The sequence below is a fragment of the Chryseobacterium sp. BIGb0232 genome, from assembly GCF_024810195.1.
GTDB classification, from domain to species: Bacteria; Bacteroidota; Bacteroidia; order Flavobacteriales; family Weeksellaceae; genus Chryseobacterium; species Chryseobacterium pennae.
The window spans coordinates 115,344-173,014 of sequence record NZ_JANUEH010000008.1 but is presented as its reverse complement, the minus strand read 5'-3'; the positions used below and the strand labels follow the sequence as shown (position 1 = coordinate 173,014).

Annotated in this window: 54 protein-coding genes and 3 pseudogenes (2 of these 57 cut by a window edge); 31 read left to right on the top strand and 26 right to left on the bottom strand. The window is 35.7% G+C overall.

The genetic code is table 11. The features are described from left to right. The 5 genes from M2372_RS17695 to M2372_RS17675 all read right to left on the bottom strand — a co-directional run. Window positions 1-3,245, bottom strand: the 5' portion of a protein-coding gene (locus M2372_RS17695; RefSeq protein ID WP_123319520.1) for a hypothetical protein. 2,404 nt of this gene lie to the left of the window's left edge; only the first 3,245 of its 5,649 coding nucleotides appear in the window; the start codon lies at window positions 3,243-3,245; its stop codon lies beyond the left edge, outside the window. 96 nt (window positions 3,246-3,341) lie between these two features. After that, window positions 3,342-4,202 carry a tail fiber domain-containing protein gene (locus tag M2372_RS17690; protein WP_123319519.1) on the bottom strand — a complete coding sequence of 287 codons (861 nt, stop codon included), beginning with the start codon at window positions 4,200-4,202 and terminating at the stop codon, window positions 3,342-3,344. Between the two features lie 41 nt (window positions 4,203-4,243). Next, window positions 4,244-4,780 (bottom strand): TetR/AcrR family transcriptional regulator, encoded by a 537-nt coding sequence (locus M2372_RS17685; RefSeq protein WP_123319518.1) that lies wholly within the window; start codon window positions 4,778-4,780, stop codon window positions 4,244-4,246. Window positions 4,781-5,025: 245 nt separating this feature from the next. Then, window positions 5,026-5,748 carry a hypothetical protein gene (locus M2372_RS17680; RefSeq protein ID WP_123319517.1) on the bottom strand — a complete coding sequence of 241 codons (723 nt, stop codon included), beginning with the start codon at window positions 5,746-5,748 and terminating at the stop codon, window positions 5,026-5,028. Window positions 5,749-5,836: 88 nt separating this feature from the next. Next, window positions 5,837-6,718, bottom strand: a complete 882-nt coding sequence (locus M2372_RS17675; protein WP_115973279.1) for a cupin-like domain-containing protein — start codon at window positions 6,716-6,718, stop codon at window positions 5,837-5,839. A gap of 167 nt (window positions 6,719-6,885) precedes the next feature. Here M2372_RS17675 and M2372_RS17670 point away from each other — a divergent pair, with 167 nt between their 5' ends. The 8 genes from M2372_RS17670 (at window position 6,886) to M2372_RS17635 (ending at window position 15,516) form a co-directional block, all read left to right on the top strand. Next, a complete protein-coding gene (locus tag M2372_RS17670; RefSeq protein WP_185018807.1) occupies window positions 6,886-7,053 on the top strand; it encodes a hypothetical protein in 168 nt (55 codons plus the stop codon). A 58-nt stretch (window positions 7,054-7,111) separates the two neighbouring features. Continuing rightward, window positions 7,112-9,679 (top strand): M1 family aminopeptidase, encoded by a 2,568-nt coding sequence (locus M2372_RS17665; protein ID WP_123319516.1) that lies wholly within the window; start codon window positions 7,112-7,114, stop codon window positions 9,677-9,679. Window positions 9,680-9,699: 20 nt separating this feature from the next. Continuing rightward, complete coding sequence (locus tag M2372_RS17660; RefSeq protein ID WP_123319515.1) at window positions 9,700-10,344, top strand: hypothetical protein; 645 nt, start codon at window positions 9,700-9,702, stop codon at window positions 10,342-10,344. Window positions 10,345-10,409: 65 nt separating this feature from the next. Continuing rightward, window positions 10,410-10,796 carry an Imm7 family immunity protein gene (locus M2372_RS17655; RefSeq protein ID WP_123319514.1) on the top strand — a complete coding sequence of 129 codons (387 nt, stop codon included), beginning with the start codon at window positions 10,410-10,412 and terminating at the stop codon, window positions 10,794-10,796. A gap of 275 nt (window positions 10,797-11,071) precedes the next feature. Next, window positions 11,072-12,568 (top strand): sodium/proline symporter PutP, encoded by a 1,497-nt coding sequence (putP, locus tag M2372_RS17650; protein WP_123319513.1) that lies wholly within the window; start codon window positions 11,072-11,074, stop codon window positions 12,566-12,568. Window positions 12,569-12,852: 284 nt separating this feature from the next. Next, the gene (locus tag M2372_RS17645) at window positions 12,853-13,956 is read left to right on the top strand and encodes a hypothetical protein (protein WP_148060756.1); all 1,104 of its coding nucleotides are present in this window, start codon (window positions 12,853-12,855) and stop codon (window positions 13,954-13,956) included. A gap of 26 nt (window positions 13,957-13,982) precedes the next feature. Further along, window positions 13,983-14,894 (top strand): hypothetical protein, encoded by a 912-nt coding sequence (locus M2372_RS17640; RefSeq protein ID WP_123319511.1) that lies wholly within the window; start codon window positions 13,983-13,985, stop codon window positions 14,892-14,894. Beyond that, the gene (locus M2372_RS17635; protein ID WP_123319510.1) at window positions 14,881-15,516 is read left to right on the top strand and encodes an ATP-binding cassette domain-containing protein; all 636 of its coding nucleotides are present in this window, start codon (window positions 14,881-14,883) and stop codon (window positions 15,514-15,516) included. Before M2372_RS17640 ends, M2372_RS17635 begins: the two co-directional genes overlap by 14 nt. Window positions 15,517-15,571: 55 nt before the next feature. Here the strand turns inward: M2372_RS17635 and M2372_RS17630 are convergent, their stop codons facing one another. Beyond that, complete coding sequence (locus tag M2372_RS17630) at window positions 15,572-16,714, bottom strand: MFS transporter (protein WP_123319509.1); 1,143 nt, start codon at window positions 16,712-16,714, stop codon at window positions 15,572-15,574. Window positions 16,715-16,817: 103 nt separating this feature from the next. Between M2372_RS17630 and M2372_RS17625 the strand changes: the two genes are divergently transcribed. From M2372_RS17625 to M2372_RS17610, 4 genes are all read left to right on the top strand, one after another. Then, entirely contained in the window at window positions 16,818-17,174 is a 357-nt protein-coding gene (locus M2372_RS17625) for a helix-turn-helix domain-containing protein (protein WP_123319508.1), read from the top strand. Window positions 17,175-17,435: 261 nt separating this feature from the next. Beyond that, window positions 17,436-17,990, top strand: a complete 555-nt coding sequence (locus M2372_RS17620; protein WP_123319507.1) for an AAA family ATPase — start codon at window positions 17,436-17,438, stop codon at window positions 17,988-17,990. A gap of 87 nt (window positions 17,991-18,077) precedes the next feature. Further along, window positions 18,078-18,503: a GNAT family N-acetyltransferase gene (locus M2372_RS17615; RefSeq protein WP_115973262.1), complete on the top strand. Its 426-nt coding sequence runs from the start codon at window positions 18,078-18,080 to the stop codon at window positions 18,501-18,503. Between the two features lie 4 nt (window positions 18,504-18,507). Then, window positions 18,508-19,068 (top strand): DUF6624 domain-containing protein, encoded by a 561-nt coding sequence (locus tag M2372_RS17610; protein ID WP_123319506.1) that lies wholly within the window; start codon window positions 18,508-18,510, stop codon window positions 19,066-19,068. 119 nt (window positions 19,069-19,187) lie between these two features. On the opposite strand, the gene M2372_RS17605 is transcribed toward M2372_RS17610, so the two are convergent. The 4 genes from M2372_RS17605 to M2372_RS17590 all read right to left on the bottom strand — a co-directional run bounded on the left by M2372_RS17605 (window position 19,188) and on the right by M2372_RS17590 (window position 21,773). Further along, entirely contained in the window at window positions 19,188-19,715 is a 528-nt protein-coding gene (locus M2372_RS17605) for a dihydrofolate reductase family protein (protein ID WP_123319505.1), read from the bottom strand. Between the two features lie 3 nt (window positions 19,716-19,718). Beyond that, window positions 19,719-20,207, bottom strand: a complete 489-nt coding sequence (locus tag M2372_RS17600) for a DUF2938 domain-containing protein (protein WP_115973259.1) — start codon at window positions 20,205-20,207, stop codon at window positions 19,719-19,721. A 12-nt stretch (window positions 20,208-20,219) separates the two neighbouring features. Then, window positions 20,220-20,519 (bottom strand): co-chaperone YbbN, encoded by a 300-nt coding sequence (locus tag M2372_RS17595; RefSeq protein WP_123319504.1) that lies wholly within the window; start codon window positions 20,517-20,519, stop codon window positions 20,220-20,222. Window positions 20,520-20,693: 174 nt separating this feature from the next. Beyond that, window positions 20,694-21,773, bottom strand: a complete 1,080-nt coding sequence (locus M2372_RS17590; RefSeq protein WP_123319503.1) for a DUF418 domain-containing protein — start codon at window positions 21,771-21,773, stop codon at window positions 20,694-20,696. 75 nt (window positions 21,774-21,848) lie between these two features. Between M2372_RS17590 and M2372_RS17585 the strand changes: the two genes are divergently transcribed. After that, window positions 21,849-21,971 carry a hypothetical protein gene (locus tag M2372_RS17585; RefSeq protein WP_259081121.1) on the top strand — a complete coding sequence of 41 codons (123 nt, stop codon included), beginning with the start codon at window positions 21,849-21,851 and terminating at the stop codon, window positions 21,969-21,971. A gap of 84 nt (window positions 21,972-22,055) precedes the next feature. Here M2372_RS17585 and M2372_RS17580 read toward each other — a convergent pair whose 3' ends face one another. From M2372_RS17580 to M2372_RS17545, 8 genes are all read right to left on the bottom strand, one after another. Then, window positions 22,056-22,622: a Crp/Fnr family transcriptional regulator gene (locus M2372_RS17580; RefSeq protein ID WP_123319502.1), complete on the bottom strand. Its 567-nt coding sequence runs from the start codon at window positions 22,620-22,622 to the stop codon at window positions 22,056-22,058. Window positions 22,623-22,652: 30 nt separating this feature from the next. Next, entirely contained in the window at window positions 22,653-23,132 is a 480-nt protein-coding gene (locus M2372_RS17575) for a DUF7000 family protein (protein ID WP_123319501.1), read from the bottom strand. Window positions 23,133-23,135: 3 nt separating this feature from the next. Further along, entirely contained in the window at window positions 23,136-23,876 is a 741-nt protein-coding gene (locus M2372_RS17570) for a GNAT family N-acetyltransferase (protein WP_123319500.1), read from the bottom strand. Window positions 23,877-23,887: 11 nt separating this feature from the next. Further along, entirely contained in the window at window positions 23,888-24,838 is a 951-nt protein-coding gene (locus tag M2372_RS17565; protein WP_123320103.1) for an AraC family transcriptional regulator, read from the bottom strand. Window positions 24,839-24,995: 157 nt separating this feature from the next. Then, the gene (locus M2372_RS17560; RefSeq protein WP_123319499.1) at window positions 24,996-25,334 is read right to left on the bottom strand and encodes a nuclear transport factor 2 family protein; all 339 of its coding nucleotides are present in this window, start codon (window positions 25,332-25,334) and stop codon (window positions 24,996-24,998) included. 79 nt (window positions 25,335-25,413) lie between these two features. Beyond that, window positions 25,414-26,139, bottom strand: coding sequence for a trans-aconitate 2-methyltransferase (locus M2372_RS17555; RefSeq protein WP_123319498.1), 726 nt, complete (start codon window positions 26,137-26,139; stop codon window positions 25,414-25,416). A gap of 10 nt (window positions 26,140-26,149) precedes the next feature. Beyond that, a complete protein-coding gene (locus M2372_RS17550; RefSeq protein WP_123319497.1) occupies window positions 26,150-27,067 on the bottom strand; it encodes a GNAT family N-acetyltransferase in 918 nt (305 codons plus the stop codon). A gap of 117 nt (window positions 27,068-27,184) precedes the next feature. After that, window positions 27,185-27,601 (bottom strand): GNAT family N-acetyltransferase, encoded by a 417-nt coding sequence (locus tag M2372_RS17545; protein ID WP_123319496.1) that lies wholly within the window; start codon window positions 27,599-27,601, stop codon window positions 27,185-27,187. An 809-nt stretch (window positions 27,602-28,410) separates the two neighbouring features. Between M2372_RS17545 and M2372_RS17540 the strand changes: the two genes are divergently transcribed. The 11 genes from M2372_RS17540 (at window position 28,411) to M2372_RS17490 (ending at window position 41,754) form a co-directional block, all read left to right on the top strand. After that, entirely contained in the window at window positions 28,411-28,761 is a 351-nt protein-coding gene (locus M2372_RS17540) for an immunity 51 family protein (RefSeq protein ID WP_123320102.1), read from the top strand. A gap of 123 nt (window positions 28,762-28,884) precedes the next feature. Then, a complete protein-coding gene (locus M2372_RS17535; protein ID WP_123319495.1) occupies window positions 28,885-29,379 on the top strand; it encodes a hypothetical protein in 495 nt (164 codons plus the stop codon). Between the two features lie 728 nt (window positions 29,380-30,107). Then, complete coding sequence (locus M2372_RS17530; protein ID WP_123319494.1) at window positions 30,108-32,201, top strand: type VI secretion system Vgr family protein; 2,094 nt, start codon at window positions 30,108-30,110, stop codon at window positions 32,199-32,201. Window positions 32,202-32,205: 4 nt separating this feature from the next. Continuing rightward, the gene (locus M2372_RS17525) at window positions 32,206-33,594 is read left to right on the top strand and encodes a hypothetical protein (protein WP_123319493.1); all 1,389 of its coding nucleotides are present in this window, start codon (window positions 32,206-32,208) and stop codon (window positions 33,592-33,594) included. A gap of 6 nt (window positions 33,595-33,600) precedes the next feature. Beyond that, window positions 33,601-37,977, top strand: a complete 4,377-nt coding sequence (locus tag M2372_RS17520; protein WP_123319492.1) for a DUF6531 domain-containing protein — start codon at window positions 33,601-33,603, stop codon at window positions 37,975-37,977. Window positions 37,978-37,987: 10 nt separating this feature from the next. Next, complete coding sequence (locus M2372_RS17515) at window positions 37,988-38,875, top strand: hypothetical protein (RefSeq protein WP_123319491.1); 888 nt, start codon at window positions 37,988-37,990, stop codon at window positions 38,873-38,875. 235 nt (window positions 38,876-39,110) lie between these two features. Further along, window positions 39,111-39,260, top strand: coding sequence for a hypothetical protein (locus tag M2372_RS17510; RefSeq protein ID WP_185018806.1), 150 nt, complete (start codon window positions 39,111-39,113; stop codon window positions 39,258-39,260). Window positions 39,261-39,382: 122 nt separating this feature from the next. Then, the gene (locus tag M2372_RS17505; protein ID WP_123319490.1) at window positions 39,383-39,901 is read left to right on the top strand and encodes an ankyrin repeat domain-containing protein; all 519 of its coding nucleotides are present in this window, start codon (window positions 39,383-39,385) and stop codon (window positions 39,899-39,901) included. An 87-nt stretch (window positions 39,902-39,988) separates the two neighbouring features. Next, window positions 39,989-40,261, top strand: a complete 273-nt coding sequence (locus M2372_RS17500) for an RHS domain-containing protein (protein WP_123319489.1) — start codon at window positions 39,989-39,991, stop codon at window positions 40,259-40,261. A 126-nt stretch (window positions 40,262-40,387) separates the two neighbouring features. Then, window positions 40,388-41,311 (top strand): S9 family peptidase, encoded by a 924-nt coding sequence (locus M2372_RS17495; RefSeq protein WP_123319488.1) that lies wholly within the window; start codon window positions 40,388-40,390, stop codon window positions 41,309-41,311. A 2-nt stretch (window positions 41,312-41,313) separates the two neighbouring features. Further along, complete coding sequence (locus tag M2372_RS17490; protein ID WP_123319487.1) at window positions 41,314-41,754, top strand: tetratricopeptide repeat protein; 441 nt, start codon at window positions 41,314-41,316, stop codon at window positions 41,752-41,754. A gap of 9 nt (window positions 41,755-41,763) precedes the next feature. Here M2372_RS17490 and M2372_RS17485 read toward each other — a convergent pair whose 3' ends face one another. The 7 genes and pseudogenes from M2372_RS17485 to M2372_RS17455 form a co-directional block, all read right to left on the bottom strand. Beyond that, window positions 41,764-42,288, bottom strand: coding sequence for an AAA family ATPase (locus M2372_RS17485; RefSeq protein ID WP_123319486.1), 525 nt, complete (start codon window positions 42,286-42,288; stop codon window positions 41,764-41,766). Between the two features lie 302 nt (window positions 42,289-42,590). After that, window positions 42,591-42,731 (bottom strand): bacteriocin-like protein, encoded by a 141-nt coding sequence (locus tag M2372_RS17480; protein ID WP_185018804.1) that lies wholly within the window; start codon window positions 42,729-42,731, stop codon window positions 42,591-42,593. A 181-nt stretch (window positions 42,732-42,912) separates the two neighbouring features. After that, entirely contained in the window at window positions 42,913-43,347 is a 435-nt protein-coding gene (locus M2372_RS17475) for a RidA family protein (RefSeq protein ID WP_123319485.1), read from the bottom strand. 522 nt (window positions 43,348-43,869) lie between these two features. Beyond that, window positions 43,870-44,823, bottom strand: a complete 954-nt coding sequence (locus M2372_RS17470; protein WP_123319484.1) for an alpha/beta hydrolase — start codon at window positions 44,821-44,823, stop codon at window positions 43,870-43,872. 93 nt (window positions 44,824-44,916) lie between these two features. Further along, window positions 44,917-45,018, bottom strand: a pseudogene (locus M2372_RS17465) (short-chain dehydrogenase); the annotation flags it as partial. A 27-nt stretch (window positions 45,019-45,045) separates the two neighbouring features. Next, window positions 45,046-45,420 (bottom strand): AraC family transcriptional regulator, encoded by a 375-nt coding sequence (locus tag M2372_RS17460; protein WP_123319483.1) that lies wholly within the window; start codon window positions 45,418-45,420, stop codon window positions 45,046-45,048. A 257-nt stretch (window positions 45,421-45,677) separates the two neighbouring features. Further along, complete coding sequence (locus M2372_RS17455) at window positions 45,678-46,772, bottom strand: alpha/beta hydrolase (RefSeq protein ID WP_123319482.1); 1,095 nt, start codon at window positions 46,770-46,772, stop codon at window positions 45,678-45,680. 1,453 nt (window positions 46,773-48,225) lie between these two features. On the opposite strand from M2372_RS17455, the gene M2372_RS17450 reads away from it, so the two are divergent. The 7 genes and pseudogenes from M2372_RS17450 to M2372_RS17420 all read left to right on the top strand — a co-directional run. Further along, on the top strand, window positions 48,226-51,288 hold the full coding sequence (locus M2372_RS17450; protein ID WP_123319481.1) for an amino acid adenylation domain-containing protein: 3,063 nt from the start codon (window positions 48,226-48,228) through the stop codon (window positions 51,286-51,288). A gap of 555 nt (window positions 51,289-51,843) precedes the next feature. After that, complete coding sequence (locus M2372_RS17445; RefSeq protein WP_115973231.1) at window positions 51,844-52,398, top strand: TetR/AcrR family transcriptional regulator; 555 nt, start codon at window positions 51,844-51,846, stop codon at window positions 52,396-52,398. Window positions 52,399-52,472: 74 nt separating this feature from the next. Beyond that, window positions 52,473-53,228 (top strand): SDR family oxidoreductase, encoded by a 756-nt coding sequence (locus tag M2372_RS17440; RefSeq protein WP_123319480.1) that lies wholly within the window; start codon window positions 52,473-52,475, stop codon window positions 53,226-53,228. 59 nt (window positions 53,229-53,287) lie between these two features. Then, complete coding sequence (locus M2372_RS17435) at window positions 53,288-54,043, top strand: type 1 glutamine amidotransferase domain-containing protein (protein ID WP_123319479.1); 756 nt, start codon at window positions 53,288-53,290, stop codon at window positions 54,041-54,043. Between the two features lie 427 nt (window positions 54,044-54,470). Beyond that, entirely contained in the window at window positions 54,471-55,094 is a 624-nt protein-coding gene (locus M2372_RS17430) for a nuclear transport factor 2 family protein (RefSeq protein WP_228455712.1), read from the top strand. Between the two features lie 15 nt (window positions 55,095-55,109). Further along, the gene (locus tag M2372_RS17425; RefSeq protein WP_228455711.1) at window positions 55,110-56,486 is read left to right on the top strand and encodes an aldehyde dehydrogenase family protein; all 1,377 of its coding nucleotides are present in this window, start codon (window positions 55,110-55,112) and stop codon (window positions 56,484-56,486) included. A gap of 329 nt (window positions 56,487-56,815) precedes the next feature. Next, window positions 56,816-56,969, top strand: a pseudogene (locus M2372_RS17420) (conjugative transposon protein TraJ); the annotation flags it as partial. Between the two features lie 414 nt (window positions 56,970-57,383). On the opposite strand, the pseudogene M2372_RS17415 reads toward M2372_RS17420, so the two are convergent. Next, window positions 57,384-57,671, bottom strand: a pseudogene (locus M2372_RS17415) (formylglycine-generating enzyme family protein) (its annotated part continues 162 nt past the right edge of the window); the annotation flags it as partial.

Sequence of the window (57,671 nt, the reverse complement as noted above, 5' to 3'; positions counted from 1 at the left end):
ATTGCAGAGTGAATAATAAAATTATTGATTACTCCGCCAGGAAAACTAAAAGAGATGATGTAATCCGTATTTGTTGTAGAATTGGTATATTCTATCTTTTCAAAAAAATGGTTTATGTTACTGAAAGCAATATCAGCATCAGAACCTCCGGAAGACCTGAATAATTTGATCACACTATTGGAAGTCTTTGTAACCGGTTGTTTAGTATTGATTGCAAAGCTGGCATTAACGGTAAGATCTGTATTATCCATCGCCAGTTGTGAACCATTGAGATTAAAACTGTTGATATTCATTACTGTACCGCTTATATCCAAACTGTTACCAGGAATATCTGTCTGACTGATGCTGGAAGAGTTAATAAGATCATACTGTGATGTCCCTCTGTTGATTTTCCATTGAGCATCACCCGAGAAAGTTAAAGCAGTTGTAGCTCCGTTGGGCGTTACATTTTTTAAGATACCTGTAGATTTACTGATATTTGTAAATGTAAATCCACTGAAATATCCGGCATCGTAATATCCGGAATGTAAAACCATATTTCCATTGACATTCATTTTATAGTAATTGCTGCTTCCTGTAAAATGAGATCTTGATCCCGGATTTAATCCACTGAAAGTAATGTCATTAATTGAAATATCATTGGTAAGCTGTATGCTGGTAATCCCAGTAGTGGAAAATCCTGAATGCTGATCAAAGAAAACATTGTCATTAATGCTGGGAAGCCCACAGTTGGCTGTTGTTCTGTTGCTAGAAGGATCCAAAGACCAATGGCTGAGATCACTCCAATTTCCGTTACCTCCTTTCCAGTAAAAGTTTTTAGCAGGAGTAGGTGTGAAGTTGATTCCTGAATTATTTCCGCTGTCTATAGAATTGCTGGCATTGATAGGCTTAGCTCCTGCAACAGGAGTAATATAACTTGCATTAATCCCTGAAATATTCATTCTGTTGAGCTGAACGAATCCATTACCATTAATGTTATTTCCAAGGATCAGGTTATTACCGCCCTGGCCCGTAAAAGTGAGAACCAGATCACAGTCTGCACGATTGAATGTCCATCTGTCGTTGATAGTAAGTTTTACTGTATTATCCCAAAGAATAAGATTAGACGCTGCATTAATGGCTACATTTTTTGCCTTGTTGCTTCCGTATAATCTTATGTCACCTCCGTTCACCTGAAAAGTGTCAGTATTCATGTACTGTATATTTCCAACGCTGGTACCTTCCTTATAAACTTTACCGAAAAGATGACTGGTATTTCCTGAACTGGAATAACGCCCATTGTAGTTTTGCGTGTATACAGACGTATTGGGTGCGGTAATGGTTTGTTTGGTTAATACATTAATGGTATTTTGGCTTAATAAAGCATTATCTATATTAACTATATTACCACCCAACCAAAGTTCGCCTGCTTTTATTTTTATGCCGTTAGCAAAAAGGTTACTGGCTAAAGCATTATTGTCAAAATTGAAAACACCTCCTACTTCAATATCATAAGATGTTCCTGAGCTTGAAGGCATGAGATAAAAATTATCATTCCCTGAGATAGCCAATTGAGTTATTTTCTGACCTTCAAAACTCATATAACGATTGGTAGCAGGATCTCCTCCATCATATTTAAGGAAGTTCATGACTATAGGAGCAGACATATCCTTTTGAAAATAAAGGTTACCATATAAAGTCATTGCGATATTCAAAACAGGATGGGATGGAGCATTATTCCAGGTCATGTTTCTTACTGAGGCAACTGACCCGTTGTTATTAATGCTGTTATTCCCGGTTGTAAAACCTGAGTTTCCATCAAAAATGACATCATCATACAAAGTAGGAATACAGTTGGCAGAAGGACCTCCTGAAGTAAAAGACCAATGAGCCGGATCACTCCAATTGCCACCGCCACCTATCCAGTAATAGGTTTTTGCTGTTATTCCCGGGTAGGTAATATTACCTGTATTATTTCCACCGTTTATTCCCGCTGTTACAGAAGCACCTCCTGTGAGCCTTACAATAGCTAAATTATAACCATTAAAATAGACCGCTCCATTTCCATTGATAGAAGCCGGAAGGATGAGATTTACTGGCAATGCAGGATCTACAGCAGCAAATTTAGGAATGATTCCGTTGCATGGAGCATTAGCAGTAAGCGTTTGGTTCACCTGGAAATAAGAAGCCGGACCAGAAGTCTGTCGGAAATTATATTGTCCGCCATTCAGTGTCAGATTATTAATGTCAAATTGGGTTGCTCTGAATATGTTGTTTCCCTTGCCAAGGGTCAAATTTTTTATTTCAAACCGGTTTCCTAATAATTCACTACTTCCATCTCCTGAAACCATATCATTGGCTTTCAGAAGATCAGCGTTAATGATACAGGAATATAAATTAAATTTATTAAAATGAAACTGAGATCCTGTAAAATTAGCCCCTGAGGTCCCCACACCGGAAACCTCATCCACCGTCAGAAGATTACCACCGGATATCTGAGCGAATCCTGAGTAAGTAAGAAGAATTTTTTTGATATTCTGGGTAGTCTGTATGTTCAGGACAGGGAAGGTAAGGGTTGCCTGGGTAAAGTTGGCAGCCGAATTTAATGTCATTGTACTCGTGGTAGTTACCGTTGAAGATCTGAAATTAGAGGCCGCTGTAGAACTGTAATTGAATACCATTGTATTGATATTCTTATTATCTGTATCTAAAAAAGCGCTGTCGCTGATGTTGAAATTGAAAAAACCATTGCTGGCAAAGTTTTTCACAAGTTTGAAGTTTCCATTCCCTTTAAGATTAAAAGATGACTGATAATTGCCACTGATGTAGGAGGGATCAATCATATTATCGGGAACATCAATCAGGTTGGGAGTCAGATTGGTACTTTCTGAAAACAGGTTCATGGTAAGATTATACAATGCTGTTGCATTAGACTTCCATTTCAGGTTTCCATATATATTAAAAATACTTGCTGATGGAAAACTTAGTTTGGTAGTAAATGAATCATCTATAATAAAATCTTTACAGGTAGCAGATGATGGAATGGTTAACGTTCCTCCACTGGCAGGAAAACCGCTTCCTGAAGTAATATAAACATTATCATACCGTGAAGGGATAATAGTAGCAGCCTGTCCGGATGCTGAGCCTATTCTCCAGTGGTTGAGGTCACTCCAGCTACCGGTACCGCCCACCCAGTAATAATTATTCTGGGCAAACAGAATTTGGCAGGTAAGGAATAATAATATGAAATATAATTTATGTTTCATGTTCTTAGAATTACAAAATTGGTAATAGATTGAGAGGCTTGTCTCAATCTTTGCTAAACATTGCACCCCACTGAATTGAGGCGCTCCTGGTGCTGTTTATTTGTTGTTTTTCAGATGTTGCAATTCTTTCTGTAATTCTTCGATTTTTTTACCCTGTTCCTGGGCGGTTTGTAATAATAGGGGAATCAGTTCATTGTAATTGACAGATTGATAACCATCATGATCAGTGCTGACGATGTTGGGCAGTACTTTTTCCACTTCCTGAGCAATAAGCCCATATTGAAGTTGGGAATTTCCGCCTTTCTTTTTTCCTGTTTCGTTCCAGAAGTAGGAGACCGGTCTTAATTTGTTGATGATTTCACGAGAAGATTTTATTTCTGTAATGTTTTTTTTCAGCCTTTCATCAGAATTATAGTCTATAGCACTTGCTTTTACTGTACCTGCTACGTCCAGTTTTGCTGTTGCAGAAGGAGCTGTCCCAATCCCTACACTTCCAGTTCCGGAAAAGACAAGGTTTTTACCATTCAGGTCTACGTTTCTTGAGGCTAAAGTAGTTGTAATAGCACCATCAGAAGTATAAATATTAGAATTCGTTCCCATACTTTCCCACTGTGTTCCGTTCCAGAAGTAATAACCGGGCTGTGTAATCTTTGCCACTTTTGAAGTAGGCGAAACGGGGGTGGCCGTTGCGTAGATCATCAGGGATTCATTTCCAGGTTGGATGCTAGCTGTCATGGTTTGGATCTGGTCTCCGGTAAGACGGGGAATCATAAGACCTTCAGCCTGTGAAGTACCGTCTGTTTTGGCGGTAATATCCAGAGTCGCTTTAGGATCAGGAGTATTCATACCGATTCTTCCGGCCTGAGAATAGAAAAATGAACTGATGGAGATGCTTCCGATAAGGCATAGTCTTAACATTGCAGAATGAGGCTTCTGCACAAAAGTAGAGTTTTGCATAGTTTCTTTAATTGCTTTTATTTGAGTATATTAATTCTTCCCTAGTGTGAGGAGTGAAATAGATTTTTAATAACGGTTTTGGAGGTTTCGATTAACTCATTTGATCTGTAGAGCTGACTGGTCAGTATAGAGCTTTCAAAAAGGAGATAAACATGTGCAGCCACTGCCTCATCCTTAATTTCGTCATTGAAGAAAATTCTCAGTTTATTTTTATGATGACGGAGAACAGAATGAATTTCTTCTTTGTCAGCAGGTATTTCAGATAAAATATTCCAAAAGCTGCAGCCCCGGAAGTCTTCTTTTTTATTCATATACATAAGAAAATCAAAAGACTTCAGTATTTTTTCTTCAGAAGTTGAGGTATGAGATATGAATTTTTCCAGTTCAGATACCCAATAGTCATACCTTTTGTTGAGAAATTCAATACACAGATCATCTTTAGACTTGAAATGCTGATAGAAGCTAGCCTTTGAAACGCTGGCTTCTTCAATAATCTGATTAATACCGGTACTGTTAAAACCCTGTTTATGAAACAAAAGAAGGGTTGTGCTTAATATTCTTTCGCGAGGTTTGGACATTGGTTAAAGTTTTTCACAAATGTAATTAAAAAATGAACAGACTGGTATGTTTGTTAAAAAATCATTAAATAATATTTCACATTGGGCTATCCGTAAGCATAGCGGAAATCCGGAAAATTAAAAATACAAATAAGGGTAGTACTCAGTTGAAAATGCAATAGATAGTAAGGTTTGTCGTACTGTTCTTATTTCGTACTTTGGATTTTTAGTCCATTTTTTATATCTTGTTAATACAGGAATATTGATTAAACAAAGCCTCCGGCATAATAAATCTGTATAATAAAAAACAGCAGCGTGAAGAATGCTACAACATAAGGATGATAGCTAAAGTTTTCCTTCAGAATATAATGCAGCGCTTTGAATAATTTGACCAGCCCGATAATAGCCATAATAATAAATAGAAAGAAGACCATGAAAAATACATAATCTCCGGATGCATAATTTCCTGAATCTTTCAACTTGTCCAGATGATCCATATAAGACTGTATATTTACGGTATGTCCAATGAACATAGCGGAAAGAATGAGAATGAAAAATGGAGTAGAGGTATAAACAGTAGTATAGATAAAAGAAAAAAGTAAAGTACGGAAAGTCACGGTATTTACCTTTTCCTTTTTATACCATAACAGGATTACGCTGAAGATGACAGCTGTAAAATTATTCATCAGAAAGATAAACAAAGCTTTTTCAACCATGCTTAATCCTTTGATCTTGGAAAGAAAATTCTGCTCCCCGCTGTAGTCCATTAAAAGTACCGAAACGATTACAGAAGTATACACGGAAAGTTTGATGGGAGACAGATAATCGCGGAAACGTTCAGTTTCCTCTTTTTCCATCTCATGAACAGAAAAATCATAACATCGGTGGGTATCCTGAAACAATTTGAAAATGGTTACCGGAACCAGCAATATTTCAATAATAATCTGAAGACACAGTTTCTCAAAACTGTCAATCAATTTTTCGAACATACACAGGTATTATGGGAACGGATTCACTATGCAATTTAATCATTTTTTAAATTGCATATCGCATAAAACCAGTGAAGTAAGATGTAATTTATTTCGGAAGTCCCTTCTTAAGTGCTATATTGGCTCTTTCAACTGATTTTCTTTCTTTCCAGTCCATGTATCTTTTTTTATACCTGCCTTTCATGAAGTTGTCAAAATTACGCTGAACAGCCAGATTCCATAGAGAATGAGCTTTTACAGCCCAACTTTTATCCCATGCACGAAGAGATAGAGAGAAAGATCCATCCAGATATTTCATCCAGTGCCACCAGCCGGTAGGCATGAACAGGGTATCTCCATGCTCAAGAAAACATTCTATTCCTTCAATACCATCCAGAGCCGGGAATTTTTCAAAATCAGGGTTGGAAATGTCATAGTCTTCCAGCGCATATGTTGCATAAGGAAGTTTATATAAACGGGTTTTCCACTTGTATTCGAAAAGAAGAACATGCTTTCTTCCGTTGAAATGGGTGTGGAAGATATGAGGCATATCAATATCATAATGAAGGAAAGTCACAGAACCTTTACCTCCAAAGAACATACTTGGATATTTATCCAAAAATCCACCCATCAGAGTCTTAGGCGGGATATAATCATCCAATAATTTAGGCGCAAATTTGATAGGATCAAAAAAGAAAATTCTCAGATCTGTAGGTTCCCGCTGAATCAAATCCACGTATTCTCCAAAAGGCATTTTGGTAGTAGGTGTATTGATAGGCGCAGCAGGATCAGCTTTAGCACTGTCATATAAAGGAACAATAACATCACCAACTACTTCTTTCATATACTCCATGGTCCATTTTTGATATGCAGGCCAATTTTTAGCCATGTTTTTGATGACCACTGGTTTACGAGGCTTTAAATATTTTTCACGGAAATCTTCTTGTGAAATATCATCTACAATATCAATTGGTTTAAGGAGTATGCCCATTCGTTTTAATTATACCGCTAAATTATTAATAATTTATGATAATGAGAAAAAATAATTTCGTTTATTTGGAATTAATATAAATAGAAGAAAAAGAAGAGAGTTGTTTTTTTTGCAAAGTATTTATTATCAGTGTTATTTGTGTTTTGTTTAATAATAAAGTTGGTTCTATGAAAAATGGTATATATATTTTTGTAGATGAAGGACTCTATGATTGGGCTATAGAGAACGATTTTTTTAAGGTTAAAAATGAACATCAGAAAGAAGCGAAATTTATTCAACAATTTACATGTGCGTCAATAGAGCATTTCCATTTTGAAAATGGAGAAAGGGGATAGGTCTATGTAATTTTCAATTGATGTTTTTCCCTTAGCTTCCAATCCTTATATTTGATGTATGAAAAAAGTACGTCTGTTAGCATTATTTCTTGTCGTTTTCAACAGTGGTTATCATGCACAAACGAAATCCTTATCTAAAATTGAATCCGGAGTTTCGTATGAGCTGGCCCAGTTGAGAAAAAGCACATTAAGTGATATTCAATATGAGCTCAGCCTGAAAATTCCTGAAAGTAAATCAGAAAGGATCTCAGGAACTGAAGTTCTTACATTTAATTATAAAAAACAGAATGAAACATCACTGCTGATAGATTTTAAAGAAGATCCTTCTTCATTGTTATCTGTATCAGTGAATGGACAGACGATAAAACCGATTCTGGAAAATGAACATGTAGTCATTGATGCCAAACACCTGAAATCAGGATCCAATCAGATTAATTTTAATTTCCTTGCCGGAAATGGTGCCCTTAACAGACGTGATGGGTATCTGTATGCATTATTTGTACCGGATCGTGCAAGAACGATGTTTCCATGTTTTGATCAGCCTAATTTAAAGGCAAAATACTCTCTGAGTTTAACGGTTCCGGAAAAATGGAGTGCTATCGCTAATGGAAAACTTAAGGAAACAACAATACAACAAGGACAAAAGACCCTGAAGTTTAATCAGTCGGATTTACTTCCTACCTATCTGTTTTCCTTCTCTGCCGGAGATTTTAAAAACCATACTGAGAAGATCAGCGAACAGGATTCCAGAATTTTATACCGCGAAACCGATTCCCTGAAAATTAAAAACAGCATGGATTCTATTTTCTCGTTATACAGAAATTCTTTAGCTTATTACGAAAAATGGACAGGTATTAAACATCCTTTTCAAAAACATGGCCTGGTTGCCGTTCCGGATTTTCAGTTTGGTGGAATGGAGCATCCGGGAGCTATTTTGTTTCAAAATTCCACATTGTTTTTGGATAATAATGCAACACAGAATCAATTGAACAACCGTTCCAATCTTATTGCCCATGAAGTGGCGCACCTTTGGTTTGGAGATATGGTAACAATGGATTGGTTCAATGATGTATGGATGAAAGAAGTTTTTGCCAATTTTATGGCAGATAAAAGTACTGGAGCATCTTCAGATAAAAAAGTTTATGATCTTAAATTCTTGACCGGGCATTTTCCGGCAGCCTATTCCGTAGACCGTACGTTGGGTGCTAATCCAATCCGCCAGGTTTTAGACAATCTGCAAAATGCAGGAATGATGTATGGCCCGATTATTTATAACAAGGCACCGATTATGATGCGCCAGTTGGAATTACTGATCGGGGAGGAGGACTTCCGAAAAGGCGTCAATGAATACCTTACAAAATACGCTTACACCAACGCAAGCTGGCCGGATCTTATCACCATTCTTGATAACCACACCCCAAAAGACTTACAAAGCTGGAATAAAGTTTGGGTTAATGATCCCGGAAGACCAATCATTGATTATGATATAAAATATAAAGGGGATATAATACACCGTTTTACCATTTCCCAAAGACCGGAATATGGAAAAGAGCAAAAAAACTGGCCTCAGGAATTTGAGATCAGCCTGTTTTACAATGACAAGGTTGAAAAAGTGAACGTAAAGCTGTCTGAGAAAGAACAGGGAATTGCAGAATTAAAAGGAAAAAAGAAGCCTCTTTTCATTCTGCAGAACTCATCAGGAATTGGGTATGGAGTTTTTAAAACGGATAGAACAGTAATGACTGATTTTTCTTTGATAAAAGACGAAATAAACCGTGCCAGCGCCTATATCTCACTGTATGAAAATATGCTGAACGGATCTGGTTCGAAACCCCAGGAGTTATTACAGTTTTTTGAAAAGCAGTTACCAAAAGAAACTACAGAACTGAATCTTCGTCTGATTACTGGTTATATTTCCTCTATCTATTGGAATTTCTTACCGGAAAATGCCCGACTGAAAGAATCCGGAAATATAGAAAATATACTTTGGAATGCGCTGGAGGCACAGACCGCAAAGAATAATAAGAAAAATATCTTTGACTGCTATCAGGGAATTTTCCAATCTCAGAAGGCGTATGACAACCTGTATAAAATTTGGAAATCCCAGATACCACCTAAAGATGTATCTCTGAACGACGAAGACTTTACAAACCTTGCCCTTGCTTTATCATTGAGAAATAATGCCAACAATGATCTGTTACAGGAACAACTGACCAGAATTAAGAACCCTGATCGGATAAACCGTTTTAAAATTATTATGCAGGCAGCTTCATCAGATCAGAAGATACGGGATGATTTCTTTAACGGGCTGATGCAAAAACAGAACAGAGCAAATGAATCGGCAGTCGGTTCTGCATTGGGATATCTGCATCATCCATTAAGACAGCAGGCTTCTATTCAGTATCTTCCTAAGTCTTTAGAGGTTTTACAGGAAATTCAGAAAACGGGAGCTATCTTTTTCCCGGATAACTGGCTTCGTTCCACATTCAGCAACTATCAGGATCCAAAAGCCCTTGATGTGGTTCATCAGTTCCTTTTACAGAATCCGGATTATAATCCCATCCTGAAAAATAAAATTTTACAGGCAACCGACAATCTGAGAAGAGCTCAGACCCTTAGAAAATAAGAGATAAACAATTTGTATAGATGAAGTATTATGCAGATGTAAATAACTATTATTTGGCAAAATATCTTAATTCCAAAGACCTTGAGCAGTTTACAAGTTCATGGTTCTTTTATGATCAGCCTGAAGACTTCAGACTTGCAGAATTACTGCATATTCCCGGAAATGTTTTCTCTTTTCTATGGGAATATGAAGATGGGACTCTTCTGGAAAAAATTGATCAATGGAAGAGAGTTTTCAGAAGACATAATATTGAGTTTCCATCCGATATGAAATTCAGGTACAAAAACTACATTTCTTCAGGTAAGAAAGTATATCTGGATATGGTAGAAACTGATTATGCCGTTGCTAATGGAGCATTTAATAAATATTCCGCCTTTAATATCGCCCGTAATTTAACCCAGTTTATCGTTGACGAAACAATGCATTTGGACAATGTGGATCTACATTTTCTTGAAGCCGACGATCCTTTAACCCGTTTCAGGAATTGTATTAAAATGATAGATTTCCGGTGGTTACATGCAATTGTTTTAAATGGCTACCATCATAGGGGAGACATGATAAAAGTATTTATTCATAAAAAGGAGAGCCATTTTTTACCTGAAATAAACAGGCTGGAGCATAATGTTTTTGAAAATACATATGTAGGAAAATCTCTCAGTTGGTAATATTTATCATTATTGATAGACGGAATTTTATTGATAATAAGTAACTTATCCTAAAATACAGGTAAATGTTTGAATATAAAGGCTGGATCACATTATCATCTGATTCTTATGACGAGGATTTTTACAGGTTGAAAGAACAGGTGGCTTTTTTAGAAAAGGAAATCACTAAGTTTAATGGTTCTTCAAAGTTTTCTAAAATTATAAATTGTAATGAAGACTATACGCTGTCACTCATAGGGGTTCTTAATCATGAAAATGGTATTGTAGAAGAGATTAAAGACTTACTGCATCATATTGCAGAAGTGCTGCCTGCTTCATTTGGTGTGATCTATTACAGAGATCAGGAAGGCGGCCATGAGAATCATTACTTTATCATCAGATTATCCAAAGGGAAATTAGACGAATTTAATGATCATATTCTGAGCCCCTGTTTTCCTATTATTGAAGATTGAAAAATAGGAGTTTTTTATTTGGACTAAACTCCACGTTTGTAAACATATAAAAAGAAAACCCTTGTAGTAACGAGGGTTTTATGTTCTGAAAATAAGTAATAAAAAACTTAAGATCAATTTAAGTATTTAGTTGTTTGTTTGGAAAAATAATTTAATATATTGTATTTTTAATTAAAAATTTATATTATTTTCCTGTATCGGTGTAATGTTGTTGTTTCGTGATAGCCCTCTAATTTCTCAGAAAATGGCTATATTCGGCTTCATAAAAAAATAATATGCAAGTATACGAAGGGATTTCTGTGGGATTGTATCTATTATTGATGATAGGTATAGGCATATATTCTTATAGAAAATCAACAAACAATTCAGAGGAGTTTTTAATTGGAGGAAGAAAAATGGGGGCAGCTGTTACAGCACTCTCTGCAGGAGCAGCAGATATGAGTGGCTGGCTGTTGATGGGGGTTCCGGGAGCTATGTACCTTTCCGGTATTTCCAGTTCATGGATTGCAATAGGGCTAACGCTTGGTGCATTTCTCAATTATATTATTGTAGCGCCAAGGCTTAGAATTTATACCGAAGTAGCCCAGAATGCAATTACATTACCTGTGTTTTTTGAAAACAGGTTTAAAAACAAAAACCATCTTCTGAAGATCACTTCTTCTATCTTTATTCTGGTATTTTTCACTCTTTATACTTCAGCAGGAATGGTATCCGGTGGAAAACTCTTTGAATCCGCTTTCGGAATGAATTATACCGTAGGATTATTGTTAACCAGCTTAGTGGTTGTATTATATACCTTTTTAGGTGGGTTTCTGGCAGTAAGTCTTACCGATTTTGTGCAGGGAACCATTATGGTACTGGCACTGGTGATTGTGCCAATTGTTGCCATCATAGAAATTGGAGGAGTTGGAGAAACAATTTCCCTGATTGAAGCTAAAGATCCCAAATATCTGGACTTATTCAGGGGAACTACTACAGTAAGCATTGTGTCTTTATTGGCTTGGGGATTAGGATATTGCGGACAGCCCCATATTCTGGTACGTTTTATGGCCATTGATAAACCAAAAGATTTGGTTAAAGCCAGAAGAATCGGGATTACATGGATGATCTTTACTGTTGCCGGAGCTTTGGCTATTGGTTTAGTAGGAATTGCTTATCTGCAGAAATTTGATACGGAAACCATGATGAAATTTGACGGATCAAAAACAGAGGCAGAAACTATTTTCATTTACTTCTCCCGTATTTTATTCCACCCGTTTATTGCAGGATTCCTGCTGACTGCGATTCTGGCAGCTGTAATGAGTACCATTTCATCTCAGCTATTGGTAACTTCAAGTTCATTAACGGAGGACATTTATAAAGCTTTCCTGAATAAAAAGGCAACGTCAAAGCAATTATTGATTGCCAGCAGACTTTCAGTTTTATTGGTAGCCATAATTGCTGTTCTTTTATCATTAGACCCAAAAGACAGTATCCTTAACCTTGTAGGAAACGCATGGGCAGGGTTTGGTTCCGCATTCGGACCATTGATCCTGTTGTCGCTTTTATGGAAGAAAACAACATGGCAGGGTGGACTTGCCGGAATGTTGGTAGGGGGAATCACCGTGCTGGCATGGGTTTATCTTCAGCATCCGTTGAAAGACTGGTATGAAATCATTCCGGGATTCATTCTTTCTTTACTCACCAATATTATCGTATCCTTGGCAACTTATAAGCCTGATGCAGCAATAGAAAATGAATTTGAAGAAGTTAAAAAGATTATGCAGGAATAGTATGCCTGTAGTTTTAACCGAAACAGACTATAAAAAACAAACCCTTGCCAATGGCGAGGGTTTTGTATTTTAATAGAGTAGCTGAAGGGAAGTATTCGATGGTCCCAAATGCAAAAATAGTATTCTGATTATATTTTGAGACTCTTTATAACTTTCAGATCAGTGCTTTTATTTTTTCATAAATTCAAGACGTCTGCTATTGTCATTGGCCCTTGCCTTGTTATATGGTAAATGTTTTTTCTAATTCTGGAAGAATTAATACCTTTAAAGAATCATACATTGAAATGAAAAAAATATCCCTTATTATAGGAGCTGTTCTTCTGTTAGCTATTGTTGTATTTTACAATTTTGGCGGTCTGGATGTCTATCTTCTCAATAAGATGAACCGTTCAGAATTGCCGGAAAAATATAGAAACTATCAGTATATTGACAGTACTAAATCCATTCGTTTCGGACATCATGAAATAAACCTGATGTGGAAAAGCTATACACGGATTCAACATGTTATAAGTTCGGAAGGAAACGTCATTATTGTAACCAACGAAATCCCGAAAGACAGGAACCGGAAAGAAGTAGAAGAAGATGGTTCGGTAGGAAGTACCCGTTTTTATATGGATTATCATTTTTATAAACTGGATAAAGATGGAAATATCAAAGACCGTTATACCTATAAAAGTACCCGGGAAAACTGGAACGAATTACTGTTTGGTGACTTTATTGTGAATTACGACAAAAAATATTACAGAACCTGGATAAAAGATGGAGATACAGTGCGAAAGCCAATGATCGTTCAGAATGAAGACCTGAAATGGAGCAGAGAAAAGCAGGATGTTGAATATCAGAAGATTACTGAAAATGCGGATGACTATTTAAGAGAATCAAAAAGCGGATCAGATCGTGTGACATATTATATGAACGGAAAATGGTATCAGCTGTTTATCAACAGAAAAGTTTCCGGAAAATATTCTATGACAAATCCCGGATATAATAACAGTCTTTTCGGAACTGATCCTTTTGGAGAAAGAAAACTGGATCCGGGTCGTTTTCCGAATATTATGCCTGTCTATTTTCAACGAAAAGTATTAGATAAATCTACCTCCAGTACATCAGGAGGAGCTATCAGTACGACTTCAAAAAGCTGGAATGGGGATTTGTATTGCCAACTTTTAGTAAAAGGTGACACCCTGAAATTTAAAAAAGCAATGTCCTTTAATGAAAATTTTACCACCGAAAAATTTTATAATACCAAAGGCGAAGACATACGGAAGCTTAAGGCCGAACTGGAAAAACAATACTTGCCTTATTTGTATTTTTCAGATAAAAACCTGAACTTCCAACTTTTTACGACTACTGAAAACAAACTGTATTTGATAAAACCTGTTCAATAACCTTTTATAGATATCATCAGAATCCTTTGAAAAAACTAATCAGCCATTTTAAATTCAGATTCATCCAGAGTTTCAGAATCCTCAACCTGAATCCCAAGGTAAGTATTCCTGTTTTACTTGTTTTGGGGACGCTCATCGCAGTAAGGTTGCCCAAAAATGAATACTATCCGGTTATATTCTTTATTCTCATAGCCCTTTTCCATAGTGAAAGGAAGGATATTCCTTTTCTGAAGAAAGTTTTTGTACAAAGCTGGCGATGGATTATCCTGCTGGAAACAGGTATGATGTATACAGCCTTGTTGTTCGGAAATGTCCATTATAAGATTGAAAAAACAGGAGTTGCTTTATATCTTCTGATTGTTGTACTGGCCTTTATTCCTCCAAGAACAAAACAGTGGCTGTCCCTGAACTGGAATTTTATTCCCAACATTCTGTTTGAATGGAAAAGCTTTCTGAGAAAAAACAGTTGGAGAGCAATACTGGGATTTATCATTATCATTCTTTCATCCTATCATCCACTTACCCTGATCTTTGCTGGTGTTTTCGCGTTGGATTTTATTTCTTTTATTTACCAGCCGCATGAGAGTAAGGAAATGCTCGAAATGTATTTTAAACAATATACGTTGAAGGAAAAAATAAGAAAGAATACTTTATTTTTCAATATGTTGCTTTTGCCGGTTTACTGTTCTTTTTTGATTTTAAATCCATATGAGAGTCTATATGTGGTGTATTACCTTGTCTTTATGAACCTCTATCTTCTGCTGAGCCTGGTCAGAAAATATAAAAATTATAACCATAAAAATAAAGACAGCGATTATAATATGGGTGTTTATTTAGAATACTTTTTGTGTAGTATGACAATAATTCCGGCTCTGTTCATGCTTAAATCAGGTATAAAAGCGGCTAATCAAAATATCAAAACATATGTTGGAAGTTAAAAATGTAAATGTTGAATTTAAGAATCAGAAAGTTTTAAACGATCTGAACCTTTCTATAGAAGAAGGCTGTATTTTGGGAATTCTCGGAAAAAATGGTGCAGGGAAGACTACATTATTTGAATCTTTATATCAAAGCCAGTCATTTTCAGGGAGTATTACCTGGAGAAATGAACGTTTAAAGCGGCAGCAGATCTCTTATCTTGAAACGGAAAATTATTTTTATCCTTATATAACAGGAGAGGAATATCTGTCTTATTTCTCTTCAAAAAAAGTAGATGAAATAAGAGAAATCATTGAAAAATTCAACCTTCCACTGAAAAAATATGTACAATACTATTCCAGTGGAATGAAGAAAAAATTGGCCCTCATCGGGATGCTGATGCTGAATAAGCCGATTAATATTCTGGATGAACCCTTCAACGGAGTAGATTTTGAGGGTGTTCATATCCTTTATGATATTATCAGGCAGTTAAAATCTGAAAATAAAGTGGTCCTGATAAGTTCCCATATTATTGAAACCCTTTTCCATACCTGTGATAAAATTGCATTGCTGCAAAACGGAAGTATTGAAGCTATTTACCATAAAGAAGAGTTCAGTCAGCTGAATACACTCAGATTTTAAAGCTGAAAATAAAAGTGGGAAACTAAATCTTCCGTTTCATTCTTCCTGTTTTAGATTATTTCATGAGCATTTTCCTGATAAATACCATAATTATAGCTAATATAATAGTCATAATGCTTGATCCAATGATATTTTCAATGCCGAAATGAGCAATCCAGAATCCACCCAATAAAGTTCCGGCGGTTACTGCAAAATTTCCACAGGAAGTAAAAATACTGTTGATAAATTCAGAAGACCCGGGAACTGAAGAGGTGACATTGATATTACTGATCAGAAAACCTCCCGAATGGATCAGGCCCCAGAATCCTATAATCCAGATCATAGGAACAAAAGAATTTCCGTAATAATAGATGAATAAGTGAATGACAGCCAAAAAAATCAGGAATATAAGAGTAGTCTGGAACGGAAACCGGCTCATATATTTTCCGGCAATTTTGTTTCCGAAAATGCCGACAACTCCAAACATAAACAACATAATACTGATTTGTTTTCCATTCATCTGAGTTATGTTTTTCAGAAAATCTGCCATATATCCATAGGTAGAATACATAGCAGCAATGGTAAAAAATGCTGTGCATAAACCAATCCATAAATAGCGACTGCGTAAAATATTAATATTGAAGGTGAGTGAAGCTTCTGTCTCTTTTTCAATGTCCGGTAATAAAAGCTGAACACCTGCCAGTGCCACCAAATTAATAAATGCCGTAAGCAGAAACGAAGACTGCCAGGAAAACAGATCAGACATTAAAGTAGCCAAAGGAACTCCCAATACAGTAGCCAGAGTAAGTCCGGAAAAAATAATACTTACAGCCCTTGATTTGTCGGTGGAGGCAGAAGCCTTTTCAGCAACAGACAGCGCAATGGACCAATAAACCGGATGAAAAAATGCAGGAATCATTCTGACAACCAATAATCCATAAAAATTCCCGATATAAGCAGAAATAATATTGGCTGTAGCAAAAATAAACAGTGATGCAATCAACAATCTTTTTCTTTTAAATGATGACAATGCCATCAGCATAAACGGACCAAAAAGAGCTACGATTAATGCAAAAGCACTCAGAAGCCAGCCTGCTTTTTCAATAGAAATATTGAAAGAAGAAGTAATTTCCGGTAATATTCCAATCACTCCGAATTCAGTCGTAGTAATTCCGAAAACACCAAGTGCAAGCACATAAAGATTTCTTTTCGATTTCATAATTTTTTTGTGCAAATTTGCAGAATAGACTATCAGAAAGCTATATACTTACTTTTTAGTTCTATACTTCCCTTTTTGAAAGGGTAACAATAAAAGAATAATTATGCCTCAGTTTTTCCACGATAAAAGATTGTATTATACCCCTATTGAATTTGCCTTAAGCCATATCGGCGGAACCTGGAAGATGCCTATTTTGTGGAGATTACAGGAGAAACCGCTTCGCTTCAGTGAACTGAAAAAGGATATTCCCCATATCACAGACAAAATGCTGACCAGCCAGCTTCGGGAACTGGAAAGCAAAGAAATGATCCATCGTGAAGTATATCCCGTTGTTCCGCCGAAGGTAGAATACAGTCTTACTGAGAAAGGGAAAAAAGCAATTCCAGTTATTGAAATCATCATGAGCTATGGTTATGATCTGATTCAGGATGCCGGCATTACTTTTCCACCCAAAGAATAAATGAGTTCTTCCTATTTATTTTCGTAATTAAAAATAGAGTATCTTTACTGGTAAAGATTTCTGATACATTCATTTTCAGAAATATAATTATTGTTACTAGAGCTCTTGTGCTTCTCTATACTTATTGTCTGTCCAGACATTTCTTTTCTGATTTCGTTTATCCATTATTCAAGGGATGCCCTGTGCTTAGATGAATACTTTTTCAGATTGTATTCCGTCAATAATTCTGATTTTTAACGATTCAACCCACAAAATTTAAAAATGAAAAATAATAATATTACAAAAAAACTCTATGTTATTACTGGAGGTCCGGGAGCTGGAAAAACCACATTAATCAACGAATTAAACCGTCTAGGATTTACAACCGCACCCGAAGAAGGACGTAGAATTATCAAAGAACAATTGCTATCTAATGGAGATGGGGTACCGTGGATCAATAAAGAGATTTTTGCCGGACTGATGTTTGATGCTTCTGTAAAAACTTTTAACGAAATGATGCCAATCTCCGGTATCCAACCTGTTTTTTTTGATCGTGGAATATTAGACACGATCGGTTATCTCAGGCTGGAAGGGATTCCTGTACCCAGGAAGATGGAAATAACAGCCCGTGAAATGGAGTATAACAAAAATGTCTTTATTCTCCCACCCTGGAAGGAAATCTATGAAAATGATTCCGAAAGAAAACAGACTCAAGAAGTGGCTGAACATACTTTTGAATGCATGTATGAAATTTATCGGGAGTATGGTTATAATGTTATTGAAATTCCCAGAGTAACAGTAGAGCAAAGAGTCAGGTTTGTTCTTAATGCCCTGTAAATCATAAGGTATTCATTGTTTTTTATAAACCGGCTTCTTTTTTTGTAACTTTGAGAGAGGTGCTAAATACATTTTAAAAATCGCAATATGAACCTGAGAACGATGCTTGAAGAAGATCTGAATACAGTTGTAAAACTGCTGGATCAGTTAGGATATCCCAATACCGGTGAATTTTTACCTCAAAAAATAAAAAAACTTTTAGAAAACCCTGATGAATATCTTATCGTTGCAGAAGATCAGGAAGGAAATGTTGTAGGGTTCATCTCCATTCATGTCATCCCGCAGATTGCTCTTAAGGGAGATTTTGCAAGAATAAGCTATTTCTCTGTTGATGAAAATTACCGGAGTTCAGGAATTGGAAGATTTTTAGAAGAATACTGCGAAAAAGTAGCCAGAGAACGCAATTGTGACAGGATTGAGCTGCACTGTAATTTCCAGAGAAAACAGGCACACCGGTTTTATGACAGGCAAGGATATACAGAATCTCCAAAATATCTGATGAAAAAACTATAATGTAATGACTTCTAAGATTGGAAAAGAATTAATACGCCTTGCAGAGCATGACATTGAAACAAGAGAAAAGCTGTCTGCGGAAGGAAAACTCGCAGGAGGGTATCATCCTGAGATGGAGCGTGTTCATAAAATCAATGCCAAAAGACTCCGGGAAATAATCAGTGATATAGGATATCCAACGATTTCAAAGGTAGGGGTAAAAGCCAGTGATGCTGCCTGGCTTATCATTCAGCATTCTATTGGTGAACCTGAGTTTATGAAGGCATATTATAAAATGATGGTGGAAAACAGCCATGATATTACCCAAAAAAATAAAGCCTATCTGTATGACCGGATTCAGGTTTTCCAGAGCAGACCTCAGAAATATGGTACCCAGCTTATGACCGACGGAATTCCTTATCCTGTGGAAGATAAAGAAAACCTGAACAGTGAACGGAAGAAAGTGGATCTGCCATCGTTATCAGAAAAAGAAATTAACCAAATTCCCGATCAGGAAAATATTCCGGAAATTGATAACAGGGATGAAGATTATACAGTCTGGAGAAGAAAGGTGGGCTGGATTTAAGAGGAATGTTTAAAATCAAGTGTTAAATGGTTTAAAAAACATAAGAATATCTGTGTCTTTAAAAGCTATATGAAAAAGAGCCTGATTTTTATTCAGACTCTTTGATTTAAAGATATAAATTAATACATTATCCTGTAATGCAACTGTACAAGTCCACTGTCAAATCTTTTACTGGAGAGCAGTTCTAAATTCTGACCGGGAATCTCATCCTTAAATAATTTTGTTCCCTTCCCTAAAATGGCAGGGATTACAGAAATTATTAATTCATCAAAAAGCTTGGCTTTTAAAAGTTCATTAACCACAAAACTACCACCATCACAGAAAATAGATTTCCCTTCTTCCTTTTTAAGAGTTCGAACCAGTTTGCTAAGGTCTCCGGTATAGAAGTGGAGATTACCAATAGACTGCCGTGTTTTTCTTGTGACGATATAGGAAGTTTTATCCTGATGCGGGAATTCCACGTTCTGAGAAAGGATCCAGTTGTAGGTTCTGTTTCCCATAATTACAGTGTCTGTCGTATTTGTAAATTCATGATATCCATAGTCTTCATCTTCCGTTTGTACCCGGCTGAGAAAACTGAGATCATCATTGGGACCAGCGATATAACCATCGAGTGAAGAAGAAATATATAAAACCAATTTTCTCATAATTTACTTAAACAAAATTGATATTAATACTCCAGACATATATAAACCAATCCCGTAAATAAGATGGGCCTGAAGACTTCGAAGTCTGGCAATATGAGGATTAGGCAGCTTAGAGGCCGCAATTCCAAAACCAAAAGCAGGCTGCATCATAAACCACGGTGCTAAGGTTGTGGCAAGACCAATAAAAATAGCAGGAAAAGCCGTAGGATGTACCAGCCAGCCCTGGCCCCAGAGTAAAAGTAAAATATAGGCAAATGCAATCCCAATGGAGTAGTGGGCCAGCCACCCGAGAGCTTTTTCTCCCGGGATAGGAGTGGCCTGTATAATATTAGGATGGCTGAATGTTCCATTTTTGAAATGCCCGATCCATCGCCCTACTATACGGTAGTCGAGGGAAGGAATATTCCAGAATTTCTTGATGATAAGAGCGTACACATCCATAAAGATGGTCGCTCCCACACCAAGTAACACCGCATTAATTAACACATTCATTGTTCTTCAGATTTATCTTAAACTGTTCAGTTTCTGCTCCAGTATCATTTCCGAAAGCACGCCTGAGCTTCGCCACACTTCTACATTGTTTTTTAATACCACAAATGTAGGAACTGATCTGATCCCGTATTTAACTGCTAATTCCTGGTTTTCGTCAACATCTACCTGCTGTACGTTCAGCCATTCATCCAGTTTCACTTTTAATGTATTCACTACAGGCATCATCATTTTACATGGGTAACACCATTCAGCATAAAACTGAAACAGCATTAGTGAATCTATTTCCTGTACGTTTTGGTTTCTCTCTGTCATTGTTCTAAAATTTATTGATACAAAATTAGAGTAGCCTGGTGGAGATTTGCTGACACAAATCAGAGTGAAAATGGTACAAATCAAAGATTTTAAAAAGAAAAGAAACTGAAGGGTGGGAGTTCTGATAGTTTTTAAAAACGATGGATGTATTTTGTTTTGAATGTGAGCTTTATCTTAATCTGTTATTCTTCTCATCATCATTTCCAGTGGCCCCTGTTTGAACTTTTTGCTCCATAGCTTACTGAAATACATACTGAGAATAAAAAATAGTCCGGAATACAGTAAAATATAGATTGGTTCCACAGTATTTTTCCTGCTCATAACATCCAAATAATGACTACCTTGCAGTAAAGACAATACAATAAGCCCGATGCTGAGATGAGATACATAATGAGTCAGCGTCATCTGGCCGGTTCTTGCCAGATCTATAGCCCAGGCTTTTTCGGAAATATATTGACTTACAAACATAAATCCTGTAATCAGCATCATTCCGAAACCAGTTGTATTCATGAGAAAAGGTAATACGGGTGGAATATAATCCGCATAGATAAATTCCCGGGTTTCAGTACTCAGATCCATAAATGTACTACCATAGCGAATACCTTCCACAAAAAGATAGAGAATAAGACCTGTCAGAAATACGTTTTGTTGCGTCTTCTTCAAAGTCCAGTCAAGTCTTCCCAGATAAAGTCCTGTCGCAAAATAGGCAAACCAAGGAAATATAGGATTCCAGCCGTTATAGAATGTGTTTCTGATGAATCCGGAAAACGTCCAGAAATCAGGATATTCAAGGGTCGTCAGATTCCAGCCTGTTTCAAACGGGATGACAAGCAGTAAAAAATGAAATATGATAATGGCCGTTGCAGCCGCAACCAGATAATATTTTTTATCCATGAACACAAGCAATGCACCAATACTCATATAGCCGCCATAAAGATGAAGAATATCTGCAGGCCACCAACAGCAAAACAATATTCCGAATACAAAAAGAAAAACGGCTCTTTTAAGAATGATGTGACGGAGTCTTTTCCTGTCTTCTAGGGTATATTCCCGAATTCTGTTCGTCATCAGAGCAACACCCATTCCTGCGAGGATCACAAATACAGTACTGGAATGTCCGCTGAAAAGTACCAGGAATTTCCCTGAAAGAGAATCATCATGATGATTTCCGAATACCATATTAAAATTGACAATAAACATCCCGAAAATAGCGTACGCCCGGGCCAGATCAAATCCGATAATTCTTTTTTTCATACTGCAGAATAATTTTGCAGCAAAAATCAAAATTAAGGCTTGGAATTCCTTTGATAAAAGTCAAAAAAATCAAGAATGACCGGAAGCAGGAAGCTAGGAGTAATTAAGGTCTTTGAGTTGGATCAGGAGCAAAAATTGGAAGTTAAGAGTAGAGCTAAAGCTATTATTGATAAAGCGAACTTCTTTATTCATCTTTAATGAATCTTAACTTGCTTAAAATTTTTATTTTCCTTACGATTTATCAAACGAAGTTTAGCCTCAGCACTTCCGTCTCCCATTTTATTACCTTTTTGCCCTTATCCTGCTTAATGTTTCCAGAGAAATACCCAGATAAGAAGCAATATGGGTAAGCTTCAGATGATGAAAATATTCCGGGGACTTTTTCATAAGCTGTTCATACCGTTCCGTAGCATTCAGAGAATGAAAATCAAAAAGCCTGTCTTCCAGCCACAGGATATATAGTTCTGTGAGTAGAATATCATATTCCATGAGTAGAGGGAATTGCTTCTTGATGGTTTCAAAAGCATTAAAATCTACAGATTCTACGGTTGTATCAGTCAGGCATTCGATAATTTCCCTGCTTGGTTTTTGATTGATATAACTTGTAAAGGAAATGGCAATATCATTTTTAAAGAAAAATTCAGTGGTAATTTCTTTTTTATCAGAATAAGTGAATTTTCGGGCAACCCCCTCAATGATCAGATAGCTTTTCCTGCACACCTTGCCTTGCTGTAACAGGATTTCACCTTTTTTAAACTGCTCTTTAGCAGTTATTTTTTCTAGAGCTTCAAGAGTTTCCCTGTCAAACCTGGAAATAAGGAACTGAATTTTCTCAATGTGTTCTGTCATAACTGAGTTTTTGTTCTTATCTTATTGTTTTTATGACAGAAGTTTCATGATTTCAGGAACGGTTTCCAATGTTTTTTTTCTGATGACTTCCTGAATAGCCTGCTCATTTTCAAAATCAGGATTTTCTACAAAAATAGTTTCCAATACAGAATATTGAGGCATTGTCACCAGATGTTTATTCCACGAAGCTGATTTTAATTTTTCCCAATATTCCTGTTGAACCTCTGCATTTTGTCCCATCAGCCACAACTCAAGCTGCATCTTTTTATGATTGAGAACAATACCGAAACGCAGCTTATGGTCACGGAGAGAAGAATCAAAAAACGGAAAATAAGTGTAGTCCATATAGCCTGGAGAAATATTTCCTACAGAAAATTTTTCTTTGAAATACTTTGAAAAATCAGCTTTCACCTTCATCATAAAACGCAGGAGGTACAGATAAACCTGGGGGATTTCTTCTTCATTAACTATTTTTTGATAGCTTTTTACAGATAAATTAATGTCTTTCATCGATTACAGGTTTTTTACAGATTCCGGTGATATTAAATTCCATTTAGCAAATAAGCTGAGATTTAATTTTTTAGCCAAAGCAATAGAGGCCGTATTGTCCAGCTGACAGCGGTATTGGGGTTCGTAGCCATCCTGTAATGCTGCTTTTGAAATCATCCGGACTGCCTGTTGAGCATAGCCTTTTCCCCGAAAATTATTTAATGTAATCACTCCAATATCCGAAAGTTGAGTGTCCTGCCATGGGTACATACTTGTTGCAGCAACCAGCTGATTCTCTTCAAAGATACCAAATGTTTTCCAATGATCGAGCTCCACAAAAGCTCCATCCAGATCTTCTTCCGTAGACAACGATTCAAAAGTTGAAAAAAGCTCAGCATCATGTTCGGTTAAAGGGCGTGTGTTTTCCAGTGAATGAAGATTTAAAATAGCCCTTTTTTCCTCTTCAGGGAAATAAAAAATATAATCTGCACCATAGAGAAAAATCTGTTTATCCTTTAAAATGTTCACAAACTTTTCAAAATCAAGCGTAGTAAGACTGATGTTTTTGAAATATTGTGCCACTTTAGAATTGATGATTGCCCAGTTGTTTCCGGATGGAAATTCCAGGGTCATGATCTGGCTGTCTTCTTCAAGATCATCATTGAGGAATAAGGTAAAAGTGGGATGGTCACAGAGAACTTCCCCCTGAAACTGATCTTTCCAGTATTCCTGAACAATGGGAGAGGTGATTTTAGTGGTGTACATTCTTTCTTTATTTAATGTTTATGGTTTTTACGATATTGAAGCGGAGTGACACCGGTTTGTTTCTTAAAAAAGCGTCCAAAATAGGAATCATCTGTAAAATTAAGATCCATGGCAATCATAGAAACTGTATCACTGGTTTGGATAAGCCTTGATTTGGCTTCCTGTATCAGCTGTTTCTGAATAAAATGGCTGGCAGGAAATCCGGTAACCTCCTTAATGACATCATTGAGATGATTAGGGTGTATATGCAGGAGCTCCGCGTAGTCCGCAACCTGTTTTTTCTCCATAAAATGCTGGTTCACCAGTAATTGAAACTGTGCAGCCAACTGGTCCTTTCTGGATAGAGAGAAGGCATCGGCAGAAGTTTGCTTATTGTAAATACGTTCAGACTCCAGAAGGATAACATTCAGAAACATACGGGTGAGAAGGTCATCATTAAAAGTAGTCTTTTGACATTTTTCACTGTTCAGCTTCCAGAAAAGATGCTCCATCATCAGGATTTCTCTTTCCGAAAGTTTGATGAACGGCTCCTGATTAGCCTGAAAGAAAGGAAACTGGTTGAGTTTGATCTGATGTTTAATACAAAGCAAAAAATAATCGGCATCAAACATGCAAAAAACACCCTTTACGTTATCACTCCAGCGTTCTATGGCATGAAGCTGATTTTCTCCAATAAAATAGAGGGTTCCAGGTAGAAAATGGTAGAGTTTATGGCCAATGCTTTCCTTTATTTCCCCTTCTGTAAGCAGAATAATACTGTAAAAATTTCGTCTTGTCTGCTTGCCTTCTACAGGTTTCTGACCTTTTTTAAGATCTTCCAGCTTAGCGATTTCCAAAAAACCATTTCCGTGGACATAAGTAATATTGTTACATTCTTCACAGAAAGTAGCAGGGGCATTCTTCAGATAAAATTCTTTGAAATCCTGTTCATTTCGTAGTTCTCTGATCTCAGCCTGTTTCATATTCTCATATTTTTTCCGAAGGTTATTCTGTTGCCATAAAGATAAGTACAGATCATGGTTTTCGTACAGCAAAGCATCTATGAATTAGATAGAAAATATAGATAAGGCAGCCATTTCCCAGAAGTGGCTGCCGGATTATATGATATTTGAAAAATAGTTACTGATCGTTTAGCAGCGGTCTCGGGTCAAATAATACCTTAAAGGAACGGATCTTTCCATCAATAATCTGATACCATCCTGAAGCCTCTACAGCTTTGTTTCCCATATCAATCGTATACCAAAGGCAAACATCTTCACCTGAAGTAAAGGTTTTAATAATCTGGTATTTAAGTTTCATTTGCTTCATTTCCTGCATGTAGACAGAAGCACCTTCTCTTGTTCCCAATACTCCGATAAATTTAAAATCAGCATCAAGAAAGCTTTCTGCCTGTTCAAAATTTTCATCATTTAAGTATTGGATAAACTGTTCCGCGATATTTTGGTTTGTATTACTCATTTAGATTGTTTTATAAAAACAAAATTAGCAGATAAGTATTGAACTGCTCTGTGACTATCGTCACAAAATGAATACAATTTTAATTTTTTTCAGCATTGATAATTATGACAGGAGGACGGTGTATATGCTGTTCAAAATCTGGACGGAGCTGTAACAGTTCCTTGTCTGGACTTGGTTCTTCCACGTTTTTTAAAAGAAATCCGGCTTTTAATACCGCGTTGATAACAGTACTTAATTGATGATGGTATTTCTCAACATTTTTTACAAACCAGTCCTGTTTTCTCCGGGTTTCCTCAGTATAGCGATTCACGAGCCAGTATTTTTCACCATTCCATTCTTTCCATGGTTGTAGTGCTGCAGTACAGACAGGATGCTCCATGGAAAATAAAAATTGTCCGTTATTCTTTAATCCATTGTATATTTTTTGAAAAAGAATAGTCAGATCTTCAATATAATGCAACGTCATGGAACTTATAACCAGATCATATCTATTATTGCCAAAATCAAAATCTTCCAGGGCAGAATGTACCCAGTCTACATTGGGAGAGGAGATTCTGCTTTGTGCCTCATGCAGCATTTTCTGTGAAATATCCAGCCCGGTTATCTGTTTAGGGTTTTGTTGTAATAAAGACTGGATCTGATGCCCAAGTCCACATCCCATATCCAGAATAGCTTTATTCTGAACAGGATGTAATAAGTTTTTCATTACCGGCTGTTCCAGTAATTCATTTAAACCCTTATCTCCATCACGGAGTGCCCTATATCCGGAAAAAAAGTCCGGATCATCATAAATATTCTGCTTCATAATCTTCCTTTTAAGTGTGTGACAGCACTGGAATGATCAAAGAATTTTTTTCAAAAACAGATTTTAATTCCGGCGTGACAAAAAGTTGTAAATCATCATCTTTCCATGGCCTGTACTGAAAATACCTTTGCTCCGGACTAAAGCCCAGTACCACTTCATCAAGCAGAATATCATCAAACGCTGCGATAACTTCAGAGAGATTTGTTTTTTCGGGGCTGAAAATCTCTAAAATATGCAGTGTTTTGTCCTGTATCTCAATCACAACCGCACAGTTAAGCTCTTCAATCAGGTAAACAGAATCTTTGTAGCCCATTTCCGGGTTAGCATAGCAGTAGAAGAAAGCAAGACCCTTACTTTTTGTGGGAAAGGCCGTATTTGAAACAGCATTTTCAACCAGATATTCAAATAATTTTAAATCAGCTTCCTGATCGAGTTCCAACTTTCTCTTTGTTGTTTTCTTTAAAAAATCAAGATTTTCAAAAGTCTGGAAGGCTTCAAATTCCTGTACCGGAATAAATCCGAATTTAGGATAAAAATCCAATACCGTTTCATTGGCAAAGAGAAATATTCCATCTGTCTTCCCTTTAAAATCATGTAGGATTTTCTCCATTAAAAAACGGCTCAGTCCTCTATTCTGATAGATTTCATCTGTCATTACGGTACCTAATTGAACCAGTTTTTTAGACTTTCCCTCAATATTACCATCAAATAAGCTTACCGTAGTATGGGAAACAATAGTATCACCGTCAAATAAAGAATATAAAATACAGCTGTCATCCCAAAATCCTGACTGATAATAGTTTTCAAAATTAAATTCCCAGACATTTTGAGTCAGGCGGTTAAATTCCAAGCGTAATTTTTCTTGGTCCTGATATTGAATATGTAAAGTGTAATTTTTGTTACTGATAGAAACGCTTTCTGTCTTCATTGTTCACGTATTTAAATAGTATTTCAGCCTAAGTTTCATTATATCTGTCTTAATTCACAATAGCTTGTTACAGTTTTTGAAGTTTGATAATGACAACTTTTTTGTCTCTTAGTGGCCTTACAACGTTTTCCGGTAATAATATTTCTCAAAACCTTTGGGAAAATCATGCTCAGTTCCTATTTTTTCAAACCCAAGTTTCTCATAAAATTCAGGTGCCTGGAAACTAAAAGTATTCAACGCAATATAGCTGCATTTTCTGGCCTTTGCTTCTTCTGTCGCTGCATTCATCAGTTGTTTTCCCAATCCTTTGTTTTTATATTCTTCAGAAACCGCCAGCTTCTGAATTTCCAGAGTGCCCCAGATAGAACGTCCGTATAAACCTCCTATTATCCGGTCATTATCAAAAATGACAATTTCTAAAGGTTCGTTAATGCTGTCTATGTTCTTCGTATTGTGTAGATTATGCTGATAAAGAAGTTTTGATACGGTATCATAATATTCTTCTGTAATACGGTCTTTTTTTATTATTTCCATGGATAAATATAGCTGTAAAAGCTTCAGAGAAAGCTATATGGATTAAAATCTGGCTTAAATTACAAAAAAATGAATGACAGAACCCGGAAAAATTATGGGATGTTGTTTTTTTATACCATTGTGATGATCCTTATAAAGGAAGGCTGGAAGAGTATTTTTTATTTTCTGGTAAACTCCACGTTACAGTTTTCAGTAAGTATTGTAGTTGGTAATTGTGGTTATTTTTTTTTAATAACGATAAAATGATTAATTATTTCACTTACTAGTGTGAAAAAAGTGTTTTTTATAAATGTTTTATGTTGTGAGTATTGTTTTGAAAAAAAGGATGTTACCGATTTTTTTATATCCATAATAATGGAATTATTGTTAAAAAGTCGTAGAACTACTACAAATTTTCAGATTAAGGGCTTAAAATTTTTTGAATATAAATAAGCGTTTTATATTTGTTTTACCATCACTCAATAACAAAATATTATTAACGATTAAAATTTACGATTATGACAACAGCCAGAGAGGAATCTTAACATTCAGAAAAGGAGAAGAACAAAAGCGGTTAAAGCATTTTCTGATCCACAGCAGTTAACTAATTATACAGTTTCGAACGGTATCATGATGGCGAATATCACCGTTTTTACCGGAATACTATTCTTATCTGCTGACTATTACTCTTTTTTGACTTATTAATATCAATTTATTTCTGAAGCTTTAGGTTTCGGAGGTATTCTCTGATGCTAAAAAAGAGCAGAAATAACATATCAAATTATTATAAGAATTACGGTACCGGAAGGAAATTAACGAACTTGAACAATATGGACATTAATCATTTTAAAGAAACAATTAAACCTTTTTTCTGGGTAGAACATGATAACAGCTTTTCAGTTTGTCTGGAAGCAGGAAGTTATAAACAGGAAGTCTTTACCTCCAGGGCAGACGAAGGTTTTGAAGGAAACGGTTACGACTGGGGATCTTTAGCTCAGATTTTTCTTACTGAGAAAAGACCGGATCTAAGCAAAAGTATACGGTTTGATCCGGAAGGAGGAATGTTCTGTGCCTATTCTTCTGAAGGAGATAATTTGAAGGACTTTATTCTGGATTTTAAAAAAGCCTGCGAAGATGAAGCCTTAATAAGAGATCTATTTTCAAGAGCCGAATTGGATTGATGCTCACCATAAAGTGGAGGTTGTGGAAACATCAGCAATTACTCCATCAGTTTTTAATAGAAAAAGAGTTGAGGTGACAGGATTCGGCAAACAATATTTTAAAACAATCTAATAAAAAATAATATGAAGAAAATATTTTCAGAACTTAAAGGCTTTGTGATATACAGTCCGGAACTTTTAGCTCAATATCTGCAGGATCATAATCTGCCGGGAAACAATATCCTGAAATATTTCGTTGAAAATGAGCATGGAGATGAGATCACAAGATCCGGAATTGCCATTCCTGTGATAGGGGTGGAAGAGGATTATTATTCATTCTGCATTTCGGCTAATGAAGATCGGATCCTTGGGAACGAAGAAGTTTCTGCTCAGTCTGATGGCTGGATATTTCAGACTTCCAACAATGAACTGAGAGTGGTAGGAATTGGTTATTTAAAGGATATTTCAACCATTAACGATGAAAACAGCATAAGGCTCAATCTGGAAAACGGATGGTTCTCACTAAGAATACGTGCCGGCCATAAGAATGGGGAAAGGCTGTTTGAACTTAACACGAAAAAGCAGGGAGCCAAACCAGACTTTAACGGAGATCTTGCTACTACCTATTATTTTAATTAATGGACTGTATCAATATTTAAGCTATTGTCTGGTGTATAGAAAATATTCTGGAGCAGAATGATGAACTTTTCTTATGGGGAGAATCATTATGCTGCTCTGTTGATATCATTGCGGATAGCAAAATGATAGATACTGCTTTAATGTTTTAAGGAAATAAATAACCTTCCGGAAAGCCTATAAATGAAATGTCATGACAATAACAGAAATGTATTGTAAACATTTTTTCCAGATATAATTGGGTAGTTAAAATATAAGTTTTAAAGAGTTTAAATTACTGATAATTCAGACTATAAAACAGCCCGGATTATTTCTGTTTCTATACCAAATAAGGGATGTTTCTTCTGCGTAATCTCTTATAAGTTCTTCTATGGCAATGAATCGAAAAATGATGTTATCTTACTCATTATCAAAAAGTCGTAGTTCTACGACAATTTTTAAAATAACGGCTAATTCATTTTGATGTGAATATTTAAGGTGATATATTGCATAACCAAATCAATAAAAAAACTTAATGAAAAATAACAGCATTCACCTGAATAATAATTGCTGCTAAACAGCCTTGAGTATTGATCCTTTTGATACTCTTTCTGAAAATTATCCTCAAAGACAGTCCGGAAGTAAGTTTGCATTGAGGCCATTGTATCTTACCGACTGTCTATCTGAGCAGAATGGTCCAGCCTGTGAAGGTAATAATTTCTATATATCACAACCGATAAAATGATCACATCATGTTTAAAGAAGAAAATAACCTGTCCAAAAAAGGAACAGATTCAGTAAAAAAAGTAGATGTAGTAAATAATATCCAGGAGATAGCAACGAATATCCCGACTTCCAATAAGACTCTATCAAATATTAAAACTGCTGGCAGTGTTGCTCAGAGTTTTATGAACCAACCTCTGATACCTACTTCTCCAACCATAGTGCAGGATAAAGTTTGGTCAAAACAGCCCACTTCAAAGATCTTCAATGCAGAAGGTATTTCAGAAAGTGCCATTGCAGGAATTAACAGAGTGGTAAAACTTGAAATTTTTGTAGAAGGTAAAGAAATTAAATTTTTCAAGAATTTTAAACTTACCCAAAGCGCTGTCAAACACCACCAGTTTGACCTTGTTCTGGCTCATGATACTTTAGGAAGCGCTGAAAACCATAACCTTGAAGAGGCACAGAGTTTTCTGGGTAAAAGAGTAACTGTCGTTTTTAAATATAAGGATGTTGAAAATAGCCCCGAACGAAACTTTGTAGGTGTTATTACAGAAGTGGGTTTCGGGCAGGATAAAGGAAGTTTGGGTAATGTCATTTTAACCGGCTGCAGCCCAACGATTCTATTGGATTCTGCGCCCCATACACAGAGTTTTGGAGGAAAACAGGAAATCAGCCTGAACAGTATTGCTGACCAGGTAATGAAGGAAGGATTGGGAAGCAGTAAATTTGATGTCAGAGTAGATTCACAGTACGGAAACGTATCTTACAGCTCTCAGTATGATGAGACCCACTACAATTATCTGGCGAGAATTGCTGAAGCTTATGGAGAACAGTTTTTCTATGACGGTGAAGTTCTTCATTTCGGAAAGCTTCCTCCGCAACAGAAACCGGTAACTCTTACTTATGGCAGCAATGTGGCTGATGTAAAGATCAAAATGAAGGCACAGCACGTGAAGCCTTCTTTTTACGGATATAATAGCAGTAAAAATGAAAAACTAACAGGCGGTAATTCTAAGATCAACCATACTTCTGATATTGCGAAGAGGGCTTATGAAATTTCAGAAAAAACATTTATCACCCCATCATTGAGCGTTGCACCAATAAAAGCTGCAAAGATGACTGATGTTGATGCCTCTCAAAAAAGTGCAACCGGAAGCAATTCGGTAAATGTATTTACAACATCCGGAACCACTTCAGTCCCATTTTTGTATCCGGGATGTACGGCAGATATTGAAATGCGTAAGCCTGATAGCAATGAGACCTCATATTTTACAAAACTGATGATGACTGAAGTTACCCATGAAGTAGATGCAAGAGGATATTATACAGGTTCTTTCGAAGCCATTGCAGCAGATACAGGTTTTATGCCACGACCGGATTTTAACAGTCCCAAAGCTGAACCTCAGTTTGCAAAAGTAATTTCCAATACAGACCCCTTAAATCAAGGCCGTATACAGGTGCAGTTTGACTGGCAAAATGGCTCTAATACCACTGAATTTATCAGAGTAATGACACCTGATGCCGGAAGCAGTGAGAAAGTAAGTAAGAATCGGGGATTTATGGCCATTCCGGAAGTAGATGATCATATTATGGTCAACTTTGTACACCAGCACCCCGACCGACCGTTTGTAATGGGTGGAATGTTTCATGGCGGTGCCGGCGGTGGCGGAGGTCAGGGCAATAATGTCAAAAGTCTGAGCAGTAAAAGCGGCCATACCATCAGCCTTAACGATGCTGGCGGAATTACAATTACAGACAGAACCGGCGGAAATATTATCACAGTGGATGGTACCAATACCATTTCTGCGGTAGCCAGTAAAAAAGTGACACTGGATAACGGAAAGTCATCAATCACAATCGATGATGAGACCATTACGATTCAGGCTAAAAATATTCATATTACGGGTGAAACTATTGTTTCTATGGGAAGTGGTAAAGCTGGAATAGAATTAAGTTCAGAAGCCAATGTGGCAGCACTTTCCGGAGTAACTGTTACTACTTCCGGCAGTAAAGAAGTGCAAATTACCGGGAAAGATACCAGCATTAGTGGTACTAAGGTATCCATGGATGGATCAGGAGAAACAATCATAACGGGTGGTCTGGTTAAGTTAAATTCATAATAGTATGGAAACTTCATCAATTGCCCAGGAATATTATAAAATCCGGGATCTATGGCTTGCTGCTGAACAAAAAACAAACTGGAAACTGGCTGTTTGGGTAGCACAATATGCTGATGTAGAAATGATCGATAAATTCATGCAGATTGAACAATCTCCTGTTGGTGAATCAAACGATATTTTTTTCCGTTTTGAAACAGAATATAAGGGAGACAGACCATTATTTGAAGAACAGTTATGGAATGAATTTCTCTCATGGTTTACTCCACATTCTCAAAAAGATAAAGACATTCATCGGGCATTATGGGAAAACAACTTTATAACGGAACCTTTTGTTCCGGATGAGTTATTAGCCCCCAACGCTATAAATCTATTTGGTGAACTTGAACGGTTAAGGGCCAGTATAAAGGATCAAAATGAACAGTTCTGTTTCTGTCTTTATTTTCCATTGACAGTACAGACCAAAATGAATATAGCACAGTGGTTTCAGCAGGTTGTAGAACATCTTCCTGATAACCTGCGTTTAGTTTCTATGGATCTTGCGGAGGAAAGACGTATTCAGCTTCGGGGAAAGAAAGATAACGAGTCATTGTATCATTATTTGTATCCGAAGCTTAAAATGGCTGAAGCTATTAAAAATGAAATGTATAAAGCCAGTGATAATTACAATTCGGTAGATCCTGATGCAAGATTCAGGAAACAGGTCATTGTGGTTATGGATTCTACAACACAAAAAACTCAGAACAGGACCGATATTGAAGTAAAACGTCTGCTTGATATAACAAAAGAAATAGGAACTGTTTCGTCAAAAATTGCAGGATTATTAGTGGCTGCTCAGGCCTATTTTTCCTTACAGAAAGTTAAAAAAAGTGAAGAATATACAGATAAGGCACTTGAAGAATCATCAAAAGCAATGGAAAAAGATGATGCAACGGGTTATCCGGTATGGAAATCCTGTATGTTACTGAAAGCAGCTCTGCTATTTGGAAATAAAGATAAGAATGGTGCTCTGAAGATCTATGAAGAGTTGTCTGAAAAAGCATCCAAAAGACAGGATGTGTATTATGTGATGGAGGCTAACCGATTGATATCCCATATCTATTATGAGAAAAATGAACTGGCTAAAGCCTTTGAAAATATCCTTTTCTCTTTAGCCGCAGGAGCTTATCTTGAAATTGATGTGAGAAGACAATCTACGTTTTTACATGCAGCTTTTATGTGCCTTTACCTGGGTGAAAAAATTAAAACAGCTGCTGAAGTAAACGAAATAAAGCTGCAATTGGCAGATTGGTTGGAAGACGACTGGGAAATATTATTGGCACAGGCTGGGGTAGATTCAGCGTCATTAAAAACAAACCTATCAATTTTAGACAAACAATTATCAAAATTTAAATAATATCCCATGTCAGATATAATAGGAAAAGTAGCAACTGCTCCGGCTCCAAGAAAGGGCTTTGGGGAACTGTTTGGTGAAGCCAAAAATAAATTAGATCATTTACAGAAGGATATGGCCAGTATTCTTCCGGCCATGCCGGGAATGCCGGTAGGTAAATATTTCGACCTGGCTATTGGGATAGATTTCCATGAAACAATATTTCCACCATCACCTTTGTTGCCTGTACCGCACATCGGGATGGTTTTTGATATCATGAGTGCTATCATGAATGCCATTTCAAGTGTATTACCGGAACCACCTGCGCCTCCTGCAGACGGATCGGCACCACCAACCAGTTTTGCTTCTGTTTGTACAGCAATAGTCAATGGAATGAAACCCTCTGTTCAGGTTCATGGACAATGGGTAGCTAACGCAGGAACCGGAATTCAGCATTTACCGGGAATATTCCTGCATATTCCATTTCCTATTGTAAAACCGATTGCAAGCTCCGAAATGTTTTTAGGAAGCAGTACTGTATTAGCCGATGGCGGACCATGCAGTACCCAATTCCATCTTGCATTATCCTGTAATCTTATAGGAATTCCTGCTCCCTTCAGGATTACCAAACCAAAACCTAAAGTGGCACTGATGGCTCCTACTTCAATGCTTCTCATTATAACTTCTGCCGGGAAACCTGTATTGGCAGGCGGACCACCCACCATAGATCTTTTTCAGCTGGCGATGAGCCTTGGGCTAAAAGGAATGGGTAAACTATGGAAGAAAACAGGAGATAAATTCCAGGATGTTATTGATGGTATTAAACCAAAGAATCAGAAGCTGGCCAGTGTTTTACAGCCTGTAAAGTGCCGGTTGTTTGGTGAACCGGTGGATGCGGCTACAGGAAGAGTATATTCAACCAATACCGATATTAAATTATCAGGACCGATTCCTTTTGTCTGGCAACGTACTTATTACAGTGATGCAGAGGCTAATGGACCTTTAGGGTATAACTGGCATCACAGTTACAATATGGGGCTGTATGACCTTGGAAATGATTTTGCCTCTTTACGCCTGTCAGACGGGCGTGAAACTGTTGTCCCTTTATTGGATACCGGAGAAAAATACTTTAACAGAAAAGAGCAGCTTACTTTTACCAAAGACGAAAAAGGATATTTACTGATTGATTCCGATAAACTACATTACCGCTTTAATGGCGGGTTAAATAGAGAAGGCTATCGTATGCTTTCCTCAATAGCTACGGCAGATGGATTCATGCTGTCATTTGATTATCATTCTAATGGCTGCTTGCAGAAGATTACAGATAGCACAGGAAGAATTATTAGGGTCGAAAATGATCAGAATTATCGTATTACCCGTTTGTATACTGTTGCTGAGAACAGGGAAATTACCTACATTCAGTATCGATATGATGAACTGGGGAATATGATCCGAAATAAAGATGTGATCGGTGCTGAGAAACATTTTTATTATGATGGTCATTTGCTGGTACAACTTACTAACCAGACAGGACAGAACTTCTATTGGGAGTATGATGGAAAAGGCGATGATGCCAAATGTATTCACACCTGGGGTGACGGTGGAATTCTGGAGTATTTTACCGAATATGAACCGGGACGTACGGTTACAAAAAACAGTCTGGGATTCACAGCAGAATACTTTTATGATGAAAGTAAACTGATTTATAAGATCATCGATGAAAACGGAGGGGTTACCCACCAGAAATATAACAGGTTTGAGGAGCTCGAACTGATTGTAAATGCCGAAGGGCTTACACGGAAATACCTGTACACAGAAAATGGACTGTTGAAATCCATTGAAAATGAAAATAATGAGCAGACTGTTTTTCAATATGACGATTCCTTTGATCTGATCAAGGTCACAAGCCCCGGTGGGGCAGAATTGGAATGGACTTATGATGAATTGAGCAGGATTATTTCCAAAAAACTTCCTTCCGATGAAAAGCTCTACTACGAATATGAAGGAAGGCATCTCCGTAAAATTACCGATGACAAGAAACGGGCTGTCTACTTCTTCTATGACAAAGCCCATCATCTGGTTCAGATTACCTATCCGAATGATACTTACAGCAAATGGGAATATGATCAGCAGGGCAATGTGATCAGTGAAAAAGATCCACGTGGCAACATTACCTGGTATAAATATGATGATGCCGGAAACGTTATTTATTTAAAAGAACCGGACGGCAACGAACATTATTTTGAATATGATACTTCCTATAATATTGTGCACGCAAAAGATGATCTGCATGATGTACGGTTCAGATACGGAAGCTTAGGGATTCTGCTGAGCAAAACCCAAAATGAGCGTACTGTGAAATTTGGTTATGACACCGAATTACAACTGAAAAGCATCAGCAATGAAAGAGGAGAAGTCTACCGCTTTGCCTTGGATGGAGTAGGCGATGTGATCAGTGAATGGGGATTTGACGGATTACACAGACAGTATGAGCGTGATCCTATAGGCAGGGTGAAAAAAGTTATCCGCCCTGATAACCGTTGGACGGAATACGATTATAATGGTACAGGGAATGTCATTAAAGAACAGCATAGCGACCTGTCATTTGCAGGATATACTTATAACAAAGACGGTTTCTTAATAGGCGCTTTAAACCAGGACATCCATCTGAAGATTCAGAGAGGAAAGGATGGACGTATCCTTAAGGAGCAACAGGGGCAACACTGGGTAAGCAAAGAATTTGATAAAGAAGCGAATACTTTGTCAGTAATGAGCTCCCTAGGAGCTGATATTACCAGCCAGTATGACCATTTTGGGCAATTAACTGAAATGGAAACCGGAAACTGGAAAGCTCAATGGAAGTATGACGCCACAGGACTGGAAATACAAAGGGAACTGACCGGAGGAATCAGTCAGATTACAGAATATGACCAGCTGGGAAGAGTAGTCCGCAGAAGTATCAACAGCCATAATGTAGAACAAAACAGAACCCGTTATTTGTGGGGGACAGCCAACCGATTGCTGAAAACTCTCAATGAAGTGACGGGAGCAAGTGCAACCTTCAGTTATGATGCCTGGGATAATCTGGTAAGTGGTACCTACCATAACCGTAAAGAAACAGAAACCATTTACAAGGCTCCTGATGCTATTGGTAACCTGTTTGAAACTCCTGACCGTACAGACCGTACCTATGGGGCAGGAGGAAAGCTTCTGAAAGACCTGCGTTACAACTATTATTATGACGCCGAAGGAAACCTGATCTTTAAGGAATTCAGAAAAAGTACCCAACAGGCCGTTATATCAGCTTCTACCATAGAACATAAATACGGCATCAGCCTTATGGGAAGTGGTGTCGGCTGGCAATATGAATGGAAAGGCAACGGAATGCTGGCCAGGGTAGTATTACCAAAAGGCGGTGAAGTAAACTTCTCCTATGATCCTTTAGGAAGACGTATTGCCAAAGAATATAAAAATAAAGTAACCCGCTGGCTGTGGGATGGCAATGTACCTCTTCATGAATGGGAATATGAAGGCCGATTCCCGCCGGAACTGATTATTGATGAAGAAAATAATGTACAAGAGGTTGCAGAATCTGTAGAAAATGTAATAACTTGGCTCTATCAGGAGGGAAGCTTTGTTCCTTGTGGTAAATTTGTTGGTGAAGAGCAGTTCAGTATCATCAGTGATTATTTAGGTACCCCCACTCATGCTTACGATAACAATGGTTCGTTGGTTTGGGAAAGGGAATTGGATGTATATGGTTCTTTAAGAAAAGGAGATAATGAATTTGTACCTTTCTTATATCAAGGGCAGTATGTAGATGCAGAGACGGGGTTGGCTTATAATCGTTTTAGATATTATGATAATGAGTCGGGGAATTATATAAGCCAGGATCCAATAAGAATTAACAGTAGAAACTATAACTTCTATAATTTTGTTAAGGATGCTAATACTGTTGTGGATTTGTTCGGTTTTGACTGGGTGTATATTTTAGTAGATAAAGATGGAAAACATTATTATACAGGCCATGCTGCTGAAGGTGAATCAATGATGGATGTTGCAAGAAGGCATTCAAAGACGGTAGGTAGTGTTGATGGCGCTCGTTTTGGAGAAGGAGATACTTTGTTACAAAAAACCCGAACAGATTTGGGGATTGATCCTGTAAGAGGATTAGAACAAACGGGTATTAATGATACTGGTGGTAAAATCGGGCGAAGCACTGAATATAGAAGGGGGAATAATATTGATGGTATTTCAGACGCAAAAAGAAAACCAGGAAAGTCAGGTGCAGCACGAATGGATGCGGCGCAATTAGAATTAAATAATGCAAAAGTTAAAAAAGTGAGCGAACTACCAACTTTAGGAGAATTGTCTTATGATGATTTTAAATCTAAAGTACATCATTAAAATCTAAAAAATGAAAAACGAATTAGACAAAGAAGCCCTAAACATTTTATTAGAATATTCTTATAGTAAAGAAAAGGATAAAGAATATATCGACCGTACTAAATATGCAGAATCGAAAGGGTTTTGGTTGAAAGGTCCTAAAGATAATTCTATAGATCATGATACATTTTTAGAAACTATATTCAAAGATTATAAAAATATAAACAAAGTAAAATGTATTGATTTGTTTATAAGTAGTATATCTAAAAATAGGATGGATTACCGAGTAGGTTTGGGAGCTATGGCTATCATGAAAACTTTTCCTGATCATAGTTTATATAGTAAATCTGATGGTATTACAGTAAAGCAATATAAGAAAGAAAAAATGTCTGATTTGACAATTAACTGCTCTATATGTAATTCATCAATTATGCAACCAAGTTTGTTAAATGGTAATTTGAGTTATTTGTATCATTGGGGGGGAGGTCGAATCATGAATTTAACTGCACTTTATTTGTGTTTTTATGTTGCCAATAAATTAGAGGAAGATAAACCCACCAAAGAAGATTTCGAAATCTTTGCAAATATTCTCGATTTAATTCTTTCTTGTGAAGAAACAGATACCCCTAATATTTTAGATAAGAAGCTACGACAAAGCAAATTGTTAAAGAAAGAAAATGAAGAGCAGCGTCGTTCTTTTCTTGGTCTATTAGGGTATTGTGGAATACTTCATTCAGAAAATCATAAAGGCTCTTTCTATGAATACAATGATAGCCAACTTGGAGCACCACCTAGAAAGTCTCGTAATTCTGATTGGTCATATCCTATAGATTATTGGACGGGCAAAGATGGCATTGATAAGGATGCTTTCAGGTTTTGGTTTGGAGAATATAAAGAATTAGAACGGTTTTGGAAGTAAGATATTGTCAGAAAAATTTATTATTAAGTAGCTGTCTCAATAGGGGGCAGCTTTATATTTATATGCCTATACAGATTGAATCGTAATATGAAGCCTATCTGTAGAGAATGTAATAAATTGGCTTTACGAGGAGGGAAGCTTTGCTCCATGCGGGTTCAGTATCATCCTGATTATCTGGGGACACCGACCAATGCTTATAATCATATTAGATTTATTATAATGGAGAAAGGATACTATGGACGATTTAAAGAAAAATAGTCCTAAGAATGCAGATGGTAAATATCTTGATGCCAAAACTGGACTTCCTATTGAGCCAGGAAATGAGATTGTTGGTCATCAGAATCAATCTTGGCGTGAATATCAAGAAGATCCTGCCAATGCTTAAAAAACAAGAGCTCAAGTTATAGAAGATTACAGTAAACTAAGTAATTTAGGGTTTGAAGATAACACAAGCAGTTCAAGTGATGGCGGAAAATTTAGAGGACATGAACATTAAAAGATATAATAATGCAAAAAATTGAAGACCTTAAGAAAGTTATAGTTGATTTAAATTTTAGTGAATTACAAAAAGCTCTAAAGGATTATAATATTGAAGAGCATGATAAATTTGGTAATAATATTTTATATTATTATTTAAATTTTTTGAATAATAATGGGTTGACTAAAAATGATTTTAAAGAAGTTATAAATGAATTTTTAAAAAGAGGTTTGGATATTAATGAGAAACAAATTTCAGGTGCTTTTCAAAGAACTCCATTGCAACTATCTGTGGTTTTAAATCTTAGAGAAGTATTTGATTTTTTATTGGAAAAAGGTGCTGACGTTATTGCTACTGACGCTAATGGAAATTCTATTTTAAGTAATGCTGTTTTTTATTATAATAAGGATAATGAAAGCTATGGACACTATATTTCAGCACTTTTAAGAAATAATGCAGATCCTACGATTGAAAATGAACATGGGGTTTCTGCTTTATCATTATCACAATCTATTGCTAATTCAGATGTAGGCAAGTATTTTGGATAATTTAAGTGCTTATTATCAGTTATTTTACTTACAATTTTTTTAATATAAAGGTTATACCAGGAGGGAAGCTTTGTTCCTTGTGGTAAAATTGTTGGCGAAGAGCAGTTTAGTATTATCAGCGATTATTTAGGAACACCCACCCATGCTTATGATCATACTGGTTCTTTGGTTTGGGAAGGGGAATTGGATGCATATGGTTCTTTAAGAAAAGGAGATAATGAGTTTGTTCCTTTTTTATATCAAGAGCAGTATGTAGATGGAGAAACAGGATTGGCTTATAACCGTTTTAGATATTATGATCTCGAAAGTGCTGAGTATAATTATGTCCAAACTGTAAGTGTTATACAAATGGTTTTATGAAATGTGGAATTGTTGCCAATAAATAAAAAAACACAAAACTTTTTGTAGATTTAGGTATTATAAAAAAGTTTGCAAAATAACCCTGTAGGCTTTATTTTTTACTTCATAAAAAAGTAGAAACTAAACATGAAACTAAATATTCTTAACGCATTGAGTGTTTTTAAAAATCGCTTATTTTCCAGGCAGTTCCTGATGATTACTCTTGTAATATCCTTTTTCTTCATTTACAGTCCAGCATTAGCAATGCCATCGAATGTTACCGTTAAAAACGTAAAGTTTTTTAGTGAAGGAGATTCGCTTGCCGGAACCCTTTTTAAACCCGACAATATTTCTGCAGCTGTTGTTCTTGTTCATGGGTCCGGACAAGAAAAAAGGATGATAGAATTGGCAACACTTTTGGCTAAAAATGGGATTGCTGTTTTTACGTTTGATAAAAGGGGAGTAGGTGAATCAGGAGGCACTTATGCGGGACCGGAAGTAGGGACTAATAATGTAGATTCTCTAAATCTCAATCTTTTGTCATCAGATGTGAGTGCTGCGGTGAATGTATTGTCTAAACATTTGTTAAATGATAAGATATTGATGGGATTGATGGGAGGTAGTCAGGCTGGCTGGATCATTCCTTTAGCTGCCGGAAAAAATAAGAACATTAAATTTATGACCATATTTAGCGGAGCACTTATAACCGTCAAAAAACAGCTTCGTTTTCAGTTTTACACCAATGGAAATTCAAAATTTTGGGATACCCATTCAGAAGAAGATGCACGGAAGCATATCATGAATGACCCCGATAAATATGAGTTCATAGACACAGACCCCCGAGAATCCCTTTCTAAATTATCAATTCCGGGATTATGGATTTTTGGAGGAAAAGATATACAGGTCCCTGTGAACTTATCTATTGAATATCTGAATTCTTTAAAGTCTAGGAACAAAAATTATGAATATAAATTGTATCCGGAATTAGGACACAATACTGCATTCTCAGGCTCTGATGAACCTGTTAACTATGCTATTAAATGGATAAGAAATATAAGTTCATCTAACTAAATATGAAAGGGAAAAAACAATTGGAAACAGCCAAATCTATTGGATTAAAAATTACTGAATATCCATCTGTGCTCTCATATGAGGAAAGAATAGAACTTTATTGTACATATTCGGAATTAATAAGAAAAAGCGCTTATTCAGGAAATAAAGAGGCGCAATATTGTTATGCTCAATTGTTTGACACAATGTCATTTATGGCCTTCAATAATTCCCAATATAATCCTGAGAAATGTATTTATTGGTATTCAAAATCAGCAAAAGGAGGGTATGCAGAGGCTTACAATAACCTGGCTGATTTTTATGAAAGAGGAGAAGGAGTTCCACAAGATTTGAAGAAAAGCTATGAATTGTACAAAAAAGGAGCTGAGCTTGGTTCAATGACAGCAAAATCAAATTTGATGATCTTTAAAAGAGATATCAAAAAGGGGAAGTATAAATTCTAGCTTTTGGGATCAGAGCCTTTCTAAATTTATTATTTTGTCCAATACTTGCTTTTTTCTGTTTTCTAAAGTTCCGGTTACTTCTAAAATTTCAGTGCTGAAGTCTCCAATCCAATCCTCTAAAATATCATTTACCTTGTGTCTTAGATTAGGTAAGTCTGATTCTGGACATATTATTATATCTACTTTTTCTATGGGAACAAAAATTAAGAGGTCCAGTTGGGAAATTGCGGAGCGCATTTCTTCGTAAAGAGCTGATATATTTTTTGTTTTGCTTATCACATCAATGTAGGCCAATAGATCTAACGGACACCTGTCAAAAATTATATTGCCTTCACTGTGTTGTATTTGTTCTACAGAAAAGTTGAATTGTTCAATATAATCATCCAATGAAGGGATTTCTGAGAATAAATATCCTTGCTCCTCAAGTTGTAGATAAGGTTCATTCCTGAATTCATAGTTAGGCAAACTATCCACAATCTCTTCTGCTAAAGTCGTTTTTCCGACTCTATGTGAACCTGTAAAAGCTATTCGCATAATTTATTAGTTTCTTTATTCCGTTAATTACATTTTCATTATTAGTTTTCAGAGTATTATTTCTGTTAAACAGTTTCTTGTAGTTTGCTTAAGTTCTGGAAATTATAACCAGGTTTTAGGAACTTGGAAGGAGTGTAATGATTCTCTGTGGACGACTGTATGGTATTTATGAGAAAAGGGTCTGTTATCTCTATAGCAAGAAAGCGAGAGCTAACAAATCCCTTTAATTTTAGTTTAATTGCTGCTTTCTGTAGTTCCTTAAATATTTTAGAAATGCTTTTTGAAACACAGCTTTTTAATTTTTAAGGTTCTAGTGCGGGACCACCACATGATTTATATGGAACACATGTTAATTTATCATTTACAAAACATAGCCTAATACAATCTCCTCCTCCAACAATTGTTTTTAATTCTGCTTTTTCAAGTTTTTTCAAATTTTTCATATTAATAATATTTTTATGTTGTAAAGCAAATGTCAAAAATAATTATTGCATTATAGTTGGGATTAACAAAAATTAACTATAATGTGATGATAATTTTTCATTCCCGTTGATAGCGGGAATTAGAAGGGCGATATCTTGAAATCATAGTTCTTATAATATTTGTGGTAGGAAAACTATCAGATTATTTTGGTAAGTGTGCAATCAATTCAACTTCCAATTTTGCTTTCGGCATATATAATCGTTGTATTTGTACCCATGTGGCTGCGGGAAAGTCTCCTTTGTAAAACCCCTTTCTAACGTAGTTATATTTTTTCATGGTTTCAATATCTGTTGTATATAAATTTTCTTTTACAACATTTTCAAATGTAGCACCATAACTGGATAATGAAGCTTTTAAAGCGCTATAAACAGATGTAATACCTTCAGTGGTTATATCGTTTGTTACAGCACCAGAAATGTAAAGAATATTGTCAACTTTTAAAACCTGAGTATAACCTGCAATGGTATCTTGTTTTGACTCATTATTCCAATGCCATTTTTCTTTTTTAATTTTTGTTTCTTGTGAAAAAGTTTTACAACAAACTAAAAGAAAAGGGAGAAGTATGAAATATCGCATAATTGCTTAATTTAAACGTGTTGTGTAAAGATACTACAAGAAGCCAGGTTTGAGTATTTCATTTGCAAACAGGCATCCTGAATAATATAAAAATTTCAATCCTATGAATCTCTTCTCTTCACAAGCTGATTGACAAAACCTTAATCAGCTTGTTTTTTGCTTTAATCAGTTTGCAGACCATGTGGGGCAATTTATTGATTTCTTTCAAAATATTAAATAATCTCCTGGTTGGTACAAGAGATTCCTGATCATTATACTTAGAGAAATTTTCCTTAGAATCACTGCGATCATGGTATCAATGTTTTGTTCATGCACATTAATAATTGCTTTACAAGGAACGTCTAATGCTTCAGCAATTCTTTCAAGTAGGCATATATGATCTATTCCTTTCCTTTTTTCCACCAATGATATGCGTCGCTGAGGCAAGTGCTTGCTGCTCAATACCTAATATCTCCCTTATCAACTCTAAATTTTCTACCTACTTTGATTATAAAGTGGCGAAAATAGATCATAATCTGATATTTATTTGTTCAATGCTCTGTTAATCGCATCTATACGGGCTTTCCAGAAATCTTTAGACGCTTTTAAATCAGGTGCAATGCCGTCAAACACGTGTACCACTCCAGGATAAATATGCAACTCGGTTTGTACACCCGAAGCTGCCAATTTTTGTGCATATGCAATGCCTTCATCTCTCAAACAATCCATCGTACCTACGGCAATAAATGCGTCTGGCAAATTGGTTAAATCTTCTACCAACAATGGTACGGCATTTCTGTATTCACTTGCTGCAACACCAGTAAGATAGCATTGGAAACCATAATGATTCATAGCAGAGTCCCAAACTCCAATATCGGTAATTTCCTTGTTGCTATCCGATGTGTCGGTATGGTCAAGCATCGGATATGCCATTACTTGCAAAAGTATTTTAGGGCCGTTTTCGTTTCTTGCCTTGATAGCAACAGATGTCGTAAACAATCCACCTGCGCTACCTCCACTCACAATTACTTTTTCGGTGTCAATACCAAACTCAGTTGCATTATTCACTACGTGAACTAAACCTTCATAACAATCGTTCAATGGTTTTGGATAAGGATTTTCTGGTGCTAATCTGTAATTTACTGAAACAATAACTGCATTTAACTCCAAAGCCAATCGAAAAAGGACTGGATCTTCTTGCTCTGGAAGTCCGCTCATTGTTCCACCTCCGTGAATCCAATAGATTAGTGGTTTAATATCATTGGTAACTAAAGGCGTGAAAACTCTTAATTGCGTTTGTAAACCATCGCTATTGGTAAAAAACTTATTTTCAACCTTTAACTCATCGGTACTGTTGACTCCTATTTGTTTTGCCATTTGTTGTAGTGCTCCACGAAAAACTTCTTGCAAAGGTGTTCCTTCTGGAGGTACTGGTTGATTGGTGTATTCCTTTAAAATTGGAATCAGTTCATCAGCTAATTTTAATTGATACTTCATATATAATTCTTTTAGTTTAAAAATTATAGGCAATTACATTCAAGAATTTGATACAATTGCCCATTTATTTTGTTTTGTGTTGATTGATTTTAGTTATCGGGTAGTATAACCACCGTTTGTAAAAATGGTTTGTCCTGTAATCCGCCAACCGTCAGTTACCAAAAATTCCACCAACGGAGCGATGTCCTGAATATCCTTCGGTTATATCTACAAACGGTTTTTTTAATTGTTTTCTTTTCGGAATTGTCCGGGAGTTTGTCCAACAAACTTTTTAAAGAATTTAGAAAAATTGGATGGGTCGTAAGTGAGTGTTTTTGCGATTTCAGCTATAGATTTATCTGTTTGTAAGAGGTTTTTTTTTGCTTCATCGAGAATTTTGAGGTCGTAAAAATGACAAGGATGATTTCCGGTTTCTTTTTGGATAGTGTCTGTCAAATGTTTGTGTGATAGGAATAATTCACTTGCAATTTGATTGATTTCCATAAATTGGTCAACAGTTCCCGCAACCACATTTTCAATATGTCTATCCAAAAACTGAAAGTAGTTTTCGGTAATTTCTTTGCTTCTTTTTAATATTTCCTGTTCGGATTGCTTCATCTGACTTAAATTGAAAAATAAGTCAAAGGTGCAATTTTCTGAAATGTTTTTTATGGTGAACTTTTCGGTTTTTCTGAAGTTACTAGAAAAATTTATAAGAACAATGAAACATTTTTTTTATTTATCAGTTCAATATTATTCTTTTGCGGATCAAGGCATCTTATAGATGTTTTAATCTTTTTGTGCATAAGACTAAGCATACTCTTCCATGCTTCTCTTGGCTGAAAGAGAACTTATTATTGGCTTATACGTTTGTTCTAATTATGCTTCTTAAAAAAAGTTGTTAAGGAATTATATAATTGTTCAGGTTCTTCACTTGGTACATTGTGAGAAGCATTTTTGATATAGATTAATTCTTTGTCTTTTTTAGGAACAGCTTTTAATGCTTTATAAATCATTTTTCCAGATTCTACTCCAATTGCATAGTCGAATTCTCCTTGTATAATTAAGATAGGCGTTTTAATAACCGATATTTCATTTAAAATATTGAGATTATTGTAAGATTCTTGAGCGTGAAAAACTTCGTTAACATACTCAAATTTTTTCATTACTTTTTCTAAAAGTTCCGGTGTGTATTTATTTCTGGTATAGAAATCTGGATCTTTCAGCAAATTATCTATGACTGATTTTTTTTCAGGTTGGGCCCAATAGACATCAAATCCCAGATCTTTTGGGAATTCATATCTTATTGTATTCATATCAGCAAAAAAAGTTTTATTAAACCCACTATTTTCTATAGTGTCTAATTTTTTCAAAATATCATTATATCTGTTTATTTTAATGGGATCATCAGTTTTCTTCAAGAGCTTATTCGCCAATTGTTTTTCATGCTTGATTAAAGCAAAAGTATTATCTTGAATATTTGCTGTACCAGAATTACTGATAAATGAATTGATTTTTTCTTGATGTTTTAACAAATACAAAAAGCCGTATGTTCCTCCCCAGGAAGTACCTAAAAGATTTATTTTTTTGTCCGGATATTTATTTTTGATATAATTTATCACATCGTCCAAATCTTTCACAAATTGATCGGTTGTAAACATCGTTTTATCTATGAATTCATCAGATTTACCACTTCCTCTTTGATCAAAATAAACCATCAAATAATCTTTTTCAAAAACATTTCTAAAAAATTCATGGTCTACATTGAATGCTCCAGGGCCGCCGTGAAGTGTAATGATAATAGGTTTTTCAGGATTCCCAACAACTCTTGTGTAAAGATTGGTTTTTTCAATGGGTATAAAAAACTCGATGTCTGTTTGCTTATTTTCTGTCAGGTTTAGCTTTTGTGCATTACAAATATTTAATAATAAAAAAGAGAGTATAAGTGATAAAATAAAGAATTGTTTCATTGAGCTTAATTTTTTTATTGTGTTATATTCAAAAGTTAAAAGCTTACAATAAGCACATTGCAATATTGGAATCTTCACATTAATAATGCTTTTTAAAAATAGTGTGTAATATATTTATTTAATCTTACCGATTTTCTCTAAATATACTATTTTTTCTTTCACTGCTTCTAAATAAGCGCTCATAAAGTTTTTTATTTTCTTCATGTGCTTCAATTAACTTATCAAGTGGATTGAAAGTACAGAAGTTGTTATGGATTGGACTATCAGTAATAGTACTATTGATGATAGTCATTACTTTATCATCAAAATATTCTTTGATAGCTTCAACAGGTATTTCTAATATCTTAGCAATACTTTATAATTTAGAATCTTCAACAGATTCACTGTTTTCTATAATAGATACTTGTTGTTGACATATACCTGAGTCTAAAAGACAAGAACTACAGGAGCTCTCTTGGGCAAAAGAAATGTTTGAGCAGTTTGATGTAGTTGTAACGTTTTGTAAACACATCGTATTTCCTTTTGAAAGTGATTTTCACTTTACTTATCTATCTCTTTATCTGAATCCGCACTTTATTATCTATTCTCGCAAAGAAAGTAGTTGGGGAAGTTTATTACAGAACTTTTATACTTTTTCAATTAGAAGACAACTCTTTCAACTTGATAATTGGGTATTAGAGATAAAACAAAAGCACGAGGACTATAAAATCCGTTTTATTGACTCACTTAAAGTACGCTGTTTTCCAAAAGCGCTTTAATCTCTGATCCGTCTTATTTAGTATTACAGTCGTTTATTGGACAGTAATTCAGTAAAGAATCTACTGTATGCTATAAACGAAAAATCCTTCATCGAAAGATGAAGGATTTTTGCGGAGGGTGAGGGATTCGAAACTTATGCTTTAAAATGTTTTACAAAAATGCCACGAATTTGCCACAACTCTTTATATCTGAATAGCTACAAAATCTTAATGATCATACCTAAATATGCTTTAGTTTCGATATTCAAATATGGAGATCATAGAATTCTTATACTATAAGAAAGTGTAGATATAAAAACTAAACCTTTTTTAATTTTTATAAGGTTTCCAATTTTACTGAAGAGTACAATTTTACTGTTTTCGTTAATCATAATTAAAATGCATTTAAAGGTTGTCGCTTTTACTTTAAAATTGAGGGTTGTTTTGGTTGATTAACCTTATGTTTCATGAAAAAAACAGTGAATTTTAAAATATTATATTTTGTTTTATTTTAATTATTTTTAATTAAATAATTATCATATTTTTATTATGATTAAATTTTATGATTTATATTTGTTTTATGTATTGTTATTATATAATTGTTGTTGTTAGCTCTAAGTCACTGTTTTTTACGGAAAAAAATTCTGCATGATGCTATTCTGGCTGGACTTTCAATAATGAAATAATGATAATTGTTAATCCAAAAACTAATAAAAATGAAACACCAAATCATTCATGAAAATCTTAATAATGATTTTCTCAATCAACAAAATCATTTTAAAAATGTAATTTCACTTTTTAATGCCGTTAGTGAATCAGTTCCCGAAAAAACGGCTATAATGTTTGGAAGTGTAAGCATCACTTATAAGGAATTGGACAGACGTTCCGATATTGTAGCTTCCTGCCTGCTTACTTTACAACTGAAAGCAGGAACATCAGTAGCGGTATGTATGCCGCAGTCTATAGATCGGATTATAGCATTTCTGGCAGTCCTTAAAATCGGAGCAGCATATATTCCTCTTGATGGACAGCTTCCTGAAAGCAGAATGAAAATGATGCTGGAAGACGCCTGTACAGAACTTATCATTACCGGAAATACTTATATTGACAAGTTTTCAGGAATGGACCTTAAACTCCTAAATATGGATGGGATGGTTTATGAACCGCTGGTAAACCATATGGAGATTGTACACCCCGACCAGATAAACTCAATGCAGACTGCATATATTATCTATACTTCGGGGAGTACCGGAGTACCAAAAGGAGTGGAAATTCATCATGAAGCATTCTATACTTTTGTGAAGTCGTTTACAGAACTGTGGGGGTTTTCAGCTAAAGACAGAACACTTCAGTTCAGTTCAACAGGATTTGATGTTTCCATCATAGATCTTTGGATTCCTTTGTTCACAGGAGCTACATTGTTTTTGTATCCCGACAATAAAATAATAGGAAAGCCATTACTTGATTTTATTGTTGACCATAATATTGATGTTGTTCCTTATCTTCCACCGGCTGTATTGAGTACTCTTCCGGCAGACCTTCCCATTGGCTGTCTTCATACATTATCAATCGCCGGAGAAGTTCCTTCGGAACAGACGATAAAAAACTGGTGTAATCGTGTACGGCTTATCAATGTATATGGGCCTACAGAAACCACTGTAAGTGTAGTGAGTCATCAGTTTAAACAGGATGATACCAATCCCCATATTATTGGTAAACCTCTGGACAGTGCAGATATCCATATTCTTAATAATGATCTTGAACAGGAAAAAAATGGGGTCACAGGTGAAATTTATATCGGGGGTAAGCAGGTGGCGAAAGGTTATATTAATAAGCCTGATGAGACAGCAGAAGTCTTTATTGAAGCACCACAATGGATTAAACAAAGATATGGGGTAGATTATCGCCTCTATAAATCCGGAGACCGTGGATTTTGGAGAGAAGACGGTAATATAGAGTTTGTGGGAAGGTTTGATGATCAGGTTAAGTTAAGAGGATTTAGAATTGAATTAAAAGAAATTGAACATCATATAGGGCAGCTTGCACAAGTGGCCAATGTAGCTGTAAAAGTTCATCGTCCACAGACAGGATTGCCGATACTTGTTGCATTTTTAGAATTGTATGACAATGATAAAGAACGTATTTCTCTTGAAGATATCCGGACCCGGTTAAAACAAAGCTTGCCAACCTATATGCTTCCTGAAAAAATTATTCTGTATGATAAACTTCCTTTGACTTTAACAGGAAAGATAGATAAAAGTAAATTACATATTCCTTTACAGCAAAATGTAAGAAAGGTGAAGGAAAAGGTTGATATAACAGATCTTAAACAAGAGATAACTGAAATCTGGATGGATTTGCTGAATTTGGAAGATATCAATGACGGCGATAACTTTTTTGATCTTGGTGGCCACTCCCTGATGCTGGCTCAACTACATGAACGTCTTCCTCTTAATGTCCAGAAAAAGTTATCACTTCCTGAATTGTATCGTTATCCAACCATTAGTCTTTTTGTAAAGGAGGCGGAGAATAGATTGTTACAGAATGAAGTCAGCCAGCAACAGAAAGCACGTTTTGTAGAAGAGCAGCTGCTAAAAGATGCCGAGCTGCCTTTTGATTTTGAGATCACTGTTCAGCCAGATCCGCAGATTTTAGTTAATCCTTCCCAGATTTTTCTTACGGGAGTAACAGGTTTTGTAGGCTCGCATTTACTGGAAGAGCTTATTCCTAAAAATCCATCAGCAACGATCTACTGCCTTGTGCGGGCTGAAAATGAAGCTCTTGCTTTAGAACGTATTAAAAGTACATTTTTAAAATTCAAACTGGTTTGGAAGCCAGAATATGAAGCCAGAATAAGAATTATTCTGGGTGATCTTACTCATCCAAAATTAGGAGTTGATGAAAAATTATATGAAAAGCTGTTGAGTGATATTGAGGTTATTTATCATATGGCAAGTGATGTAAGTTACGTAAAGCCATATGAATATATTAAAAAACCAAATGTTGATGGCATGGCTAACATACTGCATCTTGCAGTCAATGATAAAACTAAATTCCTGATCATTTCTTCTTCAATGGGAGTATATAGCTGGGGAAGAAGCTTTACTGGGAAAACCTGGATGACGGAAGACGACCCTATCGAACAGAACCTGCCTGCAGTATGCCGTGATATGGGTTATATCCGAAGTAAATGGGTGATGGAAAGTATGGCTTCCAAAGCGCGTGAAAAAGGGCTTCCTTTGATCAATTTCAGGTTAGGTTTTGTTGTGTGCCATGGAAAGACAGGGGCAACTCCTTTAAATCAATGGTGGAGTTCTCTTATGCGTTCATGTATCGAGTTGAAGGCATTTCCTTTGGTTATGGGGCTTAAGGATGAAGTCGTGACAGTTGATTATGTGTGTAAAGCGATGGTACACATCAGCCGGAAACCTGATGCAGTAGGATTAAACTTTAATTTGAATCCTTTGCCTGAGCATGATCTATCGCTTACTGATTTCTGTGTTCGTATAAGTGATTATTGTGGGTTGGAAATGACAGGGCTTGATTTCAGAAATTGGTTTGAACAATGGAGAAGAAACCAGGAATTACCTATTTATTCGCTGCTCTATCTGTTTACTGATGATGTACATGAGGGCAAATCCCTTGTTGAAGCCTATGAAAATACTTATTATTTTAAAAGCAGTAATACAGAACGTTTTTTAAAAGATACAGAAATCAGACCTGCTGTTTTTAACAAAAATGTAATAGAAGCTTATTTAAGATTTATGAAGATGATCTAGATCTAAAAAAGTTTGTTAGTTAATTAACAGTATACTTCTCGAATAGCTTACTCTTCTAACAAAAGAATGATTTTATGATAAACTGTGAATAGGTCTGTACACGGTAATAAGTAAGCAGATTAAATAATTAAACAACTTTAATCATTCTACATTTGTTCCCTTTATAGAATGATTAATAATTTGTTATCCAGTTCTCAGATAAGATTCTAAAACTCGAATTGATGAAATAAACGCAGCTCAATGTTGCGTTTATTTATTGTTGTAATTTCAGCATTCCATTGAAAGAATAAAAGTAAACTGTTTACGGTATCGAAGCTAATAACTTAAAGTATGCTTGTTTTTATCATTGAATGGATCTTCAAGTAGTCAAATAGAATCCAATGAAAAACATCGTATATTGCTTATCACTTGAATGATCAAGAATGTTTGATTATTTAGTTTAAAGTATTGTAGTTTCAAGATAAGAAAGTATTAATTCATGAATTATTATAAATAATAGGAAAAAAATCATCTGATAAAGATGTTTATTTTTATAAATTTGGAACTTAGATTTTTATGAAAAGGATACAGATATTAAAAGCCGGGCTGAAATTGTTTGTCATTCATGGTTTGCATGCAGTTACGATTGCTCAGGTGGCAGCTGAAGCTAAAGTTGGTATAGGAACTGTTTACAGGTACTTTAAGAGTAAAGAAGATATAGTGCAACAAATTTGGATTTTACAAAAATCTGAAGAGTCTTTATATATCTTTAAAAACTACAAAGCGGTAGGTAGTATTCGTACGCAATTTAATTTTTTATGGGAAAGAGTGATTAGTTACTTTTTGGAGCATCCTCTTGAATTTCAATTTTCTTATCAATTTGCTGCATCTCCTGTATTAACTAAGGACATTCATGAAGTAGCAATGAAAGATTTTCTAAAATTTGATGAGCTGTTTGAAGCAGGTATAAAAGAACATTTATTTAAACCTTTAACATCTAGGCATCTCAGGCTTTTTACTTTCAGTACCATCAATGGATGGATCTTATGGGCTATTGATGAAAAAATGACAATTGACCGTGAAGTAATTGATATGTTTATAGAGATGTCTTGGGACGCCATCAGTATTTAATATTTTTTTAACACAAAAACTGACGGAATATTCCGTCAGTTTTTGTTAGATTTGTTTTACATAAAACAAATATTATGAAACACAATGATTTAAAAGGCAAAACTGTCCTTATCGCAGGAGGTGGCAAAAATCTCGGAGGTCTATTAAGCAAAGACTTTGCTTCAAAAGGAGCTAATTTGGCAATTCATTATAACAGTAAAAGTTCCAGAGAAGAAAGTGAAAAAACTCTGGCAGAGGTAAAAGCTTTGGGAGCTGAAGCATTCTTATTTCAGGGAGACCTTACTAAAGTAGAAAACATTACAAAATTTTTTGATGAAGCCGTTAAAACTTTCGGAGGAATTGATATTGCCATCAACACGGTCGGTATGGTACTCAAAAAGCCATTTGTAGAAACTACCGAAGCCGAATATGATACGATGTTCGGAGTTAATTCAAAATCAGCGTATTTCTTTCTTCAGGAAGCTGGGAAAAAAGTGAATGACAATGGGAAAATCTGTACTATTGTTACGTCTTTACTTGCTGCATACACAGGATTATATTCAACTTATGCAGGAGCTAAAGCACCGGTAGAGCATTTTACAAGAGCGGCATCAAAAGAATTCGGCGGCAGAGGAATTTCTGTAACGGCAGTAGCTCCAGGTCCTATGGATACCCCTTTCTTCTATGGTCAGGAAACCGCAGATGCAGTAGCCTATCACAAATCGGCAGCAGCATTAGGAGGGCTGACGGATATCAAAGATATTGCTCCACTAGTAGAATTTCTAGTAACTGACGGCTGGTGGATCACTGGACAGACAATTTTTGCAAATGGTGGTTATACTACACGATAATTTGATAATTTTAAACAATTGGTGCATAACGCACCAATTGTTTTATAGAAAATATAATTATGAATAATCAGAATAATGTGATCAAAAGATATGGGAAGCATAGTTACCCAAAGAAAAAAATATTATGTCTTGTTTCCAATGTTGCCAGTCTCCATGGTATGGAGGTAGGTTTTTTTGCTGAAGAAATGACAAGACCTTTCTATGACTTTATCAATGCAGGTTATGATGTAGATGTAGCTTCACCCGATGGAGGAGAGGTTAAATTTGATGGACACAGCAATCCCGAAAATCCCGAAGGAGCTTATCCTAACGATTTGGTAAGCATCGGTTTTGTACACCATAAAGAATTTGGAAAATGGATGCGAAATACAAAAGCAATCTCCGAAATCAATATAAATGATTATGATGCTGTTTGTGTGGCAGGTGGCGGAGCTCCTTTGCTTACATTTAAAGATAATTTAAAATTGCATAAACTCATTGCAGATTTTTATGAAAACGGTAAGATTACCTGTTTGATCTGTCATGGAACATCATTGCTTTTATGGACACGATTAAGTGATGGAACCCTTCTGGCTGATGGAAAAACTTGGACAGGCTTTGCTGACAGCGAAGAGGATATGATTAACCAAATGTTCGGAATGAAAGTAAATGACTACACTATTGAAACTGAAGCTCGCAAAAACCAAAATACTACCTTTGAAGTGGCGGGTGCATTGGAACCTTTTGCTGTACGAGATGGTAGATTGATTACAGCTCAACAGCAACATAGCAGCTACCTGGCATCGCAGCTGGTCATTGAAGCATTGTCTGAATAATTTTAAGTATAATTTAAAAATCTGGATGATTATAAACTTGTTTATGATTGTCCGGATTTTACATCTAATTATGTAAATGGAAAACAGAAAATATAAGAGAGCGGCTATTATTATCACGAAGCAATCCAGAAGTATCAGTGATATTATTGCAGACTCTTGCGTTAGTTTTTTTCATATATTCAATACCTCCGCTTGAGCATAGAAAATCTTAGATTTGGGTTCATTCATAAGCTATAGAATCAATTAAAAGTTTAGAAAATAAACAAGGATGATACTAAAAATTATAAACTCAGCATTGGTGCTTATAGCTGTATTTATGAGAGTTAAACAACGATAGGTCATGCTTTCTGGAAAGCTTGAAGTAATGCAAGTATTTGGTAAATAAGGTGTTAATAAAACTGGATTGGCGGTAAATGGTGCTATTACAATGATTGCAGCCTTACTGATTTTATTTCCCAAAAACTTTATGTGGGGCAACTTTTTAATGGCCACAGGAATTTTACTCATCATCTGTTTTCATCATCTGGATAAAGACCTGAAAGGTGTTCTTATCGAACTTCCGTTTTTACTCATGAACCTGATTATTATTTACCTGCAATATTCTTTAAAAAAATACATAATCATGAAAAGTTTAGTAATTATTGCCATATGCTTGTTCAGCTTTACAGCCTGTGGGCAGCAAAAATCTTCATCAAATAGCAAAACAAATAAAACACAACAAAATAATAATATGGATACCAGTAAATTAACAAACAATACTGTAAAGACAGTCTTTGAGGCATGGCAAAAAGGAGATAATCAGGCTTTTTTATCTTACTTCACAGCAGATGCAAAATTATATGATGACGGAAATCCCAGAGATTTTCAAAAATTTGTAAAAGATGCATGTGGACACGAGCGCTTTACAAGCATTGATAAAGTAGAAAATGACGGAAAAGAGATCTTCGGAAACTTTCATACAGAAAGCTGGGGAGATTTCAGAACCTATTTTAAATTCCATTTCGATGCAGATGGAAAAATCTCACGTCTTGATATAGGACAGGCCAATTAAAAACTAAAATGTAAAATGATGAACAAATATCAGTCAATTTTTGACACACAGAGAGAATTTTTCTTCACAGATGCCACCAAAACCTATGAATGGCGGATGGATCAGTTGAACAGGCTTGAAAAAATGCTTGTCGAGAATCAGGACGCATTTTGCCAGGCTTTAAAAACAGATTTTAATAAACCACCTTTCGAACAGCTTTTTGAAATCACTGTCCCCTTAGGAAATATAAAATATTACAAAGAAAACCTGCAGAAACTGATGGCTCCGGAACAGGTTGCTATTCCTGAAGGACTTGAAAAAACAGGGAACAGAGGAATTATTTATAAAGAGCCTTTTGGTGTAACCCTGGTTATAGGACCATTTAATGCGCCTGTTTTACTTCTTTTAGACCCTGCAATTGCTGCACTGGCTGCCGGCAATCCTGTTATCCTGAAGCCGGCCAATACCACAGCTTCTGTTGCCAGGCTTTTTGCAGAGCTTATTCCGCAATATTTTGAGCCTGAAGCAGTGAATGTCGTTACCGGAGGACGTGAAGAAATCACGGAGCTATTAAAATTACCTTTTGACTTCATATTTTTCACAGGGAGTTCCGCTGTAGGAAAGGTAATCATGAGGGCTGCTGCAGAAAATCTTACACCGGTAATTTTAGAACTCGGAGGTCAGAATCCTACTGTTGTGGATGAGACTGCAAATCTTGATATTGCTGTAGATAGAATTGCGTGGGGGCATAATGCTATTTCCGGGCAATGGTGTATAGCGCCGGGCTATGTGTATGTTCATGAAAGTATTGCAGATATTTTTATTGATAAATTAAAGAAAGCAACCATAAAAATGTATGGAGACAATCCGCAGCAAAGCCCTGATTTTGCAAGAATGATCAGCGAGCATGACACAGAAAGGGTGGTTTCCTATATTATTCCCGAAAAAGTGGTTTTAGGTGGAAGATATGATGTAAAGGACAGGTATGTGGAACCTACAATTCTATATCCAAGCACTTGGGAAGATCCTGCTTTGCAACAGGAGATTTTTGGTCCTGTACTACCTGTAATGGTTTATTCTGATTTTAAAGAAATTGTAGAGATCATCAAAAGAAAACCTAAATCACTTGCTGCCTACATCTTCAGTAAAAACCAGGAGAATATTGATTATTTCCTGAACTCCGTTTCATTTGGAGGAGGATGTGTTAATCAGACTAATCTGCATTGCTGGATAGACAGTCTTCCGTTTGGAGGAGTGGGATATTCTGGAATGGGAAAATATTACGGAAAGGCCGGATTTGATGCATTAAGTAATACAAAAGCCATGTTGATCGGAAATCCGGACCTTGAATTGGATGTTTTTCCTCCCTATGCTAATAAAGATATTGTCAAAAATTTAAGTGTTTTTGGATAACAGCTATAGATAGCAAATGGATAAAAGAATAGTGTTTATCACACGCTTTGTTAATTAATAAAGAGAACAGAAGACAGCCTGCAAATAAAATTTGTAGGCTGTTTTTTTAAAGATAATTTTTTTCTTTTAAGAAAGGAAAATTACTTCCGTAATCATAATGAAATATGTTAATTATACATTTAGATCTTCTTTATCAGAATTGTTTTTTTTGAGTTGGTTTATAAAGTATGATGGGCTTATCCCGGTCTCCTTTTAAAAATTACAGCAAATACTTCTCTTGAAGAAAATCTACATTCCCATATTCATATAAAGATAAGAAAGCATATCATATTTTTCTTAAGCCTGCTTTAGTTATTGATACTATCAGAACTTTTTTCTGATAGTCCTTTCAATCTTGGGATCCATCGCATTTGCGATTTCTGTCTGGGATTGTTTTCAGGCTACTTTAGCCAATGGCTGATGAGGTATATTAGTGTTTACCTATAGCTTCCTGTTGCGGGTATATTACCTGTGGATCAACCAAGTATGGATTAATCCAAATAATTTATGGATTATTTTCCGTAAATAAAAAAAACTACTGTAATCAGTAGGTTTTTTCTGCTTTATTGCGGAGAGTGAGGGATTCGAACCTAATGTTTTAAACTGTTGAAAATCAATTTATTTAAAATCTGTTTTGCAAAAGTGCCATGAATCTGCCACAACTCTTTATATCTGATAGATTAGCTACAAAATCTTAACGATCATACCTAAATATGCTTTAGTTTCGATATACAAATATAGGAATTTTGTGATTTACTTACTTATTGAAATAAGTACACAATAAAATATTTGCCTATTTATATGTTAGATTATTCAATGATACAGTTTGTGTTATGCACTAACTTTACTTAATACAAATTATTTATTTTTTACTATTCTAAACCCAAATCCATCATTGCGTGTGTCTCGGGGTGATTGGTATCTAACTTCTGGCATATGAATTCCATATTGTAATGGCTTACCGTCTGAACTTTGTGATTCGTAAAACCAACTCGCACCCTTTGATATTTTATAAGCACCATCTTCTGGTCCTCTTGGATTTTTCTTACTTACTAAATTATCCTTTTCAGGATTGTACCAATCAAAAACCCATTCACTAACATTACCAGTTATATCATATATTTCCAGCTCATTCGGTTTAAGAAG

Bases quoted from the DNA above. Each gene is read 5' to 3' on its own strand.
- M2372_RS17425 (WP_228455711.1), top strand. From the start codon at position 55,110: ATGATGAACAAATATCAGTCAATTTTTGACACACAGAGAGAATTTTTC.
- M2372_RS17430 (WP_228455712.1), top strand. From the start codon at position 54,471: ATGATTGCAGCCTTACTGATTTTATTTCCCAAAAACTTTATGTGGGGC.
- M2372_RS17610 (WP_123319506.1), top strand. From the start codon at position 18,508: ATGACTTCTAAGATTGGAAAAGAATTAATACGCCTTGCAGAGCATGAC.
- M2372_RS17475 (WP_123319485.1), bottom strand. From the start codon at position 43,347: ATGCGATATTTCATACTTCTCCCTTTTCTTTTAGTTTGTTGTAAAACT.
- M2372_RS17485 (WP_123319486.1), bottom strand. From the start codon at position 42,288: ATGCGAATAGCTTTTACAGGTTCACATAGAGTCGGAAAAACGACTTTA.
- M2372_RS17555 (WP_123319498.1), bottom strand. From the start codon at position 26,139: ATGAAGCAGAATATTTATGATGATCCGGACTTTTTTTCCGGATATAGG.
- M2372_RS17575 (WP_123319501.1), bottom strand. From the start codon at position 23,132: ATGAAAGACATTAATTTATCTGTAAAAAGCTATCAAAAAATAGTTAAT.
- M2372_RS17660 (WP_123319515.1), top strand. From the start codon at position 9,700: ATGAAGTATTATGCAGATGTAAATAACTATTATTTGGCAAAATATCTT.
- putP (WP_123319513.1), top strand. From the start codon at position 11,072: ATGCAAGTATACGAAGGGATTTCTGTGGGATTGTATCTATTATTGATG.
- M2372_RS17550 (WP_123319497.1), bottom strand. From the start codon at position 27,067: ATGAAGACAGAAAGCGTTTCTATCAGTAACAAAAATTACACTTTACAT.
- M2372_RS17490 (WP_123319487.1), top strand. From the start codon at position 41,314: ATGAAAGGGAAAAAACAATTGGAAACAGCCAAATCTATTGGATTAAAA.
- M2372_RS17680 (WP_123319517.1), bottom strand. From the start codon at position 5,748: ATGTTCGAAAAATTGATTGACAGTTTTGAGAAACTGTGTCTTCAGATT.
- M2372_RS17540 (WP_123320102.1), top strand. From the start codon at position 28,411: ATGGACATTAATCATTTTAAAGAAACAATTAAACCTTTTTTCTGGGTA.
- M2372_RS17635 (WP_123319510.1), top strand. From the start codon at position 14,881: ATGTTGGAAGTTAAAAATGTAAATGTTGAATTTAAGAATCAGAAAGTT.
- M2372_RS17570 (WP_123319500.1), bottom strand. From the start codon at position 23,876: ATGTACACCACTAAAATCACCTCTCCCATTGTTCAGGAATACTGGAAA.
- M2372_RS17450 (WP_123319481.1), top strand. From the start codon at position 48,226: ATGAAACACCAAATCATTCATGAAAATCTTAATAATGATTTTCTCAAT.
- M2372_RS17655 (WP_123319514.1), top strand. From the start codon at position 10,410: ATGTTTGAATATAAAGGCTGGATCACATTATCATCTGATTCTTATGAC.
- M2372_RS17440 (WP_123319480.1), top strand. From the start codon at position 52,473: ATGAAACACAATGATTTAAAAGGCAAAACTGTCCTTATCGCAGGAGGT.
- M2372_RS17560 (WP_123319499.1), bottom strand. From the start codon at position 25,334: ATGAGTAATACAAACCAAAATATCGCGGAACAGTTTATCCAATACTTA.
- M2372_RS17675 (WP_115973279.1), bottom strand. From the start codon at position 6,718: ATGGGCATACTCCTTAAACCAATTGATATTGTAGATGATATTTCACAA.
- M2372_RS17665 (WP_123319516.1), top strand. From the start codon at position 7,112: ATGAAAAAAGTACGTCTGTTAGCATTATTTCTTGTCGTTTTCAACAGT.
- M2372_RS17460 (WP_123319483.1), bottom strand. From the start codon at position 45,420: ATGAAGCAATCCGAACAGGAAATATTAAAAAGAAGCAAAGAAATTACC.
- M2372_RS17510 (WP_185018806.1), top strand. From the start codon at position 39,111: ATGGACGATTTAAAGAAAAATAGTCCTAAGAATGCAGATGGTAAATAT.
- M2372_RS17585 (WP_259081121.1), top strand. From the start codon at position 21,849: ATGACCGGAAGCAGGAAGCTAGGAGTAATTAAGGTCTTTGAGTTGGAT.
- M2372_RS17525 (WP_123319493.1), top strand. From the start codon at position 32,206: ATGGAAACTTCATCAATTGCCCAGGAATATTATAAAATCCGGGATCTA.
- M2372_RS17685 (WP_123319518.1), bottom strand. From the start codon at position 4,780: ATGTCCAAACCTCGCGAAAGAATATTAAGCACAACCCTTCTTTTGTTT.
- M2372_RS17600 (WP_115973259.1), bottom strand. From the start codon at position 20,207: ATGAATGTGTTAATTAATGCGGTGTTACTTGGTGTGGGAGCGACCATC.
- M2372_RS17645 (WP_148060756.1), top strand. From the start codon at position 12,853: ATGAAAAAAATATCCCTTATTATAGGAGCTGTTCTTCTGTTAGCTATT.
- M2372_RS17590 (WP_123319503.1), bottom strand. From the start codon at position 21,773: ATGAAAAAAAGAATTATCGGATTTGATCTGGCCCGGGCGTACGCTATT.
- M2372_RS17545 (WP_123319496.1), bottom strand. From the start codon at position 27,601: ATGGAAATAATAAAAAAAGACCGTATTACAGAAGAATATTATGATACC.
- M2372_RS17495 (WP_123319488.1), top strand. From the start codon at position 40,388: ATGAAACTAAATATTCTTAACGCATTGAGTGTTTTTAAAAATCGCTTA.
- M2372_RS17480 (WP_185018804.1), bottom strand. From the start codon at position 42,731: ATGAAAAATTTGAAAAAACTTGAAAAAGCAGAATTAAAAACAATTGTT.
- M2372_RS17625 (WP_123319508.1), top strand. From the start codon at position 16,818: ATGCCTCAGTTTTTCCACGATAAAAGATTGTATTATACCCCTATTGAA.
- M2372_RS17520 (WP_123319492.1), top strand. From the start codon at position 33,601: ATGTCAGATATAATAGGAAAAGTAGCAACTGCTCCGGCTCCAAGAAAG.
- M2372_RS17455 (WP_123319482.1), bottom strand. From the start codon at position 46,772: ATGAAACAATTCTTTATTTTATCACTTATACTCTCTTTTTTATTATTA.
- M2372_RS17505 (WP_123319490.1), top strand. From the start codon at position 39,383: ATGCAAAAAATTGAAGACCTTAAGAAAGTTATAGTTGATTTAAATTTT.
- M2372_RS17515 (WP_123319491.1), top strand. From the start codon at position 37,988: ATGAAAAACGAATTAGACAAAGAAGCCCTAAACATTTTATTAGAATAT.
- M2372_RS17615 (WP_115973262.1), top strand. From the start codon at position 18,078: ATGAACCTGAGAACGATGCTTGAAGAAGATCTGAATACAGTTGTAAAA.
- M2372_RS17620 (WP_123319507.1), top strand. From the start codon at position 17,436: ATGAAAAATAATAATATTACAAAAAAACTCTATGTTATTACTGGAGGT.
- M2372_RS17530 (WP_123319494.1), top strand. From the start codon at position 30,108: ATGTTTAAAGAAGAAAATAACCTGTCCAAAAAAGGAACAGATTCAGTA.
- M2372_RS17445 (WP_115973231.1), top strand. From the start codon at position 51,844: ATGAAAAGGATACAGATATTAAAAGCCGGGCTGAAATTGTTTGTCATT.
- M2372_RS17670 (WP_185018807.1), top strand. From the start codon at position 6,886: ATGAAAAATGGTATATATATTTTTGTAGATGAAGGACTCTATGATTGG.
- M2372_RS17690 (WP_123319519.1), bottom strand. From the start codon at position 4,202: ATGCAAAACTCTACTTTTGTGCAGAAGCCTCATTCTGCAATGTTAAGA.
- M2372_RS17535 (WP_123319495.1), top strand. From the start codon at position 28,885: ATGAAGAAAATATTTTCAGAACTTAAAGGCTTTGTGATATACAGTCCG.
- M2372_RS17565 (WP_123320103.1), bottom strand. From the start codon at position 24,838: ATGAAACAGGCTGAGATCAGAGAACTACGAAATGAACAGGATTTCAAA.
- M2372_RS17630 (WP_123319509.1), bottom strand. From the start codon at position 16,714: ATGAAATCGAAAAGAAATCTTTATGTGCTTGCACTTGGTGTTTTCGGA.
- M2372_RS17605 (WP_123319505.1), bottom strand. From the start codon at position 19,715: ATGAGAAAATTGGTTTTATATATTTCTTCTTCACTCGATGGTTATATC.
- M2372_RS17470 (WP_123319484.1), bottom strand. From the start codon at position 44,823: ATGAAGTATCAATTAAAATTAGCTGATGAACTGATTCCAATTTTAAAG.
- M2372_RS17580 (WP_123319502.1), bottom strand. From the start codon at position 22,622: ATGACAGAACACATTGAGAAAATTCAGTTCCTTATTTCCAGGTTTGAC.
- M2372_RS17435 (WP_123319479.1), top strand. From the start codon at position 53,288: ATGAATAATCAGAATAATGTGATCAAAAGATATGGGAAGCATAGTTAC.
- M2372_RS17595 (WP_123319504.1), bottom strand. From the start codon at position 20,519: ATGACAGAGAGAAACCAAAACGTACAGGAAATAGATTCACTAATGCTG.